This is a genomic window from Musicola paradisiaca NCPPB 2511 (genome assembly GCF_000400505.1).
Lineage (GTDB): Bacteria > Pseudomonadota > Gammaproteobacteria > Enterobacterales > Enterobacteriaceae > Musicola > Musicola paradisiaca.
Genome location: NZ_CM001857.1, coordinates 4203717 through 4260036, shown reverse-complemented (window position 1 = coordinate 4260036; position 56320 = coordinate 4203717). Strand labels below are relative to the sequence as shown.

Here is a 56320-nt window from a genome sequence, read left to right as displayed (position 1 = left end):
TCCCCCTGCTGGTAATCAATCAGGTGCTGGATAATGCCGAAGCCGGCGCTGTTGTTGAGAAAGGCGAAACCTGACGTAATGCCGCGCTGTGCAAGGTTCGTCACCGTATTGCTTACCAGATAGCCGGCGAAGGCCAATACGGCGATGACAAGAATGATTTGATACAACCAGGCGCGCACCGCTGGATTAGTCAGTGAAAGATCACTTTTCACGGTTGGGCGTTGAAGCATGTTGGAGCCTCTGTAACGGTAAAGCAAGGGCACGCCTGATTACGCAGAACGTGCCCGAATTGTGCGGAGGATAGATTAGCGAACGGCAGGAGCGTACTGGATGCCGCCCTTGTTCCACAGTTCGTTCAGACCGCGCTTGATTTTCAGCTCACTGCCCTGACCAACGTTGCGTTCAAACACTTCGCCATAGTTACCGACTTGTTTGACGATTTTGTAGGCCCAATCGTTCGGCAGTTTCAGGTCTTTGCCGAAGTTGCCTTCTTTACCCAACAAGTGCGCCATATCCGGGGTAGTCGGTTTGGCCGCCAGCGCGTCGACGTTTTTGGACGTAATGCCCATTTCTTCGGCGTTCAGCATGGCGAACAGCGTCCAGCGGACGATGGCAAACCAGTCTTCGTCGCCGCGACGGACAACCGGGCCCAGCGGTTCTTTGGAGATGACTTCAGGCAGAACGACGAACTCGGTCGGTTTGCCCAGTTTAATGCGCAGCGCGTACAGCTGGGATTGGTCGGAAGCCAGCGTATCGCAGCGACCGGAATCCAGCGCCTTGGCGCTTTCGTCGGAACGATCAAAAGTGACCGGGGTGTACTTCATGTTGTTGGTTTTGAAGTAGTCCGCTACGTTCAGCTCGGTATCGGTACCGGCCTGGATACAAACGGTTGCGCCATCCAGCTCTTTAGCGCTTTTCAGGCCCGCTTTGTTGTGGGTCAGGAAGCCGATGCCGTCATAGTAGGTTACGCCGGTAAACAGCAGGCCCATGCCGCCGTCGCGTGAGGAAGTCCAGGTAGTATTGCGGGAAAGGATGTCAACTTCGCCGGACTGCAGGGCGGTGAAACGCTCTTTTGCCGTCAGCGGGGTGTATTTCACCTTGTTGGCATCGCCGAATACGGCTGCTGCTACGCCACGGCAGACGTCAACGTCAATACCTGTGTATTTGCCACCGGCGTCAGCATACGAGAAACCGGGAAGTCCATCACTGATACCGCACTGTACAAATCCTTTCTTCTGAATGGCATCCAGAGTTGCGCCAGCATGAGCCTGGTTAGCAAGGGCGAACAGTGAAGCGCCGGCAACCAGCGTAGACATAATCACTTTTTTCATCATCATCGTGTGCCTAATTAATAGTTATGCTGTTGTGTTTTGGCGCCCGTTACGTGCGCCTTTCCTGTCTGTTGGCTCTGTGCTCCGTCGACATCGAGCCGTATTTGTATAAAGCAAAAATAATGCCAGGTTGGTAATTGGTGCCCGGCAGGCTGAAAATCAAAATGCATCAGCAGGGGATGAGTAATAAACAGGCGGTATGAGGGGATAAATAAAAGGCATGGATTGCACCAAGGTGGATGCTGTAGCGCAAAATTGCGCTGGCATAGTGCAATCCATGCCGGGTGAAACGTTTCTAGCGTTGGACGGCGGCCCGCAACAGCGCGATAACCAGCGGCGGCGCTATCTCTTTTAGTGCAGCGCGCTCAGGTTGGAATAGCGTGCCGACAAAAAACGGATGGTCTGAAAGTTCGATCGCCCGGATATCGCCGTTGTCGTCGGTGCCGGTCACATTGACGGTCGCCGCAGTAAAATCGCGGCGAAAATCCTCATTGATGCCATATCGGCAGCGATAGCCTTCGGTAATATCCAGTGTGCTGTATGCACGGGCGACATGGCTGTCTGGCGCTAAATGGATATCGCCTTGCTTTTCCACCATCTCGCATTGTAATGGTGCAATGACGCAACGCCCTTGCTGGGTGACTTCCGCATTGCTGGCGTCCTGCCATTGCAACACGTGACGGGCATATTCCAGCAAGGCATATTGGCAACCGCCGCAGGTGCCGAGAAACGGCGTGCCGGATTCGCGGGCATAGCGGATGGCTTGCAGGATGTTTTCGTCATTACTGTAAGGGCTGGCGGGTACGCACCATACGGCATCAGCCTCTGCAAGCTGCCGGGGCGATAACTGTTCGCTGTGTATCCATTGAAATTCCGTGGATATTCCGAGGTGGCGAGCTGCCAGGGTTATGGCGGGGGGGATGGCCTGATGGGCGATGACGGCGGGATTGTAGTCACCTATCAGCACGATTCCGGCATTTTGTTTCATGACATTCTCCGGCTGGTAAAAACAGAGGCTACGGCAAACCGGAAATAATGTCGAGATATGGAAACGCGAATAATTAGGCGGCGCCACGCAGGGTGACGGGGCACCGCCCAATCCGCCTGTTTCCCGTGGCATCAATGCACGGTGTGCCGCTGGTAATATTTTTCCAGCCGAACCTGAATCTTGCCGAGAAACGTACTGAACAACAGGTAAATCAGGGCCGCTTCAACATAGAGAATCAGCGGTTCATAGGTGACGGAGACAATGCGCTGCGCCGCCAGAAACATTTCGGGTACGGTAATGACTGCCGCCAATGATGTATCTTTGATCAGCGAAATAAAGGTATTGGAGAGCGGCGGCAGGGAAACGAAAACCGATTGCGGCACGATCACCCAGCGAATCGCCTGTGCGCCGTTCATGCCCAGCGAATACGCTGCGTTCCATTGTCCTTTAGGGACTGACAAGATCGCTCCGCGAACAATTTCCGAAGTATAGGCACCGACATTGAGGGTGAACCCAATCAGTGCTGCCGGAAAGGCATCCAACGTAATCCCCGCGTTGGGCAAACCGTAAAAAATCAGAAACAGCTGGACGAGCAGCGGCGTGCCGCGGATCACCCACACGTAAAAAATCGCAGAACCATTTTAAGGGTTTCGGGCCATACAGACGCAGCAACGCGACGATGACGCCGACCGCCAGACCAAGAATGAAAGAGAGGATTGCGAGGGGAACCGTAAATTGAATTCCGGCGGACAGCAGACTCCAGAAGGAGTCTGCCATGAGTTGCAGCCATGATGGCATCTGGAATAACTCCGATATCAATGCAGATTATTGGGAAACGTCTTGCCCAAAGTATCGCACAGAAATCGTTTTGTAGGTGCCGTCGGCTTTGATCTGGTCCAGCGCACTATTCAGTGCTTCAACCAGTTGCGGCTGGTTTTTCCGCACCAGAATCGCTGAGGGATCGCCGCTTTCCGCCGTTGCGACCACTTTCACGTTGGCGTCAGGCTTATGTTTCTTGAAATCGAGGAAAGACAGGTTGTCGTTCAGCGTGGCGTCGGCGCGGCCGCTAAGCACGAGCTCCAGCGACTGGTTGAAACCATCGGTAGGCACGATATTGGCGCCATAGCTGGTGGCCAGCTTTGAATAGTTGCTGGTCAGGCTTTGGGCTGACTTACGGCCTTTCAGTTCGTCGAAATTCTTGATGGTAGTGTTATCGCCGCGGACGATCAGTACGGAGCGGGCGTCGATATAGGGTTTGGAGAAGTCGAATTTTGCCTGACGTTCCTTGGTGACGCCGACCTGATTGATCACCGCGTCGTAGCGTTTTGCATCCACGCCGGCAATCAAGCCATCCCAACGTCCTTCAACAAATTCTGCTTTTACGCCAAGCTTTTCAGCCACAGCGCGGCCGATTTCCACATCGAAGCCAACCAGTTTGCCGGACTGGTCGTGATAGGTATAGGGCGCATAGGTTCCTTCCGTACCGAATTTGATGACGCCTGCCGCTTTGATGGCGCTGAGATCGTCCTGTGCATGGCTGGCGAATGCTGTGGTCAATAATGCAACAGAGAGCAGGGCGGAGCTTACTTTTTTCATAACGGATTCCTATCAGTAAATGACGTCACGGATTATGTCGCGGCATATAGTGGGATGCACGGACTAAATGGTCGCGGCGTGATGAAGAAATGTTATTTTTTATAACCAAAAAAGATAAATGTGACTGTTTATAGTCTGATAACCCATAAGATGCCGACGAGTTGCGGCGCAACACCGGTCGATCGGATGTTTAAGGTCGATGTATGTAGGCAGGAGAAATCATCGGCAGAAGCCTTCCTTGGCGTTTTCCCGTCCAGCCAACCGATTGGATTGTTGCGGCTGGGATGTCGGATGCCGTCCTCGTGAGTGGCAAAGCGTCTTACAGAAAGTTGACGGTTTTTTTCGGGCGTTCATCCACACTGAGGGAAAATACGTCAGGACGGGAATAGTGGCCGACCACGTCGAAGTCGTAACGTGCCCGTACCAGTTCCTTCGTATCCACCTGCGTGGTCAGCAAGCCTTCTTGTCCGCGCAGCGGCCCTGCCAGCACATCGCCCAAGGGGCCGATAATGACGCTGCCGCCCTGAATTAACGGCCGGTCCGGCTCCCACCCGGGAATACTGATCCCCAGGGATGCAGGCGACGGCTGCACCTGACAGGCGCTGATAACAAAACAGCGCCCTTCATGGGCAATATGCCGCATGGATGCCTGCCAGATATCGCGTTCGTCCACGGTGGGTGCGCACCAGATGTCGATATTTTTGGCGTACATCGCGGTACGTAGCAGCGGCATGTGGTTTTCCCAGCAAATGGCGCAGCCGATGCGGCCGGCGGCCGTTTCCACCGCTGGTAGGGTCGATCCGTCTCCTTGTCCCCAGATGAGTCGTTCGGTGCCGGTCGGCATCAGTTTACGGTGCTTGGCGACCAACCCCTGTTGGGGATCGAAGAACAGTGCGCTGCAATACAACGTGCTGCCGTCTCGCTCGATCACGCCGACCACCAGGCTGGCATTGGTTCGTTGCGACAACCCCGCCAGTGCTTCGGTTTCCTGGCCGGGAACATCAATGGCGTTGGCGAAATAGCGGGCAAAGGCTTCCCGACCTTCCGGTAAGCGGTAGCCTAATTGCGTACCGAAAGTTTCCCCTTTGGGGTAGCCGCCCAGTACCGCTTCCGGCATAACCACCAGCCGGGCGCCGCTGGCGATGATTTCGTTTTCGTAGGCCAGAATGCCAGCGAGCGTGGCCTCTTTTCCTTCGGGCGATGAACCCAGTTGCAGTGCGGCGACGGTCGTTAGAGACATAACGGTTTTCCTGTTGATGTGGGTGGTGATGAACGGTATACCTGCCTCAACCGTTATCAATCAACGCGCCATGCCATATAGATGAAATGAATAAAATTAATATCGAGACGATGGATCTGAACCTCTTCAAGGTATTTGAAGCTTTGTATGAAGAGGGCGGCGCTGGTCGTGCGGCATTACGGCTGGGCGTCACCCAGTCGGCGATCAGCGCTGCGCTGGGGCGTATGAGGAATATCTACGGCGATCGTCTGTTTGAGCGCACAGGGCGGGGGTTACGTCCGACGCGGCGCGCAGATGAACTCCATCCCATCATCAGCGATGCGCTCAACAAGTGTCGCCAGAGCTTGTCGATGGCGAATTCGGTGGGGGATGAATTTCAGGGGCGCACGGTGACGATGGGATGGTCCGACGATTATGAGATTGCGCTGGCCAGGACGCTGACCAATCAGGTCGCTGCGGAATATCCCGGTATTCGGCTGATCTTCCGGCAGACCCACAGCCGAGTAGCTGCGGATATGCTGATGGAGCGAGCGGTGGATCTGGCTATTTCCACGGAGGGGTTTTCGTCAAGTATTCTGGGTCGGCAAGTGCTGGGCGGCGGGAGTTATGCCTGCCTGCTGGACAACCGGCCAGATGCGCCGGATGCGCTGACGTTGGAAGAGTACATCCGTCGTCGACATATTTTGGTTTCATCGGGCGGATTTATCGGCATCGTGGATGAAGCGCTGGCGGCACTCGGGTTGCAGCGTCGGATTGAAGTATCCACTACCCATTTTGCAGCCGTTCCTTATCTGCTTAAGGGGTCAGAATCGCTGGTGACGCTGCCGGCCCATGCCGCCTACCCGATTGCGGCAATCGCCGATCTGCGCGTGCTGCCTTGTCCGCTGGTTTTGCCTGGTTACGCCATTGAACTGGGGTGGCGGCTCGACGCATTACGCGATCCGGCGGTCGTCGCCGTCAGGCAAGCGGTTCAATGCGTGTTTGCCGAACGGCGATCTGACGACGAATACGGCCTGATCTCCGGAAGATTGAACAAAAAAGAGCCGCCCGATGGCCGTTCTTAGGAGGCCGTATTATCGGTACAACTCGGCTACGCCGCGCAGCTGATCTTGGCCGCCTGCGGAGATGATGCGGAAAGACGTGGCACCGGCGGCGCTGGCTTTTTCCGACAACGATGCCTGTAGGCCGTCCAGTGTACTGGCGCGGGCGGAAACGGTGCCGATGGCTTGGCCTTGCGTATGTTGAATTTCGGTAGCGGCAAAGGAACCACAGGAAACGGTAGCAAGAGTGATGATTGAAACAAAATTTTTGATGTATTTCATGGTCAATATCCTTCACGTGTATATTCGGTTAGATTGCGATTTCAGGCGAGTCTTCCTTCGATGGAGGTAACGATATGCCGGCTTACGGGGTGTTGAAATCAGGTTTATTTGTTATTTTTATTTAAAATAATTGATTTTCGGTGTTGAAGGTATTTCGGCGGGTGATGGCGCAGACCGAGCAATCCGGTCTGCGGCTGGCAAGGCGTAAGCCGTTAGCGAGGGAGCGCCAGTTGTTCGTTGATATGGTCTGGCGGCATCGGTGGCGCGAGCAGGAATCCCTGCAAGGAATAGCAGCCGAGGCGGGTGAGCAATTCCTGTTGCTCCGGTGTTTCCACGCCTTCCGCAACCACTTCCAGGTTCATGGAACGGGCCATCTCGATGATAGTAGTGACTACCACGGCGTTTTTATTATGGAGCAGTAAGTCCTTAACGAACGTCCTGTCGATCTTCAACTCTCTGGCCGGCAGCCGGCGCAGGGAAAGCAGATTGGAGTAACCGGTGCCAAAGTCGTCGATCGAGACTTTGACCCCCAGTCGATCCAGCTCGTGGAGGATATTCAGGCTTTTTTCCAGATTGCGCATGGCGACGCTTTCGGTGATTTCCAGCGTCAGCATGTACGGCGGAATCTGGTATTTCGCCAGTGCGTCGGAAATCACGCTGACCAGATTATGCTGGTCGAATTGGACGGGAGAAATGTTAATGGCTACGGTCCAGTGAACCTGACCTTGCTGGTGCCAGACCTGCAATTGTCGACAGGCCTCGTTGATGACCCATTCGCCGATGGCGATAATCAGACCGGTTTTTTCCGCCATGGGCAGAAACTTATCGGGCAGTAGCAGGCCCTTTTGCGGATGCTGCCAGCGAATCAGTGCTTCAAAGCCGTGGATGGGGCCATTCGGCGGCCGATATTTGGGTTGATACCATAAACGGAATTGGTTGAGCGCCAACGCTTTTGGCAACGCTTGCAACAGCTCCGGCTGGTGGTTGCCATGGTGGCTGAACGACGGGCTGTAGAATATCCAGCCGTTGCGCCCGGTCTGTTTGATGCTGTACATCGCGGTGTCGGCGTTGAGCCTGAGGTCATGGGATGTTGCACCGTCTCGCGGAAACAGACTGATGCCGACGCTGAGCGTGACCCGCAGCGTATAGCCCGACTGGTGGAATGGCTGCTCAATCGCCTGTACCAGTTTGTCGGCCAGCGCCGCAGCCTGCTCTTCGCCGCAGTCTCGCATCAGCAGCACGAATTCGTCCCCGCCAATCCGTGCCAGGGTCATGCCTGGCCCCAGATACTCGCGCAGGCGCGTCGTCACGCCAGCCAGTAACTGATCGCCGAGGTAGTGCCCCCAGGCATCATTGACGATTTTGAAACCGTCGAGATCCATATACATCAACGCAAAGGTTTGCCGGTGCTGGCGGGCGTGATGAAGGCAGGATTCCAGTTCCCTTTCCAGTTGCATGCGGTTGGGCAACCCGGTCAGCGCATCGTGCATGGCGAGCCGTGCCAACTGGTCGTTGGCCTGCCTCAAACTGTCGGTTAAGCGGGACGCCCGCCACTGGGCGTCAAGCATAGAAATCACCAGCATGGCGCCGAGGATCAACAACGATATTGCCGATACCCAGACGGAAAGCTCGCGTTGATTGACGCTGTCTCCGTGATAGTGCGCCAGCGGCGAGAAGCCGATGTACTGTATGGCGGCGATCGCAGCGCCTATCACCAGCGCTGCGGCAAGGCGGGCAAATAACCGTTGCCGTAGACGCAGAGAAAACGCCAGCCACATCGCTATGCCGGAAGCGACAAAGGCTACCGGTATGGATACCGCTACCCACCAACCGTTCCAGTGTATGCCGTCGGCAACCGCGATTGCCGCCACGCCGGTGTAATGCATGCAGACTACGCCGCCGCCGAAAGTCTGCGCGGCAAGCACCAGTCTGGCGCGTGTGAGTTGGGGGGCTGAAGCCGTGAGATGCAGTGAAATCAGAGAGGAAAATATGGCGACCAGTAAGGACACCGCGGTGAGGTTGAGGTTATGGCTCACCGTTATCGGTAGGTGCATTGCCAACATGCCGATAAAATGCATCGCCCAGATACCCATGCCCATGGCGGTACCAGCCGCTGTCAGCCAGAACAAGGCAACACGTTTTTCGCAATAGGCAACCTTGCCAGCCATATCCAGTGCGACAAAAGAGGCGATAAACGCCACTAACCAGGATATGGCAATCATCAGTGTGTCCCACGAAACGATTAACATCATATTTTCCGTCGTGCGGTACGTTGTAGGCGTATGGAATTATCACGTTTTTAAGAATCTGGATATCGACTTAGTGATATTTCTTCTAATTTGCGAATGATGGCGTCTCCCGATGACCTGATACCAAACATCACTTTTAGTGATGAACCGCGCGACGTCAGCCCATGCTGTGATATCGGATTACCCGCCAGAATCCAGCCGACATCATGAGTGAGCCTGGATATAACACGCAATAGCTGTGCCATAACCCATGATTGGGAAGCTTTTTTCCGTTAATGGGAAACGTGAGGCCGTACCGTCGGATCTTCTTCGCGGGGGAGGGGCCGGGAATACGATGCGGAAATCCAGCCACTAGTGTTCTGAAGGTTTTTCGGCCATGAGAGATCATGCCGTGTCAGTATGAGCTGTCAGCGTCAGTAGAGCACCAGCATGATTTTTGCCATTGTATGTTGTTGCCCCTTTATGAGTTGTGGCTGTTCCGGCACAGTGTGCTGGAAAATGCCAGCAGTTTTGTCCGTTACGCAAGAATGCTGACGACGACGGCCCAATGATTGAGCTGGAACTACCCTTGGGACTAGATAAAATCTCGAACGGCTATGTCTGTAAGAAATTCACTATTCTTGTGTGGTTGTCTTTATAGCTATACGTTTTCTTGAGGGGGGGTGTGATTGATAGATAGAATTATCACTAGGAAAGTAAAACAATATTGAACCCAACGTCTCATGCGAGAAGCATGGGATAAACCAGAAATTGGAGAGTTGTACTGATGCTGACTTCTTTACACATCAAAAATTTCAAGGCTTGGAAAGATACAGGTTCTATAAGGCTTGCTCCACTGACAGTAATCTTTGGTGCCAACAGTGCAGGCAAAAGTAGCTTGGGGCATTTGCTACTGGCGCTAAAACAAACGGCTTTATCAGCAGACCGAAAGCGTCCTCTACATTTGGGTGATGACAATTCCTTGATCGATTTGGGAACATTTGCAGAATGCCTGCATAACCATGACTTAGAGAAGGCTTTGGAATTTGAGCTAGGGTGGAAAATTCTTGGTAAAGATCTGGAGGCGCGCGATCCGCTCAGCAAGAAAAAATTTGCTGGTGATGAATTAACGCTTTCGGTCACACTTGCTGCAGATGCCAAAGAACAGCCAAGGGTGGATAAGCTGATTTATCAACTTTTACGCCATAGCACCGGTACCAGTCAACTTGCAGTTGAATACAATAGAGACGAAAAAGGTAAACTTGAAATAACCTCAAGTGAATACAAATTTGTGCGCAATACAGGTAGAAGTTGGCCGCTGGATGAGCCAGACAAGTTTTATCGTATTTCTGATCAAAGTCGTGCTCGGTTTCAAAATGCGGAGTTTTTGTCGGATTTTGCCCTAAATACGGAAGCTGCGCTTAATAGCGTGTACTACCTAGGGCCTCTGCGTGAGCACCCAAAACGTATCTATTCATGGTCGGGGGAAACACCAGAAAGTGCTGGGCAAAAAGGCGAATTTGCGATTGCTGCTATCTTGGCTGCCAGCGCCCAAGAACGAAAACTCAATCGTGGTTCTGGACAACGCCTGACCCGCTTTGATGAATTCATCGCGAAATGGCTTAAAGATTTGGGAGTTATTGATAGCTTTGCTGTAAAGCCTGTAGCAGAAGGTCGGAAAGAATATGAAGTCGTAGTCAAAACCCATGTAACAGCCAGTGAAGTCAAAATTACTGATGTTGGTTTTGGCGTATCACAGGTGTTACCTGCGCTAGTTCAGGCTTTCTATTGTCCACCAAATTCGACTATTTGGATGGAACAACCAGAGATCCATTTACACCCTCAGGTTCAGGCTGAGCTTGCTGACGTGTTTATTTCCGCCACACAGGCTCGCGAAAATGGCAAAGAGCGCCATGTTCAGTTAATTGTTGAAAGTCATTCCGAACATTTTCTCAATCGCCTACAACGGCGTGTCGCTGAGGGGTCTGTAGCACCAGAAAATGTCGCCGTATATTTCTGCCGTCGCGCGGGTGCTGCTGCTGAACTAGAACCGCTACGCCTTAATATGTTTGGTGAAATCGAAAACTGGCCGGAAAAATTTTTTGGTGATGAGATGGCTGATATTGCTGGTCGCACTTTGGCAGCCATGAGGCGCAAGCAGGAACTAGCTAAGGAGAAGGTTAAATGATGAGGGCTGTCATTGATACCAACGTTCTGCTAGTTGCCAATGGTATGCATGCAGATGTATCGACAGAGTGTGTCATCAAATGTGTGCAGTGCTTGCAGGCTATGGAGCAGTCTGGTGTAACAGTCATCGACAATGGCTTTCGGATTCTCAGTGAGTATCAACATAAAACCAAAACCAATCCACCAAAGGGAGTTGGCGATGTATACCTTAAGTGGTTACTCCGAGAAGCAGGAAATTCAGCACGAGTGGAGCAAGTTAGTCTGACGGAGTCTGCTGAGAATGAATTTGCTGAATTCCCTGATGCAACTTTACAGCCACAGTTTGATGCACCAGATCGAAAATTTGCAGCAGTAGCTAATGCTCATCCAGATAAGCCTCCTATATGGCAAGCTGCAGATTGTAAGTGGCTGGACTGGTGGGAAATTTTGAAAGAAAAGGGGGTTTTTGTTGAGTTTCTTTGTCCAGATGATGTTTGTACATTTTATCGCACTAAGTTTCCCGCCAAACCGGAGCCTCAATTACCAGAGATTGATGAATGAGCGAGTTCTTTCGCTTCCCCCATACCCCGCATCTTACGTGGCTAGGTGACGGCTCGCCACGTGATGACAAAGTGCTATCACCCAATCAAGTTAAATCATTACTTACGGGTGAGGTGGTGGTAGAGGAAAAACTGGACGGTGCAAATGTAGGCCTATCGCTTGCTCCAGACGGTTGCTTACGAGTGCAGAACCGTGGGCAATATTTGGTTGCACCCCATACTGGGCAGTTTGCCCGCATGCCTGCATGGTTGGCTCAACACAGTGAGCCACTGTGTTCTAAGCTGACACCAGACCTAATCCTGTTCGGTGAATGGTGCGCTGCGCGTCATTCGTTAGATTATGTAGATCTGCCAGATTGGTTCCTGATCTTTGATGTGTATGATCGTACTGCTGGTCGCTTCTGGAGCAGCTCTCGTCGCAATGTATTGGCCGCTAGTATGGGATTGGCAACTGTTCCGCAAATACTCAACGGGAATACCACGGTTAATGAACTAAGTCATCTCGTTGCTACTACATTGAGCAAATATCGTCAAGGTGTTCTAGAAGGTGTTGTGGTTCGTCGCGAATCCCTCGAATGGTGTGAAGCCCGTGCCAAATTGGTTCGATCCGATTTTACTCAGATTATCGATACTCATTGGCGTAAGAGAGCGCTCCAGTGGAATCGACTAAAGGGTGACAGGAGAGTAGGACGTTAATAGGTTAGAGGGGGGCTGTAATGTAGCGACGCTTGCCCATCTGGTTAGCTCACGCTGAGTAATTAACAAAGACACCCAGTTTGGCAGTGAGGGTTCAAAAATGGAAAAGGCATTAACCAATAAAGAATAATGCCTTTTATTTCAAAGTGTTAACAAAGGTCTATCAGTTCATACCGTATTTTTTCAGTTTCTTACGCAGGGTGCCGCGGTTGATGCCCATCATCAGGGCTGCGCGGGTCTGATTACCGCGGGTGTACTGCATCACCATGTCCAACAGGGGTTGTTCAACCTCAGCCAGTACCAGCTCATAAAGGTCGTTCACGTCCTGACCATTCAGTTGAGCGAAATAGTTCTTCAGTGCTTGTTTAACCGAGTCGCGCAGGGGTTTTTGGGTTACCTGAGCCTGAGAGTTTACAGTGGAAACGGTCAGTACGTCAGAATTCACGCGTTGTTCGAACATAGTTCAGTCAGCTCTTTTTCTGTTTACGCAAGATTTTCAAAATATGCCTCCAACGCCTCCAGCTGCTCGCTGGCATCCTCAATGGCGTTGAATGTGCGCCTAAACTGGTCGTTCGGGGCGTGGGCCTGGAGATACCAGGACACGTGCTTACGTGCGATACGGAATCCCTTGCCTGGACCATAAAAGTCATGCAATTCCCGTATGTGCCCGATCAACAAGCGCTTGACCTCTGCCAGCGGCAGTGGTGGAAGCAACTCCCCTGTGTCCAGATAATGCTGGATTTCCCGAAAGATCCAGGGTCTTCCCTGAGCGGCTCGTCCTATCATCAGGGCGTCAGCCCCAGTGTAATCAAGAACCGCTCTGGCTTTGTGCGGGTCAGTAATGTCGCCATTCGCGATAATCGGAATGGAAACGGCCTGCTTAACTGTCCGAATGCTGTCGTATTCCGCTTCACCATTGAACAGGCACGCACGGGTGCGGCCGTGAATGGTGAGGGCCTGAATGCCACAGTCTTCAGCCAATCTGGCAATTTCTACACAGTTACGGTGTTCTGGTGCCCAACCGGTTCGGATTTTCAGCGTCACCGGTACCGAAACCGATTTCACCACCGCTGTCAGGATCCGTTTCACCAGATCCGGATACTGCAGCAGGGCGGAACCTGCCATCTTGCGGTTTACCTTTTTGGCCGGGCATCCCATGTTGATGTCGATAATCTGCGCGCCACTATCCATATTGATACTGGCTGCCGCCGCCATCTCCGCTGGATCGCCGCCGGCGATCTGTACGGCCCGGATACCGGGTTCATCACTGTGCACCATACGCAGACGCGACTTATCCGAACGCCAGACTTCCGGATTGGAAGAGAGCATTTCGGATACCGCCATCCCAGCACCCATCGTGAGGCAAAGCACCCTGAAAGGGCGATCGCTGACACCGGCCATCGGGGCGGCGATTAAACGATTAGGAAGCTGAAATTGTCCGATGCGCATAGACAAAGAATGACCATACTGTGCCTGCAAGGGCGCGTATATTACGCATTTTTCACGCGATAGGAAAGGCCAAACTTTGAGCAATTGCGCCGAACAGATCAATGAAATGCCGTGTTGCGGATCGGGGAATTTTATTTTTCCTTAATTTACATATCGTTAGTTTTTTGCCGCTTAATCAGTAAACAACCGTGGCAAATGGAATATCCGTCGTAATTCGGGGTTGTTGCTCATTCGTTGTGCGATAAAACCACGGCATGGCGAGCCTGAACGGGCGTTCTGTCCCGCTCAGGCCGTCGGCTATACGGGTTTACGCACGCCGGTGATGCGGCACCACTCTTCTTTTTCCGCCACCGGATCGATCTGAAATTTGTCGGCGTATGCCTTGGCCACGCCTTCCGCCTGTGACGCCAAAACGCCGGACAACCCCAGATGGCCGCCCGCTTTCGGCAATGCGCTGATCAGCGGCGCCAGTTCGCGCAACGGGCCGGCCAGAATATTGGCAACCACGACATCGGCGCTGAGATCGGCAGGCTGGTCTTTGGGCAGATACAGCTCCAGGCGTTCTGAAACGCCGTTACGTTGCGCATTGTCGCGGCTGGCCTGAATGGCTTGCGGATCGATATCGATACCGATAGCGCGCGCGGCGCCGAGTTTCAGCGCGGCAATCGCGAGGATGCCGGAGCCGCAGCCGAAGTCGATGACGGTTTTGCCCGCCAGATCTAGCCCGTCCAGCCATTGCAGGCACAGTGATGTGGTGGGGTGTGTACCGGTGCCGAACGCCAACCCAGGATCAAGCATGACGTTGACGGCGTTCGGGTCAGGTATTTCACGCCAGCTCGGACAAATCCACAGCCGTTTGCCGAATTGCATCGGGTGGAAGTTGTCCATCCATTCCCGTTCCCAGTCCTTGTCTTCCAACTGCTCGATTTTATGATGAAAACCCGCGCCCAGCAGTGGATGCTGCTCCAGTTCGGCCACCACGTCGGCCATATCGGTAGCGGCGTCGTACAGGCCGATAACGTCGGTATCGCCCCATAGGCGGGTTTCGCCCGGCAGCGGTTCAAAAACGGGCGTGTCGTGTGTGTCCTGAAAGGTGACGGACACGGCGCCGCTGTCAGACAACGCATCGCCCAGTTGCTCTGCGTGCGTTCCGGATGTGTTGATTTTCAGTTGAATCCACGGCATAGCAGCCTCGATTTTAATGTGATGTTGAAGAGGCCGCCGCGTCGACGACGCGATGACCGAAAGAATTGCCCACCAGAAATGCCGCCAGGCTGATGGCCAGCGATGGGACGATAGGATGAAAACCGGCCAATGGCAGCGTGATGCTGATCAGCAGCGTATAGCTGCCGGCGCCGCCGATCATGGCGCTCAGCGCGCCGACGGCGTTGGCGCGTTCCCAGTAAAGCCCCAGCACCAACGGCCACAGGAAAACGGCTTCCAGGCCACCGAAGGCCAGCAGGTTGAGCCAAATAATCATCTCGGGCGGACGCCATGACGCCAGCAGCACCAGCAATCCCAGCAGCAGGGTGGTGAGGCTAGAGAGGTGGCGGATATAGCGTTCATTGTGCACTTTCTGGGGATAGACGCTCAGATAGAGATCTTTCACGATGCTTGCTGAAGCCTGGAGCAGGTGCGCATTGATATTCGACATGATGGCGGCGGTAGGTGCAGCGAGGAAGACCCCGGCAGCCAGCGGCGGCAGTACCGTCATCATCAGTTCCGGCAACACCTGATCCGGGATAGTCAGATTGGGCAGAATGGCCCGCCCCAGCGCGCCGGAGAGATGCATGCCCAGCATCAGTACGCTGATGACAATGGTGCCGATCATGATGCCGCGGTGCAGCGCTTTGCTGTCGCGATAGGAAATACAACGCACCGCGGTATTCGGCAAGCCGATAACCCCGAAGCACACCAGCACCCAGAACGACGCCATGAACGGCATGGACAGTGTCTGGCCGCTGCCGTGCGGATCGACCAGCTCGGGATTGATCTGCGCCAGCTTGTTCACCGCCTCGGGCAGTCCGCCTGCGGCGTGAATGACGCCGACCAGCAGCAGCAGCGTGCCAATCAGCATCACGATGCCTTGTAGCGCATCGTTCAGCACGCTGGCCCGGAAACCGCCGAATGCAGTGTAAAGCGCGATGGTGACGCCGAAAATCAGTAAACCGACGTTATAGGGCACATGAGCGACGGTTTCCAGCAGGCGGGCGCCGCCGATGAACTGCACCGCCATAGCGCCGATGAACGCCACCAGCAGGCTCAGGCTGGCGAACCAGACCAGCAACCTGCTGCCATAACGGGCGTACAGCATATCGTTCAGCGTGATGGCGTTATAACGTCGCGCCAGAATGGCGAATTTTTTACCCAGAATGCCTAAGGACAGCAGCATGGTGGGTACCTGGATCATCGCCAGCAGCACCCATCCCAGGCCGTATTTATAGGCCGCGCCGGGCCCGCCGATGAAAGAACTGGCGCTGACGTAAGTGCCGATCAGCGTCATTGCCAGCACGAAGCCGCCCATCGAACGGTTGCCGAGGAAATACTCGGTCAGGAAGTTGCCTTGCTGGCGGCGGCGCCAGGCGTATATCGATAGCCCAAATACCAGTATCAGGTACGCAACAAGCGGCAAAATGACATCAGTTTGCATCGTGATCCTCCAAGCTGATGTCGCGGAAGATACAGCGCACCATCACCCAACACAGGCCGATAAACGACAGCGGCAGCCACAGGCAGGCCAGTTCGAACCAGTGCGGCAATCCGGTTGGGCCGGGGTGGTTGTCGGGCAGGTAAGCCATGATGATCCAGGCCGCCAGATAAACGAAGGTGAGCCCCATCGCCCAGCGTGCTTCACGGTGCGCCTGAAGAAAGCGTTTATCCATGATGTATTCCAAAGCCAGCAGACATGAAAAAGTCGGTCGTTATAAGACGGGGGATTTTACGGCATGTGAACGAATTGCCCAGCTAAAAATAGCAAGGGCCGGTGTTGGCCGGCCCTTGTTGGAGAGAGATCACTGTAGACCGAGTTTTTTCTCCAGATAGTGGATGTTAGTACCACCATGCTGGAAGTTTTCATCGTTCATGATCTTGATTTGTAGTTCGACGTTGGTTTTGATGCCGTCGATAATCAGCTCCGCCAATGCGTTGCGCATACGGGCCAGGGCCACGTCGCGGTTTTCACCGAAACAAATCAGTTTGCCGATCATGGAATCGTAGTGCGGCGGCACGGTGTAGCCGGCGTAAATATGTGATTCCCAACGAACGCCAAATCCGCCCGGTGCGTGAAAACGGGTAATTTTACCCGGACTCGGCAGGAAGGTGTTCGGATCTTCAGCGTTGATACGGCATTCCACCGCATGGCCGCGGATCACCACTTCTTCCTGTTTGATGGACAGTGGCTGACCGGCAGCAATGCGCAGCTGCTCTTTGATCAGGTCGACGCCGGTAATCATTTCAGTCACCGGGTGTTCTACCTGAATACGGGTGTTCATTTCGATGAAGTAGAACTCGCCGTTTTCAAACAGGAACTCGAAGGTACCCGCGCCGCGATAGCTGATATCTACACAGGCTTTGGCGCAACGCTCGCCGATATAGCGGCGCAGTTCCGGCGTGATGCCCGGCGCTGGCGCTTCTTCGACCACTTTCTGGTGACGACGCTGCATGGAACAATCACGCTCGGCCAGATAGATGGCGCTGCCCTGGCCGTCCGCCAGTACCTGAATTTCCACATGACGCGGATTTTCCAGGTACTTCTCCATGTAGACCATGTCGTTGTTGAACGCCGCTTTGGCCTCGGCACGGGTCATGGCGATGGACTGTTCCAGATCCTTATCGTTGCGCACGACGCGCATGCCGCGGCCGCCGCCGCCGCCGGAAGCCTTGATGATGACCGGATAGCCGATGCGTTTGGCGATGGAACGGTTTTTGTCCATATCATCGCCCAGCGGGCCGTCGGAACCGGGAACACAGGGAACGCCGGCCTTTTTCATGGCGCTGATGGCGGAGACCTTGTCACCCATCAGGCGAATAGTGTCGGCGCGCGGCCCGATGAAAATAAAACCGGACTGCTCGACCTGCTCGGCGAAGTCCGCGTTTTCGGACAGGAAGCCGTAGCCGGGGTGGATCGCCACCGCGCCGGTGATTTCCGCGGCGGAAATGATCGCCGGGATATTCAGATAACTTTTGGTGGACGGCGCCGGGCCGATACACACGGTCTCATCCGCCAGAAGAACATGTTTCAGATCGCGATCCGCAGTGGAGTGCACGGCGACGGTTTTGATGCCCAACTCTTTGCAGGCACGCAAAATGCGTAGCGCAATCTCGCCACGGTTGGCGATGACAATTTTATCTAGCATGGTAAGCCTCGTTATTCGATGACAACCAACGGCTCGTCAAATTCAACCGGCTGGCCGCTTTCGACCAGAATGGCTTTCACCACGCCAGCTTTGTCCGCTTCGATCTGGTTCATCATTTTCATCGCTTCGACGATGCACAGGGTGTCGCCCACTTTGACCTGCTGGCCGACTTCGACGAAGGCTTTGGCATCGGGGCTCGGCGTGCGATAGAACGTCCCTACCATCGGAGAACGTACCACGTGGCCGCTGATGGCGGCTGGCGCTGCGGATTCGGCTGCCGGTGCGGCGGCAACCGGAGCGGCAATCTGCGGCATCGGCGCGTAAGCCTGTTGCATGACCGGATAGCTGCTGACGACCGGTGCGCGGCTGATGCGCACGGACTCTTCGCCTTCAGAAATCTCCAGTTCGGCAATGCCGGATTCTTCAACCAGTTCGATCAGTTTCTTGATTTTACGAATATCCATGAATGTGGTTCCGTACTCTTGTTAATTGGATGTAGACAAGCGTTTTACCGCAGCCTGTAAACCATAGTAATAACCCTCTGACCCCAGGCCGCAGATCACGCCTGTCGCGATGTCGGACAGGTAGGAGTGCTGCCGGAAAGGTTCACGTGCGTGCACGTTGCTCAGATGGATTTCGATAAACGGGATGGCAACAGCCAGTAATGCATCCCGCAGCGCCACACTGGTGTGGGTAAAGGCTGCCGGATTGATCAGAATGAAATCCGTATTCCCTTGGGCCTGATGGATGCGGCCAATCAGCTCATGTTCCGCATTGGATTGCAGATGAGATAACTGCACGTTCATCGCCAGGGCATCCTTTTCCAACTGGCTAACGATCTCCGCTAACATCGTCTTTCCATACTTGTCAGGTTCGCGGGCGCCCAGCAGATTCAGGTTCGGACCATTCAGAAGCAAAATGTGAAACTTATCTGCCATTGTGCTGCTATCTCCCGCGATTAGCCTGGTGGCGCACAACATAACGCGAAGCTAATCGTTTGTCACCCTTTGGCGAGGCAATTTGCCGGTTTTGGACAAGTATGCTTGGGCATTATAGCTATATCGTAGCAATTGGCAGCTAAATACTGGTCTTATCTGCGGAGTTATCAGACCTGTTGCTGACAAAAATTTACGCGGCGCCGGGTAGACAGGCTCGATGATTGGGGGAAATACCGCCTATTTTCGCCATCGCAGCAGCTTTTTGTAACGAAAAGACAGCAACACGGCGGCGGACAATGCATACAGAATCGGTAACGGTGATAGCGATTTTACCGACCAAAGATAGTGAATCGGTGCGAGGATCGCGACCAGATAAATCAGATTGTGCAGTTTTTGCCAGCCTGATCCTAACCGTCGTTGTGATGACTGCGTTGATGTCAGCGTAAGCGCCAGCAAGATCAACCAACTTGTCATTCCCAGCGTTAGATATGGCCGCGAAACAATCTCTTTTCCCAGCAGATTGAGATGATCAACCCCCAGTTCCAGCAGCGCATAGCTGAGCAGATGCAGACAAGCCCAGGCAAAACACCAGAGACCGAGCAGACGCCGGCAGCGAATCAACAGCGGCTGTTTGCCGTAGCGTGCCAGCGGAGTGACAAGTAGCGTGGCCAGCAGCAACTTTAGCGCCATCCTGCCGGTAAAATGCTGTATGTCTTTTGCCGGATCGGCACTGAACGCCCCTTGATTGACGGCGATGAACAGCCACACCAGCGGTAACAGCGCCGCCAGGTGCAACAGTCCCTTCAGGATAACGATATGTCGGTTGTTCAAGCGCATTCAGAAATTTTCCCGCAAATCCATACCGTTATAGAGCGATGCCACCTGATCGGCGTAACCGTTGAACAGTAATGTCGGTTGGCGCTGAACGTTCAGCAATCCACCGGATCCGATAAAGCGCTCGCTGGCTTGCGACCAGCGGGGGTGATCGACGTTCGGGTTCACGTTGGCGTAAAAACCGTATTCGTTGGGGGCGGCGAGATTCCAGGTTGATGGCGGTTGCTCGCGGGTTAAGCGGATATGAACGATAGATTTGATGTTTTTAAAGCCATACTTCCACGGCGTAACCAGCCGGATCGGCGCGCCGTTTTGCGGCGGCAGCGTTTTGCCGTAGACCCCGACGGCCAGCAGCGTCAGGGGATGCAAAGCTTCATCCATACGCAACCCTTCGACGTAGGGGTAATCGAGGCCACCGCCGATAAATCGGTCTTTCTGCCCCGGCATTTGTTCGGGATCGAGCAGGGTCTGGAAGGCGACGTAGCGGGCATTGCTGGTTGGTTCGACGTGTTTAATTAATTGCGACAGCGGAAACCCCACCCAGGGAATGACCATCGACCAGGCTTCGACGCAGCGAAAACGGTAAATCCGCTCCTCCAGCGGGAAGCGTCGGCGAATATCGTCGATATCCAGTGTAATGGGTTTCGCCACTTCGCCGTCGATCTGGATTTTCCAGCCTTCGGTTTTCAGCCCACCCGCGTTGGCGGCCGGGTCGGCCTTGTCGAGACCGAACTCATAAAAATTGTTGTACCCCGTCACCTTATCTTCTGGCGTTAACGGAAGATTCGGATGCCACATTGTGGGCTGTGAAAACGAGAGCGGCTTTCCCGGCGCCGGAGGTGCCGCGCCCTTGAACCAGGAGAGCAAGTCGGCTCTGGCGGCGCCCGGCAAGCTGAGCGTTGCTGCGGTAATGCCCAATGCTTGCAGGATCCGTCGACGTTGATGAAACAGGGACTCTGGCGTGATGTCGGCTTCAGTAGGATTGCGATGTTTGTACATGATGAATTCCCGCCTGGTTATGGATGGAGAGCTACGGGGATTTTCAGTGATGAGCGGTTTTGAACGTGCTGACGTCACCCGACGGCAGCAGACACCGGTTCGTCAGTATGCGATGAAAGCAGAGGGTGAGGAAACGTTCTTTTTTTACCAAGTGTTAACAAGGACAGCCGGTGTGCTGTCCCTGACGAGTCCCTGACGAATAGTGGCGAATTAGCCGGAGATGCGCACCAGTGTGCGGCCGGTTACACGATTTTCCAGTAACGCGGCGGCGGCGACGGGAACCTGTTCCAGTTCGATTTCCTGCGCGACCTGTTCGTAAAATGAAGCTGGCAGCAGCTGCGCCAGGCGTTGCCATGCCCGCTGGCGACGATCCCGCGGCGTCATAACGGAATCGACGCCCTGCAAACGGACATTGCGCAGAATGAACGGCATGACGGTGGTGGGCAGCGCCACGCCGCCGGCCAGCCCACACGCCGCGACGGTAGATCCGTAGTTCATCTGCGCAAGCAGCGTGGCCAGCACCTTATCGCCGACGGTATCAATCGCCCCTGCCCACCGCTGTTTTTCCAGCGGTCGCGCGTTCTGGCTGAAGGCCTGTCTGTCCAGCACGTCGTTGGCGCCAAGGTTGCGTAGGTAGTCGGTGTTGTCCGCGCGTCCGCTGACGGCAACCACTCGGTAGCCCAATGCGTGCAATAACGCGACAGCGGTGCTGCCTACGCCACCGCTGGCGCCGGTAACGAGTATGTCGCCGTCTTCGGGTTTGATTCCGCCGTCTTCCAGCGCCATGACGCACAACATCGCCGTAAACCCGGCGGTTCCGACGATCATCGCCTGACGGGCGCTCAGCCCCGACGGCAGGGAAACCAGCCAATCACTACTGACTCGCGCCTGTTCGGCCAATCCACCCCAGTGATTTTCGCCCACTCCCCAGCCGGTAAGAATAACCTGTTGGCCTTGCTGGAAGTCGCTGCTGTCACTGCTGGCGACGGTTCCCGCGAAGTCGATACCCGGCACCATGGGAAACTGGCGCACAATCTTGCCTGTGCCGGTAATCGCCAGCGCATCTTTGTAGTTGATGCCGGACCATGCCACGTTGACGGTCACATTTCCGGCTGGCAATTGTTCGACATTGATATCGTTCACCGCTGCTGTTGTGACACCCTGCTGTTGTTCAAGAACCAGCGCCCGCATAAACATCCTCCTTTCGGGGGTTAAAAATAGAGGGAAATCATTTAGGGACTATATTTGTAACAGGTAGTATGCGAACTGATAAATCGCAAAGAACAGACAACGCATCAAGCAATATTGTATTTGCTATACGCAGAATTAGGGTTGGGACGCAGGGATGGGGTTTACTGCCAGGATTTCCATGTTGATGACATTACTGACGGCATTAGCCATTACGCTGATGCTGGTCAGCGGTATTTTCAGTGTTGTCAGTTACAGCCAGCAGCGCATGGATAACCAGTTGAAAGGCGTTGCCGCCAGTATTGATCAGGCGTTGTTGGTACAGCCTCCTGGCGCGATACAGTTCTGGCTGCCTGCGGTGATGAAGGCTGCAGGCATTATCGAACTGGATATGCGCGATGAAAACGACAGTATCTATCTGTTGCGCCTGCCGGACGTACAAAACGGCGATAGCGCCCATGCGCTGGTTTACCGTCACGCCACATTACCTTTGATGCATCACACCGACCTGCAGATTCAAGTCACTTATGCCGATCCATTGTTTGGCTCGCCGCGTTATCTGAAATCCGCGTTGTCGGTTCTCTTAGTGATTCTGGTGATGTCGTTGCTGGTGTTTCATGCTGTACGTTGGGTGCGGCGACAAACCGCCGGCCAGGAACAGCTGGAAGCCCGGTCGAAGCGCATTTTGTATGGCGAGCGCGAAAACGTCATGCACGGTTCCGTGCACGAATGGCCCGCCAGTGCCAGCAGCGCCCTGGATCAACTGCTGGCGGATCTGGTAGACGCGCGGGAGGAGCGCAGCCGGGTGGATACATTGATCCGTGCTTTTGCGGCGCAGGATGCAGAAACCGGGCTTAACAACCGGCTGTTTTTCGAAAACCAACTCGCCACCCAACTGGAAGATGCGGAAGATGTGGGTACCCATGGCGTAGTGATGATGATCCGTCTGCCCGATTTCGACACATTGCAGGAAATGCACGGCTATGGCGGCGTGATCGACGAATACCGCAATACGTTGATCAATCTGCTGTCGACCTTTGTTCTGCGTTACCCGTCGGCCTTGCTGGCCCGTTATTACCACAGCGATTTTACCGTGTTGCTGCCGCATCGGACGCTCAAAGAGGCCGACAATATCGCCAGTCAACTGGTCAAGGCCATCGATATCCTGCCTTTTACGCCGATTATCGACCGCGAAGATATCGTACACATCGGTATCTGCGCCTATCGCAGCGGGCAAACCACCGAGCAGGTGATGGACTGTGTAGAGGATGCGACTCGCAATGCGGTGTTGCAGGGCGGCAATGGTTGGTGCGTCTACGACCGCCAGGTGCCGGAGAAGGGCCGCGGCAGCGTCAAGTGGCGCACGTTGCTGGAGCACACGTTATCACGCGGCGGGCCTCGTCTGTATCAGAAACCGGCGATTACCCGCAACGGCGACGTGCATCACCGAGAATTGTTCAGCCGTATCTTTGATGGTTCTCAGGAACTGCTGGAGGCGGAGTATATGCCGCTGGTGCGTCAACTGGGCCTGACGACCAGCTATGATCGGCAATTGATTAACCGCGCCATCGCCCTAACCGGAATCTGGCCGCAGACGGTGCTGGCGTTCTCGATTACGGTCGATTCCCTCTTACAGCGCTCTTTCCTGCGCTGGTTGCGCAACACACTGCTACAGTGCCCGAAAAAGCAGCGCGAACGGCTGTTGTTTGAGTTGGCCGAGGCGGATGTCTGTCAGTACATCAGCCGGTTGCGGCCGATTGTCAGGATGATTACTGGGATGGGGTGTCGGCTGGCGGTGACGCAAGCCGGGCTGACGCTGGTCAGCACTACGTATATCAAATCGTTGCAGGTGGATGTCATCAAACTGCATCCCGGGTTGGTGCGCAGTCTGGATAAGCGCCTGGAAAACCAGCTGTTTATCTCCAGTTTGGTTGAGGCTTGCAAGGGTACGAAAGCACAGGTATTCGCTACCGGAGTCAGAACCCGGGAAGAGTGGCATACACTGCTGGATAAAGGCGTATTCGGTGGGCAGGGCGATCGGTTCGCCGCTTCCGAACCGGTGGGCGAGACGCTGAAAAAATATTCATCGAGAATGTGTGTTTAATATAAAAATCCGATCAAACTAGCGTAGAATATCGCCGCCGTGGACCGCAGAATGTTCCGTGTTGTCGGCCGCCGTTCACGAAAATGTTAGATTTTATGTCTGTTGTTAGTTCGATGTTTCGATGCGCCCGGCCTTCATGTACCTTGTCGCCGGAGAAGATGCCTGACTTCCGGCATTTTGCCATCGAAAGCCGTTGTGCAAACATCATTTATTCTCACCGTAGCAGGTTCTGATCTCGCCTTGTCGCTGCTGCGTGTGGTTGGTAAAGTAAGCGGATTTCATTTTCGCCCCCAGCTTGCAGGATTATCCTTTAGTTATGTTTAAGAAATTTCGTGGCATGTTTTCCAATGACTTGTCCATCGACCTGGGTACAGCCAATACCCTGATTTATGTAAAAGGACAAGGCATCGTACTGAATGAGCCTTCCGTGGTGGCGATTCGCCAGGATCGCGCAGGTTCCCCGAAAAGCGTAGCGGCGGTCGGTCATGAAGCCAAACAGATGTTGGGCCGTACTCCGGGCAATATCGCCGCTATCCGCCCCATGAAAGACGGCGTCATCGCCGACTTTTTCGTTACCGAGAAGATGCTGCAGCACTTCATTAAGCAGGTTCACAGCAACAGCTTTATGCGGCCCAGCCCGCGCGTGCTGGTGTGTGTGCCGGTCGGTGCGACCCAGGTTGAACGCCGCGCTATCCGTGAATCCGCGCAAGGCGCTGGCGCTCGCGAAGTGTTTCTGATCGAAGAGCCTATGGCGGCGGCAATCGGTGCAGGTTTGCCGGTCTCTGAAGCGACGGGTTCTATGGTGGTCGATATCGGCGGCGGTACGACGGAAGTGGCGGTCATCTCGTTGAACGGGGTGGTCTATTCTTCCTCCGTGCGTATCGGCGGCGACCGTTTCGACGAAGCGATTATCAACTATGTTCGTCGTAACTATGGTTCGCTGATCGGCGAAGCCACCGCAGAACGTATCAAGCATGAAATCGGTTCCGCTTATCCGGGCGATGAAGTGCGCGAACTGGAAGTTCGTGGTCGCAACCTGGCTGAAGGGGTTCCCCGTGGTTTCACGCTCAACTCCAACGAAATTCTGGAAGCGTTGCAGGAGCCGTTGACCGGCATCGTCAGCGCGGTGATGGTGGCATTGGAACAGTGCCCGCCGGAACTGGCTTCCGATATTTCCGAGCGTGGCATGGTGCTGACCGGCGGTGGTGCGTTGCTGCGCAACCTCGATCGTCTGCTGATGGAAGAAACCGGTATTCCGGTGGTTGTGGCCGATGATCCGTTGACCTGTGTGGCGCGCGGCGGCGGTAAAGCGTTGGAAATGATCGACATGCATGGCGGCGATTTATTCAGCGAAGAATAATCCAGCCAAAATAAAGAAGGGGGAACCGTATGGATGAAGCGTTCTGTATTCATCCCGCGTGGTAGCCCCCTTTTTGTTATTGTCGAGGAATACGCAATTTTATGAAGCCGATTTTTAGCCGGGGCCCCTCCCTGCAACTGCGCCTTTTTTTCACTGTCATTATCGCAATTGTCATGATCTTTGCTGACAGTCGGCTCGGTACGTTTGTCAAAATCAGAACCTACATGGATACGGCCGTCAGTCCGTTCTATTTTCTGGCCAATGGCCCACGTCAGATACTGGACAATGTGTCCGCCACGTTGACTTCCCGCGAACAGTTGGTACGTGAAAACGCTGCTTTGCGGCAGGAGTTGCTGTTGAAAAACAGCGATCTACAGTTGCTTGGGCAGTTTCGTCAGGAAAACGTGCGTTTAAGAGAATTGCTGGGATCGCCGCTGCGGCAGGAAGAGCAAAAGATGGTAACGCAGGTGTTATCGTCCGGCACCGATCCCTATAGCGATCAGGTGGTGATCGATAAGGGCGCATCCGAGGGCGTGTATGAAGGGCAACCGGTCATCAGCGATAAAGGCGTGGTAGGGCAGGTTATCGCCGTGGGGCAGTTCACCAGCCGGGTGTTGCTGATTTGCGATGTGTCCCATGCTTTGCCTATTCAGGTGTTACGCAACGATATTCGTGTGATCGCCGCCGGGAACGGTTGTACCGAAGACCTGCAACTGGAGCATTTGCCGAACAATACGGACATCCGCGTCGGCGACGTCCTGGTGACTTCCGGTCTGGGAGGCCGTTTTCCGGAAGGGTATCCGGTGGCGGTCGTTTCGTCTGTCAAAGTGGATACCCAGCGCGCCTATACGGTGATTCGCGCGCGTCCGACGGCGGAACTGCAGCGCTTGCGTTATTTATTGCTGATGTGGGGCGTGGACAAAAATTCCCGCGTGGCGCTGCCGACGGACGATGTGCACAAGGTGGCGAACGAACGCCTGATGCAGATGATGCCGCATGTGCTGCCTTCGCCTGATATGGGGCCGCCGGCGCCGTCGGGAACACCGGCTCAGGCGCCGGATTTTGTCGGGCCGCCCGCGCCGCCGGCCAGGAGTGCGCCAGCCGTTCAGGAACGACGTAGCCGTTCATCGCAGAATCCGACGACATCGTCTCAGAATACGCCGGCCCAGGAGTCATCCGCTCGTGCCGCAACGGCGCCGGGAACGCCCGCGCAGAACGCATCGGGTAGAACTATGTCGACACAAAATGCGCCGACACAAAATACGCCGACACAAAATACGCCGTCTGAAAGACGTCAGCCATCGGCGGCAAGCCCGGGCGCCTCATCGTCGGGAGGCAACCGATGAACAGTTATCGTCGGCACGGCCATGGGATCATCTGGTTGTCCTTTCTGGTGGCGATGGTGTTACAGGTCATGCCGTGGCCGGACGCAATCTACCACTATCGCCCGTCCTGGCTGACATTAATCCTGATTTATTGGGTGATGGCGCTGCCGCACCGGGTCAATGTCGGCACCGGGTTTGTCTTGGGGATCATCAATGATCTGATTCTGGGGTCGACGCTTGGCGTGCGTGCGCTGGGGTTGAGCATCATTGCTTATTTAGTGGCGTTCAAATTTCAGATGTTCCGCAATATGGCGCTCTGGCAACAGGCGCTGATCGTGATGGTGTTGTCGCTGATTCTTGATTTGCTGGTGTTCTGGGCCGAATTCCTGGTGAGCAATGTCTCATTACGACCGGAAATTTTCTGGAATAGTGTGGTCGACGGCGTGCTCTGGCCATGGATTTTCCTGCTGATGCGCAAAATTCGTCGTCAGTTCGCGGTGCAATAAGGAGCATTCATGACCGCACTTTACCTGGCTTCCGCCTCTCCCCGCCGCCGCGAATTGCTGGCGCTGCTGGATATTCCTTTCGCGGTGGTGAGTATCGATGTGGCGGAGGCGCGCCAGCCTCAGGAAACGCCGGAGGAGTATGTCACCCGTCTGGCGCAGGATAAGGCGCGGGCTGGCGTTGCCGCCGTGCCTGATGACCTGCCGGTGTTGGGGTCAGACACCATTGTGGTGTTGGATGGTCAGGTGCTGGAAAAACCGCTGGATGCAGCGCATGCCGCCCGGATGTTGCGTGCGTTATCGGGGCGTTGCCATCAGGTGATGACGGCGGTAGCGCTGGCGGATCGCCAAGATATCCGGTGTGAACGTGTCGTGACGGAAGTACAGTTCCGCAGGCTGTCGGATGAAGAGATTGACCGCTATATCGCCGATGGCGAGCCGATGGATAAGGCGGGTGCTTACGGCATTCAGGGGAAGGGCGGTACGTTCGTTAAAACGATTAACGGGAGTTACCATGCGGTGGTAGGTTTACCACTGGTGGAAACGCTTGAGCTATTCAACAGTTTTTCTGCACGGCGTAAATCACGAGGCATCCATGACCGCTGAGTTGTTGGTAAACATTACTCCTTCAGAGACGCGCGTAGCCTATATTGACGGCGGCATTCTGCAGGAAATTCATATTGAGCGCGAAGCCAAACGCGGGATCGTCGGCAATATCTACAAAGGGCGGGTTAGCCGGGTTTTGCCGGGCATGCAGGCTGCATTTGTCGATATCGGTCTGGATAAGGCCGCCTTTCTTCATGCTTCCGACATCATGCCGCATACCGAATGCGTGGCGGGCGATGAACAGAAGAACTTCCATGTGCGCGATATCGCGGAGCTGGTGCGTCAGGGGCAGGATTTGATGGTGCAGGTGGTCAAGGATCCGCTTGGCACCAAGGGCGCCCGCCTGACCACCGACATCACGCTGCCGTCGCGTTACCTGGTGTTCATGCCGGGCGCATCCCATGTCGGGGTTTCCCAGCGCATTGAAAGCGAAGCCGAACGCGAGCGTCTGAAAGCGACGGTCGCGGATTATTGCGACGAGCAGGGCGGTTTTATTATTCGTACCGCCGCCGAAGGGATCGGCGAGGAGGAACTGTCACAGGATGCTGCGTTCCTCAAACGCTTGTGGTCGAAAGTGATGGAGCGCAAAAAGCGCAATCAGACTCGCTGCAAACTGTATGGCGAACTGGCGCTGGCGCAGCGCATACTGCGCGATTTCGCCGGCGCATCTCTGGATCGCATTCGCGTGGACTCGCGGCTGACGTATGAATCCCTGCTGGAATTCACGTCGGAATATATTCCCGAGATGACTGAAAAGCTGGAGCACTACAGCGGCAAGCAGCCCATTTTCGATCTGTATGACGTCGAGAATGAAATCCAGCGTGCGCTGGATCGCAAAGTGGAATTGAAGTCCGGCGGTTATCTGATTATCGATCAGACGGAGGCCATGACCACCATCGATATCAATACCGGTGCGTTTGTCGGTCATCGCAACCTCGATGAAACTATTTTCAATACCAATATCGAAGCAACTCAGGCGATTGCGCGTCAATTGCGGCTGCGTAATCTGGGGGGGATCATCATCATCGACTTCATCGATATGAATAATGATGATCATCGCCGTCGCGTGCTGCATTCGCTGGAACAGGCGCTGAGTAAAGATCGGGTAAAAACCGGTATCAGCGGTTTCTCTCAACTCGGATTAGTGGAGATGACGCGCAAGCGCACACGTGAGAGCATAGAACATGTGTTGTGTAGCGAATGTCCCACCTGTCACGGTCGCGGGTCGGTCAAAACCGTGGAAACCGTCTGCTATGAAATCATGCGTGAAATTGTACGTGTTCACCATGCTTACGACTCCGATCGCTTCCTGGTCTATGCCTCGCCGCTGGTGGGGGACGCGCTGAAAAGCGAAGAATCCCATGCGCTGGCGGAAGTGGAAATCTTTGTGGGCAAACAGGTCAAGGTGCAAATCGAACCCCTGTACAGTCAGGAACAATTTGACGTCGTCATGATGTAATGCGCTGCCGCCGGCGTCTACGTTAAGGGCCGGCGGGTTGGCGCTCCCGATAAGATTTCGCTCGTCGCCAGCGGCGAGCAAGAAGGAGACAGGCGTGAGGCGACTGCCCGGAATATTAGCCGCCGCGGGTGCCATTCTGATTGTGCTGGTCGCTCTGGTCGTGAGCGGCCTGAGAATGGCGCTGCCAACGCTGGATTATTTCCGGCCGCAAGTGGTGGCATGGGTACAGTCCGCTACAGGTCTGTCGGTGGAGCTGGATCGGCTCAGCGGCCGTTGGGAAACCTTCGGTCCGACGCTGGAAATCGAGAACCTGCGTATCCATCATCCGGATGCGGACTGGCGCTCCGAGCGCATCTCGCTGGCGTTGGATGTCTGGCAATCGCTACTGCATGCGCAGTGGAAATTCCGTGATCTCACCTTTTATCGCCTGCAGTTTGATCTGAACACGCCGTTGGATCTACAGCGGCAGAGCGGTCGTACATGGCAGCCCGACCGTATGGGCGATCTTTTTCTGCGCCAGTTTGACCATTTTGACCTGCGTGATAGCCAGGTTACTTTCCAGACGCCGGCGGGAAACCGCGCCGTGCTCAGCATTCCCCAACTCACCTGGTTAAATAGCAAAAACCGCCATCGCGCAGAGGGGCAAATCAGCCTGTCGAGTTTCAATGGCCAGCACGGCGTGGTGCAGGTGCGTATGGATCTGCGCGATGAACAGGGCTGGCTGAACAACGGCACGGTGTATCTTCAGGCCGATAAAATCGACATGAAACCCTGGCTCAGCCGTTGGGTGCGCAATAACACCGGCCTGGAAAGCGCCGATTTCAGCCTGGCGGCCTGGTTGAACGTGCGGGAAGGGGATATTCATGGCGGCGATCTGCTATTACAGGAAGGCAGCGCCAGCTGGCGGGATGGCGCGACGCCGCATCGTCTGGACTATCAACCGCATGACGGTGCATGCCAGCCGTTATCAGAATGGCTGGATGCTGGATATCCCCGCGTTGAATATGGCGACGGACGGCGCGCGCTGGCCAGCGGGCAAGCTTGCCGCCCTGTGGCTGCCAGCGGATACCCAATTGTTGGGGCCGGATCGCGAGCCTGAACTGCGTATTCGCGGCAGTCAGCTGGATCTGGAGCGGGTATCGCCGTTGCTGCCGCTGCTGGCGACGACCACGCCGGCGCTGAAGGCGCGCTGGGATGCGTTGCAGCCTCGCGGGCGCATCACCGCGCTGGCGTTGGATATTCCATTGCAGCGCATGACGCAGACCCGTTTTCTGGTCAATTGGCGGGACGCGGGTTGGAAGAACTGGCAGTCGCTGCCCGGCGGTGAGCACGTTTCCGGTTCCGCCCGCGGCAGCATGGCGCGCGGGCAGATTGCCGTCGATTTACGCCAGAGTACCTTGCCGTATCAGGGGATGTTCCGGGCGCCGCTGGAGATCCGTCAGGCGGGGGGCACGCTGAACTGGAGCGTGAACGAGCAGGGCTGGGATCTGTGGGCGAACGGGCTGGATGTGCAGGCGCGCTCCTTGTGGGTCAACGGCGATTTCCATTACCACCAGCCTGCGCAGGGCGAGCCTCGGCTGGATATCCTGGCGGGGATTCGCCTGCAGGACGCCGCCGATGCCTGGCGTTATTACCCGGAACCGTTCATGGGCAAAGCGTTGGTGGACTACCTCTCTACGGCGCTGAAATCCGGCTATGTCGATAATGCGACACTGGTTTTTGCGGGTAATCCGCATGATTTCCCCTTTGAGCATCAGGAAGGGCAATTTCAGGTATGGGTGCCGTTGGAACGGGCGAACTTTGAATTCGAGCCCGGTTGGCCTGCGCTGGATCCACTGAATATTACCCTGAATTTTATGAATAACGGCCTGTGGATGCAGGCGCCCAGCGTCGGGCTGGGCAATGTGGAAGGGCGCGATATCAACGCCGTGATTGCCGATTACAGCAAAGAGAAGCTGGTGATTGATGGCCAGCTACGCGGCGATGGTAAAGAAGTGAGCGATTACTTTGTTCATACGCCGCTGAAGGGCTCATTGGGCAATGCGCTGTCGCAGGTGCAAATCGGCGGCGAGGTGCTTGGCGATCTGCATCTGGATATTCCGTTGAACGGTGGTCGGGTACGTGCCGGCGGTAATGTTGTTTTGGGCAATAACAGTCTGTATATCAAACCGTTGGATGTCCTGTTGCAATCAGTAGCGGGGCAGTTTCATTACGATAACGGCAATCTGGTCAGCCAAACGCTGAAGGCGCGTTGGCTGGAGCAACCATTAACGTTCACTTTTTCTACCCAGGAACAGGAAAAAGCGTTTCTGGTGAATGTCGGCCTGCTGGGGCGTTGGCAGCCTTCGCAACTACCGGGATTACCGAGCCAAGTTGCGACGGCGCTGAAGGGGAATGCCGGCTGGCAGAGTGCGGTTCAGGTAACGCTGCCTTACCGCGGCATCGCCAGTTACGATGTCAGCGTGCAGGCTGATTTGAAGGAAGTAAGCAGTCACTTACCGTCTCCGTTGAACAAGGCCGAGGGTGAGGCCATGACATTGCAGGCCAACGCCAAAGGCGATGTGCGCAGCTTTGAGTTGTCGGGATCATTGGGTAAGCACCAGCGTTTCAACAGCCGTTGGTTGTTGCGGGACAACACCGTCACGCTGGAGCGGGCCGCCTGGCAGCAGGGCGGCAAAACACCGTCGTTGCCGGATGATTCATCGCTGACATTGACGTTGCCCGCGCTGGACGGCGAACGTTGGCTGGCTTTATTGCCGGGCATGCGCAGCACGCTGGCGCCGCAGGTGGCTTCCAGCCATTTCCGCCTGCCGGATCGCGTGACGCTGAGCTCATCGCAGCTAAAAGTGCTGGGGCAGCAGTGGCATGACGTGGTGCTTACCAGCCGGGCTCAGGATAACGGCAACGACATTTCGGTGGTCGGCCGCGAGCTTGACGGCCGGTTGTTTATTCCACCCAGCGGCGAATGGCGCGGCGACCTGCGTTACCTGTACTACAATCCGCAATGGCAGGGCGATGATGCCACCAACCCGGTCGCATTGGCTGAGAAGAAATCGCCGCTGAACGATCCCAGCATTCGTTTCGAAGACCTGCCTGCGCTGCGGTTCAGCTGTGCGGAGTGTTGGGTGATGGGGCTGAACGTCGGGAAAGTGAAAGGAAGCCTGCTGCCGGAGAAAAACCGGCTGTTGCTGAGTGGCGGCGTGGTGGACAGCGGCAAAGCGAAACTGACGCTGGAAGGCAGTTGGCAGGAGAATGGCGAAGGTACCCGAACCGCGCTCAAGGGACGGTTGTCCGGGGATAGCCTGACGAAGAATTCCGAATGGCTGGGCGTGGGCAGCCCGCTGCGGGCCGGCGCTTTTACCATCGATTATGATCTGTACTGGCACGGTTCTCCCTGGGCGCCGGATATTCCCAGCCTGAGCGGTATTCTGAAAACCGATATCGGCAAGGGTGAAATCGTCAACGTCGGTGCCGGACAAGCGGGGCAATTGTTGCGGCTGATCAGCTTCGATGCGCTGCTGCGTAAGATGCAGTTCGATTTCAGCGATACGTTTGGCAAAGGGTTCTATTTTGATTCTGTTCGCAGTACCGCCTGGATCAAAGACGGCATACTACATACCGACAACCTGCTGGTGGACGGCCTTGAGGCGGATATCGCCATGAAGGGAGACATCGATCTGGTGAAACGTCAGATCACCATGGACGCGGTGGTGGCGCCGGAAATTTCTGCGACGGTCGGTGTGGCGACGGCGTTTGTGGTGAATCCAGTGGTGGGGGCTGCCGTGTTTGCCGCCAGCAAGGTGTTGGCTCCGTTATGGAACAAAATTTCCCTGATCCGCTACCAGATTTCCGGTAGTGTGGATCAACCCAAAATTCAGGAAGTGGTGCGGGAAGCGCAGAAAGCGAAGAGCGCGGAAGCGGCGAAATAATCGCGCTGCCCGTTATCCGATCACAGTGACAAGAAGAGTGGCGAGCTATGAGTCTGACGTTTGTCAGTGAGCAATTACTTACATCAAATAAGCTGGGCCATCAGGATCTCCAGGCCATCCTTGAAACCTTAAGCGAACGCCGTATCGATTACGCCGATCTCTACTTCCAGTCGAGCTACCACGAGTCGTGGGTGCTGGAAGATCGCATCATCAAGGACGGTTCCTGGCATATCGATCAGGGGGTGGGGATCCGTGCCGTCAGCGGCGAGAAAACCGGGTTTGCGTATGCGGATCAAATCTCCCTCGAAGCATTGCGGCAGAGCGCCCTGGCGGCGCGCAGCATTGTGCGCGAGCAGGGTGACGGACGAATCAAAACCTTGGGGGAAGTTGCCCATCGCGGCCTGTATCCGGCGCTCAATCCGTTGGATAGCCTGACGCGCGAAGATAAGATCGCGTTGTTGCAACGGGTGGATGCGACTGCGCGCGCTGCGGATGCTCGGGTGCAGGAAGTGACTGCCAGCCTGACCGGCGTGTATGAACTGGTGCTGGTGGCCGCCACCGACGGTACGCTGGCGGCGGATGTTCGCCCGCTGGTGCGGTTGTCGGTCAGCGTGTTGGTGGAACAGGATGGCCGTCGCGAACGCGGCTCCAGCGGCGGCGGCGCTCGTACCGGTTACGACTTTTTCTGGCAGTTGTCGGAAGGGGAAGCGCGGGCGGATGCCTGGGCCAAAGAAGCGGTGCGTATGGCGCTGGTCAATCTCTCCGCCGTCGCCGCGCCGGCTGGCACTATGCCGGTGGTTTTGGGCGCCGGCTGGCCCGGTGTGCTGTTGCATGAAGCGGTGGGGCACGGCCTGGAGGGCGATTTCAACCGTCGCGGCACGTCGGTGTTCAGCGGCCAGCTCGGCCAACAGGTCGCTTCCGAACGGTGCACCGTGGTGGATGACGGCACGCTGGCGGATCGGCGTGGTTCCCTGGCGATGGATGACGAAGGCGTCCCTGGGCAGTACAACGTGCTGATCGAAAACGGCATTCTTAAAGGGTATATGCAGGATAAGTTGAACGCCCGGCTGATGGGCGTGGCGCCGACCGGTAACGGCCGACGCGAGTCTTACGCCCATCTGCCGATGCCGCGGATGACCAACACGTATATGCTGGCGGGTAAATCGACGCCGGAAGAGATTATCGCCAGCGTGGAATACGGGTTGTATGCGCCGAACTTCGGCGGCGGCCAGGTGGATATCACCTCCGGCAAGTTCGTCTTTTCTACTTCGGAAGCCTATCTGATTGAAAACGGCCGGGTCACGACGCCGGTCAAAGGGGCGACGCTGATCGGCTCTGGCATTGAAGCCATGCAGCAGATTTCCATGGTCGGCAATGATCTGGCGCTCGACAAAGGCGTGGGCGTGTGCGGCAAAGAAGGCCAGAGCGTGCCGGTTGGCGTGGGCCAGCCAACGCTGAAGCTGGACAGCTTGACGGTCGGCGGCACCGCCTGAGTGATTCAGCGTTATTTGTTCTGTTCAGGCCGCGGATGCGGCCTGATTTATTTCTGCGGCGCGTCATCCGGCGCAGCGTCCTGCCGGTAGCCTTGGTAAATCAGCGCTACCTTGCGGAAATATTCGGTCAGGTAGTCGATGCAGATTTGCACTTTCAGCGGCAGATTGTCCCGGCGGGTGTAGAGCGCGTATACCGGGCGAGGATCGGAGTGATACCGGGGAAACAGGATTTCCATGTCGCCGCGTCGGATATCTTCCAGCACCCACATCAGCGGGACATACGCGATCCCCGCCCCGCCTTGCAGCCAGCGGATCAGGGTTTGCGGATCATTGGTGACGAAACGCCCCTGCGGAGTGATCCGGGTGGTGATACCTTCCGGTGCGATCAGTTCGAATTCGCTATCCGGGCGCACGCTGTATTCCAGCCAGGACAGGTTTCCTATGTCGGATGGTTTTTCCGGCGTGCCGTGCACTGCGAGATAACGTTTAGTGGCGCATACCACCATCGGCATGGAGCCTAGCCGGGTGGAAAACAGGCTGGAATCCTGTAGCGCGCCGACCCGGATGACAATGTCCAGCCCATCGGCGATCAGATCAGGCGCCGGGATACCACACACCAGATTGACTGAGAGCCCGGGATATTGTCTTAGGAGATCGGTGGTCATGACGGAAAGGACGTTTTGCGCCATGGTGGAGGAGCTGCCGATGCGTAGTGTACCGATCAGCGTATTGTTGAAAGCGTATAGCTGCTCGTGGACTTCGTTGGCTTCGTGCAGCATGCGACGACAGCCGTAGTAATAAATCTTCCCCGCCTCGGTCAAACCGATGCTGCGTGTGCTGCGGTTGAGCAGTTTTACCTGCAACTCGTCTTCCAGCCGAGTAATGGTCTGGCTGACGGCGGAAACACTCATTCCCAATTGTCGTGCTGTGGCGGTAAAGGTTCCGAACTCCACCACTTTGGCGAACACGGACATGCTCTTTAGTCGTTCCATTATTAACTCTGGCTTAAAAGTGATTTAGATCACAGTGCGTAGATAACATCATAATAAAGCACCATAATATAGGCGCTTTAACCGGGGTGGTGCGCTATTACAGCCGAACTTCCCCGTTGTTATTGTATTTTTAGACTAAAAAACGCTGATTTAACATCGCGCTTCTCAACCATTAAATCAACGCCTGCAATCGCTATTGTTCAGTCAAGACGCGCATCACACAGAATGGGTACCGAACGTTGTTCCCGCTCAGTCTGCATGGTTTGTCAGCTTGATGTGTCCTCCCTCTGTCGGTAGCCATACCGATGGCGGCGATGTTCTGCCTTTGTCCCCTGGCGGCGCGCGATCGGCGGCGTGGTGTTATCCACGCGCTGATTCACGCTGCTGCTGAACAGATAGCCGGTCAGGTAAGGAAAAAGAGGATGCATTCACTCCCGGTCATGGTGCTGTTCGGCCTGTCATTCCCGCCGATCTTTTTTGTGCTGCTGGTGTCGCTGACGCTGTTCTTCATCTGCATTCGCCTGCTGCATTCCTCCGGTATCTACGAATGGGTTTGGCACCCGGCACTGTTCAATACCTCGCTGTTCTGTTGCCTGTTTTACCTGCTGTTTCACCTGGGAGTGTAAGTGCCATGAGAGCCTCTGTTTTAAACATCATCACAAAAAAACTGAGCCGTGTTGCGATGACGCTCATTGTGGTGGCGGCGGCCGCTGTGGCGTTGGTCAAAGTCTGGTCGTTCTATACCGAATCCCCCTGGACTCGTGACGCTAAATTTACCGCCGACGTGGTGGCGATTGCGCCGGACGTCAGCGGGTTGTTGACGTCGGTGCGTGTGCAGGATAACCAACCGGTACAACAGGGCGACGTGCTGTTTGTCGTCGATCAACCGCGCTACCAGCAGGCGCTGGAAGAGGCGCAGGCGGATGTCTCCTACTATCAGGCGCTGGCGGAAGAGAAAAAACGCGAATCGACCCGGCGTTTACGGTTGGGCGTACAGGTGATGTCGCGCGAAGAGATCGAACAGTCCGGCAATGCGCTGCAAACCACCCAACATCAGTTGGCCAAAGCCCAGGCGCAACTGGCGCTGGCTAAACTGGATTTGGAACGCACCGTGGTGCGGGCGCCGGCGGATGGCTGGATTACCAACCTGAATGTACACTCCGGCGAATTCATCACCCGTGGTACGACAGCGGTGGCGCTGGTGAAAAAGGATTCCTTCTACCTGCTGGCTTATATGGAAGAGACCAAACTGGCCGGGATCCGGCCCGGCAGCCAGGTGGAAATTACGCCGCTCGGCAGCAACCAGATTCTGCGCGGTACGGTGGACAGCATCTCCGCCGGGATCGCCAATAGCAGCAGCACGGTGGGCAGCAAAGGGCTGGCGACGGTCGATGCCAGTCTGGAATGGGTGCGTCTGGCGCAGCGGGTACCGGTAAAAATCCGTCTGACGCAGCAGTGGGGTGATCGTTACCCGGCGGGAACCACCGCCACCGTTCTGGTGACGGGCGAGCAGACGCCAGAGGTGCAATCGGCGTCGCCATTGCTGCAACTGCTGCATCGGCTGCGCGAGTTCGGTTAACCGGAGCGGTACGATGAACAGTTCCGTTTTCCCCCGGCTGCGTTTTGCCTGCAAGCTGAGTCTGGCCGTGGTGCTGTCGTTGGTGCTGGGGTTCTGGTTTGAAATGGAAACGCCACGCTGGGCGGCGCTGACTGCCGCTATCGTGGCCGCCGGGCCTGCGTTCGTCGCGGGGGGCGATCCGTTTTCCGGCGCAATCCGCCATCGCGGCCTGCTACGTATTCTCGGCACCTTCATCGGTTGTTTTGGCGCGTTAGTGATCATCATGACGACGGTGCGGGCGCCGGTGGTCATGCTGATGCTGTGTTGCCTGTGGGCCGGGGTGTGCGTGTGGATCTCGTCGCTGGTGAAAACGGAAAACTCGTATGTGTTTGCACTGGCGGGGTATACCGCGCTGATCATCATCATCACCAGCCAGAGTTCGCCGCGTGCTATTCCACAATTCGCTATTGAGCGTTGCAGCGAGATTATTTTGGGGATCGTCTGCGTCATTCTGGCGGATTTGGTGTTCTCTCCCCGTTCGGTTAAACAGGATGTCGATCGCGCCATCGACGATCTGCTGTTGGGACAGTACCAGCTACTGCAACGCTGTGTGGGCCGTGCGGCCACAGACGATGTCGATAGCTGCTGGCATGGGCTGTTGCGGAAAACGCAGGCCATCGGCGGCATGCGCAATATTCTGCTGATGGAGTCGTCGCACTGGCAGCCGGCCTGGCGGCGGATGAAGACCCTGCTAAGCCAGTCCTGGATGATGATGACCCTGGCTGGTGAAATCGGGTTGATGCGACGGGACGGCGACTGTGTAGTGAAGGGCGGTCTGCTGATGCTGCTGGAACAACCGGTGACGACGCCGGGTGATCTGCGCCGTCAATTGCGACAGTTGCGCCATCTGGCGGCCAGCCATAGCAGTCGCTTGCCTGCGCCGCTGGTGGGGTGGCTGGCGGCGTCTTCCCGCTATCAGCTGTTGGCGGCCGGCATCAGAACCAATGCGCGCATTAGCCAGCGGGAAACCGAGATACTGGAAGCGGAAACGCCGGTGCGCGCCAGCTCGGCGGAAACCCATCATGCGTTGATCAACGGCCTGCGTACCGGCGTGGCTACCGCCGTCGGCTGCCTGTTTTGGCTGCTGACCGGCTGGACATCCGGCAGCGTGTGTATGGTGATGTTGGGCGTAGTGACCGCACTGGTGATGCGTTTACCCAATCCGCTGATGGCCGCCAAGGATTTCCTGATCGGTACGCTGATAGCGTTACCGCTGGGGGCGGTGATGTTCATGCTGGTGTTGCCCGCCACTCAGCAAAGCCTGTTGTTGCTGGGGCTCTGTATCGGCGTAATGACGTTCGTCATCGGCATCGAAATCCAGAAGCGGCGGTTAGGGTCGTTGGGCGCGCTGGCGAGCACCATCAATATTTTGGTACTGGATAACCCAATGACGTTTAATCTGTCGCAATTTCTGGATAACGCCATCGGGCAGATTATCGGCTGCGTGCTGGCGCTGGCGGTGATTATGCTGATACGGGACAACAGCCGTGCTCGTACCGGCCGCACGCTGCTCAACCGGTTAGTACACGGCGCCATCGACGGGTTGTCGACTCGTCCGGCGCGGTGCAGGGAAAACCATCTGCCCGCGCTTTATCAGCATCTGTTTTTGTTGATCAATCTGTTTCCGGGGGACATGGCGAAGTATCGGCTGGCACTGTCGCTGATTATTGTGCACCAGCGTTTGCGTCAGCTTGATATTCCGCTTAGCGATACGCTGGCGGAATGCCATCGCCAGATGCGCGCCACGGCGGCGCGGGTCGCGGGTGCCGCTGGGGATACGCAGCGCAGCCGTTATTTTTCGCAGTTGCTGACGCAAATGGAGGAGTACCGGCAACATCTGGGGGAACATCAGGTGGCGGACGATATCGTCGCCGCCGTTGCCCGGTTGACGGCGCTGTTGCAGCGCCACCAGCATGCACTGTGCGATTAGCGGCGTTTACAGCGGATGGTAGCCCTGCCACAGCGGGGCTTCAGGTTTTCCCATCGGATTCGGCGTCAGGTGGAGATGCCAGCGCTCCAACAGCGTGAGCGGCAGACAGTCATCTACATCATGCAGATTGTCCTTGTGCTGTTTGAACATCCGCGGCAAGAGTATCGCTTTGGCGCGCTGTTTGGCTTCGTCGGCATTTTCGGCGACAAACAGCCCGAACTGATGAATCTCCGCCGGGTTTTCCGGCAGGTAGCCGCCTACGTTGACGAACCACAATTTCTCCCGGCCGTGAAATGGTTGGCGGCTGAGCGTGATATCGTAGCCATCGGCCCAGGTTATCGGGGTATAGCTGTCGACATGAACCTGATTCTTGTCGCCGAACCAGCCGGCTTTTAGCGCGGGGAACCCTTCTTCCGGCGTTTCTGCGGCAACGAACTGGACATCGTGCAGTTCAATGTTGGCGCCTTTGGCACCGCCGCCAAGATAGTACATAAATAGCGTTGTCATGCGATAATTACTCCTCGGAAGAGATGGCTATTTCTTTTTTATATAACGAAGGCATTCACCTTAACCTGTTGTATGACAGATTGATATCAACGGAATACACCATAATGACTTTGCATCTTTGGTTGGTTTACATCGGGGTGATCGCGGCGCTGATTGCCGTACCGGGGCCTTCCGCCCTGCTGAGTATGACGCACGGTTTACGCTATGGCCGCCGTCGCGCATTGGCTACCGTGTTAGGCGGCGCCAGCGCGTCGCTGATCCTGATGAGTGCTTCTGCGCTGGGGCTCGGCGCGATCCTTGCCGCATCGGCGACGGCATTTCTGGTGTTGAAAGTGGTGGGCGCTGCTTATCTGGTCTGGTTGGGGATTGCCGCCTGGCGTTCCCGGGCAGAAACGCCGGTATCGTCCGTCGAGACGATGGACGAGGCTCCAGGGCTTGGGATGCTGTATCGCCGTGGCTTTATGGTTGGGATCAGCAATCCCAAGGATATTCTGTTTTTCGCCGCGCTGTTTCCTAACTTTATTGAGACCGGCGCGCCGCAGGCCATACAGTTTGCCATTCTGGCTGTAACCTGGGTGGTCATTGATGTGAGTACGATGTTCACCTATGCCTGCATGGGCAAACGCATTTCCAGTCTATTCGCCAGCCCGCGGCGTTTACGTCTGTTCAACCGTGCGACCGGCACGCTGTTTATCTTCGCCGGCTCGGCATTGGTGGCGTCCACCAAATGAACGTTGGCCGCACTCTTCAATGCGGCCAACATTTATGTCATGCGGCGACGTTCATACGTCTTGCGGCACAGGTCGCGCCGGTTTTTTTATTCTTCCGTTTCCGCCAGTTCGCGCAGGTATTGAAAAATCTGCCGGGCCGATTTGAGCGGCTTGTTGGCCGCTTGCTCTTTTTGCGCATTACGCACCAGCGAACGTAGCTGTTGGCGATCCGCTTGCGGATAAAGCGCCAGTACGTCCGGGATGGCGTCATCACCCTGTTCCAACAGCCGATCGCGCATGTGCTCCAGCTTGTGGAACAGCGAGACTTGTTGATTGTGACGGTTGCGCAGTTTATCCAGCGCGGTCTGAATCGGCTCCGGATCGCGGGCACGCAGCATCTTTCCAATCAGTTGTAGCTGGCGGCGGCGGCCTTCTTTCTTGATACGTTGCGCCAGCTCGATGGCGGCTCGCAGGTCTTCATCCAGCGGAATGCGCTCCAGCGCGTTTTTGCCCAACTCGACCAGCTCGGCACCGAGCGCTTTCAGGGCTTCGGCATCGCGTTTAATCTCGCTTTTGCTGACCCAGATAATTTCTTCGTCTTCATCTTTCTGGCTGCTGTCCGGAATCTCGTCCTGCCAGTCTTCGGGATGTTTGTTCATGCGTGACTCCGTAAAAAACGCCGGGAGCGCGTTTTAATGCCGCTCGTGACGGCCTGTTGCGGGACGGGCAGGAATACCCGTCGTAAAAAAGAGGCTGATCCTATCAGGTTCTGGGCTTTCTGCGAAATTGTCTGCGGATCCTGTTAGACTCAAGGACATTATGCTACCTCTTTTCAGGCGGCGGTAGGGTGACGGCACGCGCGTAGCCGGGGTTCGTCCACCCTGTGTTATCTGAATGTTTTCTTACTCATGATGGAAAGTCGATGACAATAATCACTCAGGTTGCAGAACAGCGCAAAGCGCTGGAGCAGGCGGTGGCTCAGGCACTGGAGCTGGCCAGCGCCGGTTCCGATGCGGCGGAAGTCGCTGTGACGAGAACAACGGGCATTAGCGTCAGTTCCCGCTATGGGGAAGTTGAAAACGTCGAATTCAACAGTGATGGTGCGCTGGGTATCACCGTTTACTATCAGCAGCGTAAAGGCAGTGCGTCTTCCACGGATATCAGCCCGGACGCTATTGCTCGTACCGTGCGGGCGGCGCTGGATATCGCCCGTTATACCTCGGAAGATCCGTTTGCCGGCCCGGCGGATAAAGAACTGCTGGCTTTTGACGCGCCGGATTTGGATCTGTTCCACCCGGCGGAGCTGGATGCCGACAGAGGCATTGAACTGGCGGCCCGGGCTGAACAGGCGGCGTTGAAAGCGGATAAGCGCATCACCAATACCGAAGGCGGTAGTTTCAACAGCCACTATGGCATCAAGGTGTTCGGCAACAGTCATGGCATGCTGCAAAGCTACTGTTCCAGCCGCCATTCTATGTCCGCCAGCGTGATTGCGGAGCAGGATGGCGACATGGAGCGCGATTACGCCTATACGATTGGCCGGGCAATCGGCGATCTCGAATCGCCGGAATGGGTGGGCGAAGAGTGCGCGCGCCGCACGCTGGCTCGTCTGGCGCCGCGCAAGCTGGCTACGATGGAGGCGCCGGTCATGTTTGCCGCCGAAGTGGCGACCGGATTGTTCGGCCATCTGGTCGGCGCCATCAGCGGCAGCAGCGTATACCGCAAATCCACCTTTCTGCTGGATAGCTTGGGACAGCAGATTTTGCCGGAATGGCTGACAATTCAGGAGCTGCCGCATTTGCGTAAAGGGTTGGCCTCCACGCCGTTCGACAGCGAAGGGGTACGTACCGAGACGCGCGACATCGTGCGGGACGGCGTATTGCAGACCTGGTTGTTGACCAGCTATGCCGGGCGGAAGCTGGGTATGAAGAGCACCGGTCACGCGGGCGGCATTCACAACTGGCGGATCGCCGGGCGTGGGCTGAATGTCGACGGCATGTTGAAAGAGATGGGTACCGGATTGCTGGTGACTGGACTGATGGGGCAGGGCGTCAGCATGGTGACTGGCGATTATTCGCGCGGTGCGGCGGGGTTCTGGGTGGAAAACGGTGAAATCCAGTATCCGGTTAGTGAGATCACGATTGCCGGCAATCTCAAGGATATGCTGCATAATATCGCGACTATCGGCGATGACATCGAGACGCGCAGTAATATTCAGTGTGGATCGGTATTGCTGCCATCGATGAAGATTGCCGGGGTTTAAGGGCATTTTTACCGACATTGACTGCCCGAATATTCCGGGCAGTCGTTTAGCGCATGTCGTTGTTATCAGCGGTGGTACTCACCCGCCGCTTCCGGCTGGTACAGCAGTTCCATGACCTCAATCCGGGTTTCTTCACCGTTCGGCAACGGCCAGTTGATGGTCTTGCCGACGTGCATCCCCAACAAGGCGGCTCCCAGCGGCGCCATCACGGAAATCTGCTCGCTGCTATCCTTCAGTGTTGCCGGGTAAACCAGCGTGCGGATGTGTTCTTCACACGTCAACAAATCCCGGAATCGTACCCGGCTGTTCATGGTGACCACATCGGGCGGTATCTCAACCGGTGCGACGATGTGCGCCCGATCCAGCTCCGCATTCAGTGCCTGCGCAACGTCGGTACCGGCAAAAGCGGATTGTTCCAGTAGCGCATCCAGGCGCTCGGCATCCAGCTCGTTAATCGTCAGGTGTGGTTTATCCATGTTTATCTCCAGCGGTTTGTGACAAATAGCAATCCCCCCGCAACGAATGGCGGGGGGATGTAAAAAACAGTGATGAGCGGATGCTAGGTGCTGGTCGCAGAAAAAGGAAGAGATCTCGATCACGAATAGCCACAACGGCTGCTTATATCGGGTGACGGTAGCTTAATCTTCGTCAAACCCTGCCTCAAACAGCTGAATGACGGCCGCTAATGCTTGTTCTTCGTCTGGGCCGGTGGCTTCCACTTCAATGTAACGCCCTTTAGCGGAGTCCAGCATTAACATGGCGATGACGCTGCTGGCGTCGGCTTCGGTACCGCTTTCGTTACGCAACAGCACTTCGGCATCAAAACTTTGCACCAGTTCGAACAGTTTCATGGCCGGCCTGGCGTGCATGCCCAGGCGGTTTTTGACTTCAACGGTTTGCCTGACGGTCATGATTTGCGTTTTTCCAGCGTGCGATGGCGGGATTGCACATTCTTGCCGCGGGAGCGGAAATAATCCGCCAATTGTTCGGCAATGTAGACGGAACGGTGTTTGCCGCCGGTACAACCAATTGCCACCGTGAGATAGCTGCGGTTATTGGTTTCCAGCATCGGCAGCCAGAGTTCGAGATAACTGCGGGTTTGATAGATGAAGTTATGCACCTCGGTGTGGCGATCCAGAAATGCAGCGACCGGCTTGTCCAGCCCGGTCATGGGGCGCAGTTTAGGATCCCAATGCGGGTTGGGCAGGAAGCGCACGTCAAATACATAGTCCGCATCAATGGGAATGCCGTGCTTGTAGCCAAAGGACTCGAACACCATGGTCAGTTCACGTTCGCGCTTGCCCAACAGCCGCGTCCGTAGCATTTCCGCCAGCTCATGCACTGACATTTCCGAGGTGTCGATAATCAGATCGGCGCGTGAACGCAGCGGCTCCAGCAGATCATTTTCTTCATCAATGGCGCTTTCCAGCGACAGGTTTTTGCTGGAAAGCGGGTGGAGCCGGCGCGTGTCGCTGTAACGGCGGATTAATGTGTTGCGATCGGCGTCGAGGAACAACAACTGCGGGGAAAAGCTCTGGGGCAATCTGGTCAGCGCCTGTTCCAGAACTTCTGGCGTTTCCGGCATATTGCGGACATCGATACTGACCGCTGCGGAAATGTTGCGCTCCGCCAGCGTACACGCCAGCTCCGGCAGCAGCACCACCGGCAAGTTGTCCACACAGTAGAATCCCATGTCTTCCAGCGCACGTAGAGCCACGGATTTTCCCGAACCTGAACGACCACTGACAATCATCAGCACCATCTGACGACTCCCCCGGGCAGCGGGATGGTGAATGTCCACCGCCACAGTTAGCACATGTATTTGTTATCCGGCTCTGCCGGTTCCGAGTGGGCGTCCGCCGGTCGCAGGGACGTCCGAGATAATTGCTACCCGAATCCGAACACATCAGGTGTGATCGGCGAGATCCTGGTCGGTCATGATGTGGTACAGCTCATCATCGTTCTGCACAGCGCGTAGCCGACGGCATACAGATTTGTCCGCCAGCCGCTTGGCAACGAGGGACAAGGTATGTAAATGGGTTTTACATTGTTCAGCAGGAACCAGCAAGGCAAAAAGCAGATCGACGGGCTGATTGTCGATGGCGTCAAACGCCACTGGATGTTCCAGCTGAATGAAGACGCCTACTGCCCCCAGTGTGTTTTCGTCTTCCAGTTTTCCATGTGGAATGGCGATACCGTTACCAATACCGGTACTGCCCATGCGTTCCCGCGTCAGGATGGATTCAAAGATCATTTGCGGCGGCAGATTGAGCTGCCTGGCAGCCAGTTCACTGATGATTTCCAGGGCGCGCTTTTTGCTCTGGCAGTGAACGGCGCTACGGGTACACTCTTTGCGGAGTACGGCGCTGAGTTGAATAACGGGCTCGTTGTTCATATTGCTTTCACTTAATGACACTTTTGCCTCCGGTTATCGGCCCGCCGTGCGGCAGGCCCGGCCGTCCCTACGCCTGAAGGTGGCAGAATCAGTGTTGTTTCAGTTTATCCTTATGCTTGTTCAACTGCCTTGCCAGCTTATCGATCAACAGATCGATGGAGGCATACATATCCTCCGCTTCTGAGGTGGCATGCAGCTCGCCGCCGTTCACATGGATGGTGGCGTCGGCAATATGCTGGATTTTCTCCACTTTCAACACCACATACACCTGATTAATTCGATCAAAGTATTGCTCAAGTTTGGCGAATTTCGATGTGACGAACTCGCGCATGGAGTCAGTAATTTCGACATGGTGTCCGGTAATGTTCAGCTGCATATCGTCTTCCTTCTCAGTATGGGTCAAACCAGCTGTTTACGTTGATTCGACGGCGGGATGGATAAAGACTCGCGATATTTTGCTACAGTGCGCCGCGCCACGATAATGCCCTGTTCGGAGAGTAGGGTGGTCAGCTTGCTGTCGCTCAGAGGTTTTGCAGGGTTTTCCGCTGCAATCAGTTTCTTGACCAGCGCACGGATGGCGGTGGATGACGCTTCGCCGCCGCTGTCGGTGTTGACGTGGCTGGAGAAAAAATACTTCAATTCGAAAATGCCCCGCGGGCTATGTAGAAATTTTTGGGTTGTCACGCGGGAGATGGTGGACTCGTGCATATCCACGGCCTGAGCGATATCCGCCAGTACCATGGGTTTCATGAATTCCTCGCCATGTTCAAAAAACGCCTGCTGCTGTTCTACGATGCAGCGGGTGACTTTCAGCAACGTGTCGTTGCGGCTTTCCAAGCTTTTGATCAGCCAGCGGGCTTCCTGCAAATGGCTGCGGATGAACTGACCGTCACTGTCGTTACGGGCGTTGTTGCCGAGTGCGGCGTACTGCTGGTTGATCTGTAGTCTGGGCACGCTGTCGGTATTCAGCTCCACCGCCCAATGACCTTGGATCTTGCGAACCAGGACATCCGGGATCACGTATTCCGATTCGCCGGTATTGATGGACTGGCCGGGGCGCGGGTCGAGCGATTGGATCAGCGCCAACGCTTCTTTCAGCGTTTCTTCCTTCATTCGACTGGAACGGATCAGCATCCGGAAATCATGGTTGGCCAGCAGATCCAGATATTCGCTGACGATCATTCTGGCTTCGGCCAGCCGCGGCGTGGTTTTTTCATCAAACTGGGATAACTGTACCAGCAGGCATTCGCGCAGGTCGCGGGCGCCGACGCCGACGGGATCGAAGCGCTGCACTCGTTTCAGTACGGCCTCCACCTCTTCCAGCGTGAGGCTGTCGTCGCCGATGCTGTCGCGGATATCCTCCAGCGAAACCGTCAGATAGCCGGTATTGTCGACTGCATCGACGATTGAGGTTGCAATGGCGGCATCGGTATCGGAGAACGGCGTCAGTTCCACCTGCCACATCAGATAATCCTGCAACGTCTGAGTGGTTTCGCCCTGATAGACCGGCAGCTCTTCGTCGCGATAATCGGTACTGGTGCCGGACGGTGTGCCTGCGGTATAGATTTCATCCCAGGCGGCGTCGAGCGGCAGCTCGTCCGGCATTTCCTTCTGCTCCAGCGCTTCGCGGGTGTCCAGCGTTTCGTGGTCGCTACTTTCCTGCGTTTCTACTTCTTCATGGTTGTCAGCCTGTTCCAGCAATGGGTTGCTTTCCAGCGCCTGTTGGATTTCCTGCTGGAGTTCAAGTGTGGACAATTGCAGTAGACGGATCGCCTGCTGTAATTGCGGTGTCATAGCCAGTTGCTGACTAAGCCTGAGTTGCAAACCTTGCTTCATAACTCGCGCTAACTTCCTTTATTAATTATAAATAAAAACAATGTTTTATCAGAGTCGGAAGCCTTCACCCAGATAGACCCGTTTCACTTGTTCATTCGCCAGTATATCTATTGGTGAGCCATGGGCAATAAGCTGGCCCTGGCTGACGATATAGGCACGTTCACAGACATCCAGCGTCTCGCGAACATTATGGTCGGTAATCAGCACGCCTAGCCCGCTGTCGCGCAGATGCTCGATGATTTTTTTGATATCGATGACCGAAATGGGATCTACGCCGGCAAAGGGTTCGTCCAGCAAAATGAATTTCGGGTTGGCCGCCAGCGCTCGGGCGATTTCTACTCGGCGCCGTTCACCGCCGGACAGTGATTGTCCCAGATTATCGCGCAGGTGAGTAATATGAAACTCGTCCATAAGCTCGTTGGCGCGATCCTGCTGTTGCTCCCGGGTCAGATCCTTGCGGATTTGCAGAACGGCCATCAGGTTGTCGTAGACGCTTAATCGCCGGAAAATCGACGCTTCCTGCGGCAGATAGCCGATGCCGCGGCGAGCGCGGTCGTGCAGCGGCAGCAGACTGATGTCTTCATCGTCGATGACGATGCGGCCTTCGTCACGCGGCACGATCCCCACGACCATGTAAAACGTAGTGGTTTTGCCCGCGCCGTTAGGGCCCAGCAGTCCGACGATCTCGCCTGAATTCACATTCAGGCTGACGTTTTCCACCACTTTGCGGCCCTTGTACGCTTTGGCCAGATTCTCTGCAATTAATGTTGCCATGGGTTACTTGCGTCACTCACTGTTGTTTGGCGGGTTTGGTCTGACTGGCGCCGGGTTTGCTCTGACTTGCGGCAGGCTTAACGCCATTCGGATTGGCCTGGGTACCCTTGTCCTGCAATTGCGACGGCACCAGAACGGTAGTTACCCGTTTACCCTTGTCGCTGAAGGCTTCCATCTGTTGTTGTTGAACCAGGTAGGTAATGCGATCGCCTTTGACATTACTGTCAAGCTGTTCCAGATAAGCGTTGCCGGTAAGAATGACGAGCTGCTTGTCCAGTTCATAGCGCATTTTCTGCGCGTGTCCTTTTACCGGTTTACCGTTGTCCTGCATCTGATAAAAGGTCGCCGGGTTGCCGTAACCTTCAATGATTTCATGGCCCTGCTGGCCGTTCGGACGTGTGACCACGACTTTGTCGGCCTGAACCTTGATGGAACCCTGGGTCACGATCACGTTGCCGGTGAATGTGACCACGTTGCTCTGCATATCCAGCGCCTGCTGATCGGAATCGATATGGATGGGCTGATCGGTATCGCCGGTCAGCGCCAATGCCGGAAGGCTGACGGCGAACAGGGCGCTGGCGACCAGGATGCTGTGCAACACATTATTGTTTAGGTTGGATTTCATAATAAGATTTTACCTTGTCGATCAATTCAGCGGTTTTGCTGCGCAGATTACCACGCATTTTCAGCCCGTTAGAGGTAAAGTTAGTGCCGTACAGGGTGACTTCATCATCCGACGAGACATCCTGTGTGATCAGGTTGACCTGGGCGTTGTCTGTCTTGATACGTTCCAGTTGTGAATCAGTGGTGAGGCTGTTGACCTCCACATGACCGTAAAGATAGAGCATCCGGTCTTTTGTCAGCGTGGCGCGATCGGAACGCACCGACCAGGTCGCCACCCCGAGTTCGTTGAACATGGTCGCCACCGGCAAGGTAAAGCGGCTGCTTTGGTCGGCGTTGTAATGTTCCGCACTCTCCGCCACCAGCTTGTAGCTCAGTTTTCCGGTTGGGTCATATACCACGGTAATGTTTTTCTGCATGGTATAAGCAGGGTCATTGCTGGGTACTTCCGCCGGGCCGGTGCTGGCCTGTCTGTCGGTCAGATTTAACCCGATCAGCACCAGTGCGATCAATGCCAGCAACAGCGTCAGCCAGCGTTTTACATTACTCATATCGACAGCCCTTTGGCGAAATCAAGCTTATCCTGCGCCTGTAGGATAAGGTCGCACATTTCTCTTACCGCGCCGCGGCCACCGGCGATGCGCGTGACATAATCAGCCCGTGGCTGCAACAGCGGGTGAGCGTCGGCAACCGCTACGCTTAGACCCACTTCGGCCATGACCGGCCAGTCGATCAGGTCATCGCCGATATAGGCGACCTGGCTGGCCTGGATCGACAGTTTATCCAACAGTTCGCGGAAGGCCAAAAGCTTATCGGATTGTCCTTGATAAAGATGGGTGATACCCAGCGTTTGGCAGCGATCGATCAGCAACTGAGACGAACGGCCGGTGATAATCGCGACGTCGATACCCGAAGTTAGCAGGCAACGGATGCCATAGCCGTCGCGGACATTGAACGCTTTCAGTTCTTCGCCCTGATTACCCATGTAGATAAGTCCATCGGACAGTACGCCATCTACATCGCAAATCAGCAGACGTACATCGCGCGCGCGGTTCATGACCTGCGTCTCCACAGGGCCGTAGCAGGTGTCGGTTTGCGGCCGAATTTCACTCATTCACTCATTCCTTGGCTCAAGTCGTACAGATCTGGGGAGTCACACCACGCCAGCGCGCAACATATCATGCATATGGATGATGCCAAGCAGACGATCGTCGTCCGCCACCATCAACGAGGTAATGTGGCGGGACTGCATCAGATTCAGCGCATCGACCGCCAGTGTATGCGGCGTCACCCGGATACCGCCGCGCGTCATCACGTCGGTGATGCGGGCGTTGTTCAGATTGATATTCATATCGAATACCCGGCGCAGGTCGCCGTCGGTAAAAATCCCTTCGATTTTCCGGTCTGCGTTGCAAATCGCCGTCATGCCCAGATTTTTGCGCGTGATTTCCAACAGTGCGTCGCGCAGGGAAGCATGGCTGTCCACGCAAGGAATTTCTTCGCCGGAGTGCATGATGTCTTCCACCCGTAACAGCAATTTGCGGCCAAGCGCGCCGCCGGGATGGGATAATGCGAAATCTTCGGCGGTAAAGCCGCGTGCCTGCAATAACGCCACCGCCAGCGCATCGCCCATTACCAGCGCGGCGGTGGTGCTGGATGTCGGCGCCAGCCCCAATGGGCAGGCTTCCTGAGCGACGTGAACGCAAAGGTGGATATCCGCAGTTTTCGCCATCGTGCTGTCTGGGTTGCCGGTCATGCAAATCAGACAAACCTGCAGACGTTTAAGCACAGGGATCAGCGCCAGAATCTCGTGCGATTCACCCGAGTTGGATATGGCGATGACGACGTCCTGCGCGGCAATCATGCCCAGATCGCCGTGGCTGGCTTCCCCAGGGTGGACGAAAAACGATGGCGTACCGGTACTGGCGAACGTCGCCGCCATTTTGCAGCCGATATGGCCTGATTTGCCCATCCCCATGACCACGACCTTGCCGCGACAGTGGAACATTTTTTCGCAGGCCAGGGCGAAGTTACCGTCGATATACTGATCCAGCTGCGCCAGACTATCGCGCTCGATGGACAGAACCTGACGGCCTGCCGTCTGGAAATCAAAGCCGGGTTGTAACTTGAAATGTGACATCAAAAATATCCTGCATTGCCGGTGTTCTGGCTATGGAAACAAGAACAGCACCGAAAGGTACGCAATGAATGCACACACTAACAATGTGCCCGCGCCCTGACCGATGCACCGTTTCTGGCGGAGACAGAGTGCCGTCAGAAGCGCACTGACGCCGAGCATGACCCAGTAATCGCGCTGAAAAGCGAGCGGGTTCAGTGCGCCTGGCGAGAGCAGTGCCGGGACGCCCAGCACGATGACGATATTGAATATATTGGAACCGATCAGATTGCCCAATGCGATATCGTCTTCCTTTTTCAATGTGCCGACAATCGCAGTGGCCAGTTCCGGCAGGCTGGTGCCGACCGCCAATACGGTCAGACCGATGGTAAGTTCACTGATATTAAAGTAATTGGCGATGACGGTAGCGTTATCGATCACGATTCGGGCGGACATCGGCATGATGATCAGCCCGAGAATCAGCCACAGCAGCGCAACCGTATAGTTGTTGTCCTGCGGCAGTTCCGCCATCTGCTCCCGTGTCAGGCTGTCTTCGCCCTGCTTTGCTGCGCGGGTCGCCATGTTCAGCATCAGCAGGATGCAACCTCCGGCGGCAATCAGCAGGATGAGGCCATCCATGCGGCTCAAAAAACCGTCATGCAGCAGCCATCCGCACAAGGCGGTGACAAAAAGCATCGGGGGGAGTTCACGCCGCAGCAGGGCGGATTGGAATGTCAGCGGGCGTATCAGCGCGGCGCTGCCGAGAATCAACAGAATATTGGCGATATTGGAGCCCAGAACATTGCCGACAGCCATATCGATTTGATTATTAAGCGCGGCGGTGACGGAAACCATCAGTTCGGGCAAGGACGTTCCCATTCCAACGATAGTCATACCGATAATCATGGGCGGGATGCCGAAAGAGCGGGCCAGAACGGCGGCGCCATAGACGACCCGGTCGGCACCATAAACCAGCAGAATCAAACCAACAACCAACAGTACTGTCGCAAAAAGCATGCAGCGTCCTTTATTCAGGTATAATCACCGGCTTATTGGCGAACAAACCAGTATTTCTGGACGAATAATAAACAAAAAAGCCGTTTTTCCTCGCTAGCGCTAATTCTGACTGCGCAGGGCGAAAAAGTAAAACCAATGGCAACTTTGGCTACAACCAAATGGTCTGATTCTGTAACAGTGATGACGCCCGATATACCGGAATCAACGCAGTTATGTAGGCAACATGCCGAGAATAGACAAGAAATGACGGCTGCCAGGCGCGGCCGGTAAGGAAATGAACCATGAACCATGAAAATCTGGTTGAGATTCGCGGGCTCAATTTTCGGCGCGGCGAGCGGCCGATATTCAGCGATATATCGTTGAATGTACCCAAGCGTAAAATCACCGCGATCATGGGGCCGTCGGGAATAGGCAAAACCACGCTGTTGCGGCTGATTGGCGGGCAATTGCAACCAGATAGCGGAGAAATCTGGTTCGACGGAGAAAATATTCCAGCGCTTTCCCGTTCCGGGCTGTACGCCGCCCGCAAAAAGATGAGCATGCTGTTCCAGTCGGGCGCGTTATTTACCGATCTCAATGTTTTTGACAATGTCGCCTGGCCGCTGCGTGAGCATACCCAATTGCCGGACGTATTGTTGCGCAGTACGGTGATGATGAAGCTGGAGGCGGTTGGGTTGCGTGGCGCAGCGCAACTGATGCCTGCGGAACTGTCGGGCGGGATGGCCCGCCGCGCCGCGCTGGCGCGTGCGATAGCGCTGGATCCTCAGCTCATCATGTTCGACGAACCCTTTGTCGGTCAGGATCCCATTACGATGGGGGTGTTGGTAAAGCTGATCGACGAACTGAATCATGCGTTAGGCGTTACTTGCATCGTGGTGTCTCATGATGTGCCGGAAGTGCTGAGCATCGCGGATTATGCCTATATCATCGCCGGGCAGCGCGTTGTGGCGGAAGGATCGCCGCAGGAATTGCAGCAAAATGATGATCCGCGCGTGCGTCAGTTTCTGGATGGGACGGCGGATGGTCCGGTGCCGTTCCGACATCCGGCGGGTGATTATCTGAGCGGACTTTTGGGTACGGGGAGTTAACTGGTCATGCTATTGCAGGCATTGGCGTCGTTGGGACGCTCCGGCATCAGCACCTGCGCCTCTTTTGGCCGGGCCGGGCTGATGTTGTTTAATGCGCTGGTCGGCAAGCCGGAGCCAGCTAAACAGTGGCCGTTGCTGGCGCGGCAGCTTTATAGCGTCGGCGTGCAGTCGCTGCTGATTATCATCGTTTCCGGCTGTTTTATCGGTATGGTGCTGGGGTTGCAAGGCTATATCGTGCTGACGACTTACAGCGCGGAGGCCAGCTTGGGCATGATGGTGGCGCTGTCGTTATTACGCGAACTGGGGCCGGTTGTGACGGCGTTATTGTTTGCCGGTCGCGCCGGTTCCGCTCTGACTGCGGAAATCGGCCTGATGAAGGCCACCGAGCAGCTTTCCAGTATGGAGATGATGGCGGTGGATCCGCTTCGTCGCGTAGTCGCTCCCCGTTTCTGGGCCGGTTTTATCAGTATGCCTTTGCTGACTCTCATTTTCGTTGCGGTCGGCATCTGGGGCGGCGCGCTGGTCGGCGTAGACTGGAAAGGTATCGACAGCGGGTTTTTCTGGTCGGCGATGCAAGGGGCTGTGGAGTGGCGGCACGATGTAATGAACTGTGTGCTAAAGAGCCTGTTTTTCGCGATGACCGTTACCTGGATCGCCCTGTTCAATGGTTATGACGCCATCCCGACGTCAGAAGGCATCAGTCGTGCGACGACTCGTACCGTGGTGCATTCTTCACTGGCGGTACTGGGATTGGATTTTGTGCTGACAGCACTGATGTTTGGGAAATGAGTCGATGCAAACAAAGAAACATGAAATTTGGGTTGGCGCCTTTATGTTGATTGCGCTGGTTGCCATTCTCTTTCTGGCGCTGAAAGTGGCGGACCTGAAATCACTGGGAAATCAGCAGACATACCGTTTGTATGCGACTTTCGATAACATCGGCGGCCTGAAAATACGCTCGCCGGTGAAAATCGGCGGCGTGGTCATTGGTCGGGTGGCGGAGATCGGCCTGGACAGTAAAACGTATCTGCCGCGCGTGGCGTTGGATATCGATCGGCAATATGACCACATTCCGGATACCAGTTCCCTGGCGATTCGTACTTCCGGGTTGTTGGGGGAGCAGTATCTGGCCTTGAACATCGGTTTTGAGGATGCGGATATGGGAACGTCGATCTTTAAAGACGGCGGTACCATTCAGGACACGAAATCGGCCATGGTTCTGGAAGACCTTATCGGCCAATTCCTATATAAGAGCGGGGGTAACAGTAATGAGAATGCCGCTCAGAGCAGCGCAGAGCCATCGGTAAAGCCGGGCAATGATGCGAAATCTGACGCAGGCAGCCAACCTGTTACTCAACACCCTTGAGAGGATACAGAATGTTTAGACGTTTATTGATGGCGGCGTTGTTGGTAGTTGCGCCTTTTGTTAACGCAGCGGATCAGACTAATCCGTACAGCCTGATGAAGGAAGCGGCGCAAAAAACCTTTGATCGCCTGAAAAACGAGCAGTCTCAGATTCGGCAGGAACCTAATCGTCTACGCAGTATTGTCAAAGAAGAACTTCTGCCTTATGTGCAGGTCAAGTATGCCGGCGCTTTGGTACTCGGCCAATATTATAAAAATGCGACGCCGGAGCAGCGCGATGCCTATTTCACCGCCTTCGAAGCCTATCTGGAACAGGCTTATGGTCAGGCGCTGGCGTCGTATCACGGGCAGACTTACGAGGTTGCCCCGGAACAACCGCTGGGTAATGCGGAGATCGTGTCCATTCGCGTCACCATTATGGATAACGGCGGGCGCCCGCCTATTCGCCTGGATTTTCAGTGGCGTAAAAACAGTAAGACCGGCTATTGGCAGGCATATGACATGATTGCCGAAGGCGTGAGCATGATTACCACCAAACAAAATGAGTGGGCTTCCATATTGCGCCAAAACGGCGTTGATGGATTGACCCGACAACTGTTGGTGAGCGCCCGTCAGCCGATTTCGTTGGAACAGAAACGAAATGGCTAACTCGCTGACCTGGAAACGGGAAAATGGCGTCCTCCAGCTGGAAGGAGACCTTGATCGCGATACGCTGTTACCTTTGTGGCAACAGCGGGAGGCGTTGCTAAACGGTGTGGGTGAACTGGATCTCAGCCGGCTGCGTCGGGTTGATTCTTCAGGGTTGGCATTGCTGCTGCATTTTCATCATCAACAGCAGCAGCAAGAGAAGGAACTGAACATTACCGGAGCTAGCGATCGGCTCAGTACCCTTATCCAACTGTATAACCTGAGCGAAATCATCCCCATCCGCCAGGCTGGATGAGCGACGCTACGGCTATCTTATCGTCCCCCTTTTCGTACCTGTACGAAGGGGGATTTCTTTTGTTTAAGATGGTGGCGGATTCATCTAAGATACCACCCTGTTTATCATCTCCCCTGACGTAGAATCGAGAGCGATGGAAAATAACGAAATTAAAGATGTGCTGATGCAGGCATTGGCGCTGGATGAAGTGCACGTTTCCGGCGACGGTAGCCATTTCCAGGTAATTGTTGTGGGTGATGTCTTCAAGGAAATGAGCCGTGTCAAGCAGCAACAGGCGGTTTATGGGCCGCTGATGGAATATATCGCGGATAACCGCATTCACGCATTGTCGATCAAAGCTTATACCCCGGAAGAGTGGCTGCGCGATCGTAAACTGAACGGTTTTTGAGTCGGCGCGGTATGTCGCGCTATTAAGTCTGAATATTGAGAAATCGTCACTATGGATAAATTTCGTGTGCAGGGGCCAACCCGGCTCACCGGTGAAGTTACTATTTCCGGTGCTAAAAACGCCGCCCTGCCTATCCTGTTTGCTGCTTTACTGGCTGAAGAGCCGGTAGAAATCCAGAATGTCCCGAAACTGCGCGACATCGATACTACGATGAAATTGTTAAGCCAGCTGGGCGCGCATGTTGAGCGTAACGGCTCGGTGCATGTCGACGCCAGTGCGGTGAATGTTTTCTGTGCGCCTTATGAACTGGTCAAAACGATGCGTGCTTCGATTTGGGCGCTGGGGCCGTTGGTAGCGCGTTTCGGTCAGGGGCAGGTTTCTCTGCCGGGCGGATGTGCGATCGGCGCCCGACCGGTTGATTTACATATCAACGGCTTGGAACAGCTGGGCGCGCAGATCACGCTGGAAGAAGGGTATGTGAAGGCGACCGTGGATGGTCGTCTTAAAGGTGCGCACATCGTTATGGATAAGGTCAGTGTGGGTGCGACAGTGACCATCATGAGCGCTGCGGTATTGGCGGTCGGCAGGACGATTATTGAAAATGCCGCACGCGAGCCGGAAATCGTGGATACGGCGAATTTCCTGAATACGCTGGGCGCGAAAATCAGTGGCGCCGGCAGCGATAAAATTGTGATCGACGGGGTAGAGCGATTGGGCGGCGGAGTATACCGCGTGCTGCCGGATCGTATCGAAACCGGCACCTTCCTGGTGGCGGCGGCGGTTTCCGGCGGGAAAGTGGTCTGTCGCAATACTCGTCCCGAGACGCTGGACGCTGTGCTCGCGAAACTGCGGGAAGCAGGCGCTGATATTGATGTCGGTGAAGATTGGATCAGTCTGGATATGCATGGTCAGCGTCCTAAAGCCGTGAATGTACGCACGGCTCCGCATCCTGGATTCCCGACCGACATGCAGGCGCAGTTCAGTTTGCTGAATCTGGTGGCCGAAGGCACCGGGGTGATCACTGAAACCATCTTCGAAAACCGTTTCATGCATATTCCGGAACTGATTCGTATGGGTGCGCAAGCGGA

At 55.6% G+C, this 56320-nt stretch carries 57 protein-coding genes and 2 pseudogenes (2 of these 59 only partly in view); 24 read left to right on the top strand and 35 right to left on the bottom strand.

All coding sequences use genetic code 11. The features are described 5' to 3' along the window. The 6 genes and pseudogenes from DPA2511_RS19020 to DPA2511_RS18995 all read right to left on the bottom strand — a co-directional run. On the bottom strand, window positions 1–230 hold the start of the coding sequence (locus DPA2511_RS19020; RefSeq protein ID WP_015855355.1) for an amino acid ABC transporter permease. The gene continues 949 nt to the left of window position 1, outside the view; 230 of the gene's 1179 nt are visible here — the first part of the coding sequence; its start codon is at window positions 228–230; its stop codon lies beyond the left edge, outside the window. A 75-nt stretch (window positions 231–305) separates the two neighbouring features. Then, window positions 306–1331, bottom strand: coding sequence for an amino acid ABC transporter substrate-binding protein (locus DPA2511_RS19015; protein WP_023638513.1), 1026 nt, complete (start codon window positions 1329–1331; stop codon window positions 306–308). Between the two features lie 295 nt (window positions 1332–1626). Beyond that, a complete protein-coding gene (locus DPA2511_RS19010) occupies window positions 1627–2319 on the bottom strand; it encodes a CTP synthase C-terminal region-related (seleno)protein (protein WP_015855353.1) in 693 nt (230 codons plus the stop codon). A 131-nt stretch (window positions 2320–2450) separates the two neighbouring features. Then, window positions 2451–3117 (bottom strand): annotated as a pseudogene (locus DPA2511_RS22140) (amino acid ABC transporter permease). 27 nt (window positions 3118–3144) lie between these two features. After that, entirely contained in the window at window positions 3145–3915 is a 771-nt protein-coding gene (locus DPA2511_RS19000) for an amino acid ABC transporter substrate-binding protein (protein ID WP_015855351.1), read from the bottom strand. Between the two features lie 319 nt (window positions 3916–4234). Continuing rightward, window positions 4235–5155, bottom strand: a complete 921-nt coding sequence (locus tag DPA2511_RS18995) for a carbon-nitrogen hydrolase family protein (RefSeq protein ID WP_015855350.1) — start codon at window positions 5153–5155, stop codon at window positions 4235–4237. An 86-nt stretch (window positions 5156–5241) separates the two neighbouring features. Here DPA2511_RS18995 and DPA2511_RS18990 point away from each other — a divergent pair, with 86 nt between their 5' ends. Continuing rightward, window positions 5242–6219, top strand: coding sequence for a LysR family transcriptional regulator (locus DPA2511_RS18990; protein WP_015855349.1), 978 nt, complete (start codon window positions 5242–5244; stop codon window positions 6217–6219). A gap of 9 nt (window positions 6220–6228) precedes the next feature. Here DPA2511_RS18990 and DPA2511_RS18985 read toward each other — a convergent pair whose 3' ends face one another. Both DPA2511_RS18985 and DPA2511_RS18980 read right to left on the bottom strand, forming a co-directional pair. Next, window positions 6229–6477 (bottom strand): YdgH/BhsA/McbA-like domain containing protein, encoded by a 249-nt coding sequence (locus DPA2511_RS18985; RefSeq protein ID WP_015855348.1) that lies wholly within the window; start codon window positions 6475–6477, stop codon window positions 6229–6231. Window positions 6478–6689: 212 nt separating this feature from the next. Further along, window positions 6690–8729: a putative bifunctional diguanylate cyclase/phosphodiesterase gene (locus tag DPA2511_RS18980; protein ID WP_226376613.1), complete on the bottom strand. Its 2040-nt coding sequence runs from the start codon at window positions 8727–8729 to the stop codon at window positions 6690–6692. A gap of 763 nt (window positions 8730–9492) precedes the next feature. Here DPA2511_RS18980 and DPA2511_RS18970 point away from each other — a divergent pair. From DPA2511_RS18970 to DPA2511_RS23085, 3 genes are read left to right on the top strand one after another with little or no spacing between them, the layout of a single operon-like run. Continuing rightward, complete coding sequence (locus DPA2511_RS18970) at window positions 9493–10893, top strand: DUF3696 domain-containing protein (RefSeq protein WP_015855345.1); 1401 nt, start codon at window positions 9493–9495, stop codon at window positions 10891–10893. Next, window positions 10890–11432: a hypothetical protein gene (locus DPA2511_RS18965; RefSeq protein WP_015855344.1), complete on the top strand. Its 543-nt coding sequence runs from the start codon at window positions 10890–10892 to the stop codon at window positions 11430–11432. Before DPA2511_RS18970 ends, DPA2511_RS18965 begins: the two co-directional genes overlap by 4 nt. Continuing rightward, entirely contained in the window at window positions 11429–12127 is a 699-nt protein-coding gene (locus DPA2511_RS23085; protein WP_015855343.1) for an RNA ligase family protein, read from the top strand. Before DPA2511_RS18965 ends, DPA2511_RS23085 begins: the two co-directional genes overlap by 4 nt. Before the next feature lie 163 nt (window positions 12128–12290). On the opposite strand, the gene fis is transcribed toward DPA2511_RS23085, so the two are convergent. From fis to acuI, 11 genes are all read right to left on the bottom strand, one after another. Continuing rightward, window positions 12291–12587 carry a DNA-binding transcriptional regulator Fis gene (gene fis, locus DPA2511_RS18960; protein WP_012883002.1) on the bottom strand — a complete coding sequence of 99 codons (297 nt, stop codon included), beginning with the start codon at window positions 12585–12587 and terminating at the stop codon, window positions 12291–12293. Window positions 12588–12610: 23 nt separating this feature from the next. Then, complete coding sequence (dusB, locus tag DPA2511_RS18955; RefSeq protein ID WP_015855342.1) at window positions 12611–13576, bottom strand: tRNA dihydrouridine synthase DusB; 966 nt, start codon at window positions 13574–13576, stop codon at window positions 12611–12613. Between the two features lie 297 nt (window positions 13577–13873). Then, complete coding sequence (prmA, locus tag DPA2511_RS18950; RefSeq protein ID WP_015855341.1) at window positions 13874–14761, bottom strand: 50S ribosomal protein L11 methyltransferase; 888 nt, start codon at window positions 14759–14761, stop codon at window positions 13874–13876. A gap of 13 nt (window positions 14762–14774) precedes the next feature. Beyond that, window positions 14775–16226, bottom strand: coding sequence for a sodium/pantothenate symporter (gene panF / locus DPA2511_RS18945; RefSeq protein ID WP_015855340.1), 1452 nt, complete (start codon window positions 16224–16226; stop codon window positions 14775–14777). Then, on the bottom strand, window positions 16216–16458 hold the full coding sequence (locus DPA2511_RS18940; protein ID WP_015855339.1) for a YhdT family protein: 243 nt from the start codon (window positions 16456–16458) through the stop codon (window positions 16216–16218). The genes panF and DPA2511_RS18940 overlap by 11 nt, the downstream gene beginning before the upstream one ends. Before the next feature lie 129 nt (window positions 16459–16587). Beyond that, on the bottom strand, window positions 16588–17931 hold the full coding sequence (gene accC / locus DPA2511_RS18935; RefSeq protein ID WP_015855338.1) for an acetyl-CoA carboxylase biotin carboxylase subunit: 1344 nt from the start codon (window positions 17929–17931) through the stop codon (window positions 16588–16590). 11 nt (window positions 17932–17942) lie between these two features. Beyond that, window positions 17943–18395: an acetyl-CoA carboxylase biotin carboxyl carrier protein gene (gene accB, locus DPA2511_RS18930; RefSeq protein ID WP_015855337.1), complete on the bottom strand. Its 453-nt coding sequence runs from the start codon at window positions 18393–18395 to the stop codon at window positions 17943–17945. Between the two features lie 21 nt (window positions 18396–18416). Beyond that, complete coding sequence (gene aroQ, locus DPA2511_RS18925) at window positions 18417–18869, bottom strand: type II 3-dehydroquinate dehydratase (protein ID WP_015855336.1); 453 nt, start codon at window positions 18867–18869, stop codon at window positions 18417–18419. A gap of 237 nt (window positions 18870–19106) precedes the next feature. Next, a complete protein-coding gene (gene msrQ / locus DPA2511_RS18920; protein ID WP_015855335.1) occupies window positions 19107–19706 on the bottom strand; it encodes a protein-methionine-sulfoxide reductase heme-binding subunit MsrQ in 600 nt (199 codons plus the stop codon). Then, entirely contained in the window at window positions 19707–20702 is a 996-nt protein-coding gene (gene msrP, locus DPA2511_RS18915) for a protein-methionine-sulfoxide reductase catalytic subunit MsrP (RefSeq protein ID WP_015855334.1), read from the bottom strand. Between the two features lie 210 nt (window positions 20703–20912). Next, window positions 20913–21893 carry an acrylyl-CoA reductase (NADPH) gene (acuI, locus tag DPA2511_RS18905; protein ID WP_015855333.1) on the bottom strand — a complete coding sequence of 327 codons (981 nt, stop codon included), beginning with the start codon at window positions 21891–21893 and terminating at the stop codon, window positions 20913–20915. Between the two features lie 154 nt (window positions 21894–22047). On the opposite strand from acuI, the gene csrD reads away from it, so the two are divergent. The 8 genes and pseudogenes from csrD (at window position 22048) to tldD (ending at window position 34669) form a co-directional block, all read left to right on the top strand. Continuing rightward, window positions 22048–23994 (top strand): RNase E specificity factor CsrD, encoded by a 1947-nt coding sequence (gene csrD, locus DPA2511_RS18900; protein WP_023638510.1) that lies wholly within the window; start codon window positions 22048–22050, stop codon window positions 23992–23994. A 316-nt stretch (window positions 23995–24310) separates the two neighbouring features. Continuing rightward, a complete protein-coding gene (mreB, locus tag DPA2511_RS18895) occupies window positions 24311–25354 on the top strand; it encodes a rod shape-determining protein MreB (protein WP_015855331.1) in 1044 nt (347 codons plus the stop codon). 101 nt (window positions 25355–25455) lie between these two features. Further along, on the top strand, window positions 25456–26700 hold the full coding sequence (gene mreC / locus DPA2511_RS22135; RefSeq protein ID WP_015855330.1) for a rod shape-determining protein MreC: 1245 nt from the start codon (window positions 25456–25458) through the stop codon (window positions 26698–26700). Next, entirely contained in the window at window positions 26697–27185 is a 489-nt protein-coding gene (gene mreD / locus DPA2511_RS18885; RefSeq protein WP_015855329.1) for a rod shape-determining protein MreD, read from the top strand. The genes mreC and mreD overlap by 4 nt, the downstream gene beginning before the upstream one ends. Window positions 27186–27194: 9 nt before the next feature. Further along, complete coding sequence (locus DPA2511_RS18880) at window positions 27195–27788, top strand: Maf family protein (RefSeq protein ID WP_015855328.1); 594 nt, start codon at window positions 27195–27197, stop codon at window positions 27786–27788. Then, a complete protein-coding gene (gene rng, locus DPA2511_RS18875; RefSeq protein WP_015855327.1) occupies window positions 27778–29247 on the top strand; it encodes a ribonuclease G in 1470 nt (489 codons plus the stop codon). Before DPA2511_RS18880 ends, rng begins: the two co-directional genes overlap by 11 nt. Before the next feature lie 94 nt (window positions 29248–29341). Further along, a pseudogene (gene yhdP, locus DPA2511_RS22130) lies at window positions 29342–33176 on the top strand (AsmA2 domain-containing protein YhdP). Between the two features lie 47 nt (window positions 33177–33223). Then, entirely contained in the window at window positions 33224–34669 is a 1446-nt protein-coding gene (gene tldD, locus DPA2511_RS18865) for a metalloprotease TldD (RefSeq protein WP_015855325.1), read from the top strand. Between the two features lie 47 nt (window positions 34670–34716). On the opposite strand, the gene aaeR is transcribed toward tldD, so the two are convergent. Together aaeR and DPA2511_RS23590 are read right to left on the bottom strand one after the other, a co-directional pair. Next, the gene (aaeR, locus tag DPA2511_RS18860) at window positions 34717–35661 is read right to left on the bottom strand and encodes an HTH-type transcriptional activator AaeR (RefSeq protein ID WP_015855324.1); all 945 of its coding nucleotides are present in this window, start codon (window positions 35659–35661) and stop codon (window positions 34717–34719) included. Between the two features lie 266 nt (window positions 35662–35927). After that, window positions 35928–36089: a hypothetical protein gene (locus tag DPA2511_RS23590; protein ID WP_023638509.1), complete on the bottom strand. Its 162-nt coding sequence runs from the start codon at window positions 36087–36089 to the stop codon at window positions 35928–35930. On the opposite strand from DPA2511_RS23590, the gene aaeX reads away from it, so the two are divergent. From aaeX to aaeB, 3 genes are read left to right on the top strand one after another with little or no spacing between them, the layout of a single operon-like run. Next, a complete protein-coding gene (gene aaeX, locus DPA2511_RS18850; protein WP_015855323.1) occupies window positions 36084–36287 on the top strand; it encodes a p-hydroxybenzoic acid efflux pump operon protein AaeX in 204 nt (67 codons plus the stop codon). The two genes, DPA2511_RS23590 and aaeX, sit on opposite strands and share 6 nt — an antisense overlap. A gap of 5 nt (window positions 36288–36292) precedes the next feature. Continuing rightward, window positions 36293–37240: a p-hydroxybenzoic acid efflux pump subunit AaeA gene (gene aaeA, locus DPA2511_RS18845; protein ID WP_015855322.1), complete on the top strand. Its 948-nt coding sequence runs from the start codon at window positions 36293–36295 to the stop codon at window positions 37238–37240. 13 nt (window positions 37241–37253) lie between these two features. Continuing rightward, complete coding sequence (aaeB, locus tag DPA2511_RS18840; protein ID WP_015855321.1) at window positions 37254–39209, top strand: p-hydroxybenzoic acid efflux pump subunit AaeB; 1956 nt, start codon at window positions 37254–37256, stop codon at window positions 39207–39209. Window positions 39210–39215: 6 nt separating this feature from the next. Here aaeB and DPA2511_RS18835 read toward each other — a convergent pair whose 3' ends face one another. Continuing rightward, the gene (locus tag DPA2511_RS18835) at window positions 39216–39716 is read right to left on the bottom strand and encodes a DUF1543 domain-containing protein (protein WP_015855320.1); all 501 of its coding nucleotides are present in this window, start codon (window positions 39714–39716) and stop codon (window positions 39216–39218) included. 104 nt (window positions 39717–39820) lie between these two features. Between DPA2511_RS18835 and DPA2511_RS18830 the strand changes: the two genes are divergently transcribed. Next, entirely contained in the window at window positions 39821–40447 is a 627-nt protein-coding gene (locus DPA2511_RS18830; protein WP_015855319.1) for a LysE family translocator, read from the top strand. 86 nt (window positions 40448–40533) lie between these two features. Here DPA2511_RS18830 and yjgA read toward each other — a convergent pair whose 3' ends face one another. Further along, window positions 40534–41085 carry a ribosome biogenesis factor YjgA gene (gene yjgA, locus DPA2511_RS18825; protein WP_015855318.1) on the bottom strand — a complete coding sequence of 184 codons (552 nt, stop codon included), beginning with the start codon at window positions 41083–41085 and terminating at the stop codon, window positions 40534–40536. Between the two features lie 263 nt (window positions 41086–41348). On the opposite strand from yjgA, the gene pmbA reads away from it, so the two are divergent. Next, on the top strand, window positions 41349–42689 hold the full coding sequence (pmbA, locus tag DPA2511_RS18820; RefSeq protein ID WP_015855317.1) for a metalloprotease PmbA: 1341 nt from the start codon (window positions 41349–41351) through the stop codon (window positions 42687–42689). A 65-nt stretch (window positions 42690–42754) separates the two neighbouring features. Here pmbA and rnk read toward each other — a convergent pair whose 3' ends face one another. The 12 genes from rnk to DPA2511_RS18760 form a co-directional block, all read right to left on the bottom strand. Continuing rightward, window positions 42755–43165 (bottom strand): nucleoside diphosphate kinase regulator, encoded by a 411-nt coding sequence (rnk, locus tag DPA2511_RS18815; RefSeq protein ID WP_015855316.1) that lies wholly within the window; start codon window positions 43163–43165, stop codon window positions 42755–42757. A 162-nt stretch (window positions 43166–43327) separates the two neighbouring features. Then, window positions 43328–43600 carry a PTS phosphocarrier protein NPr gene (npr, locus tag DPA2511_RS18810; protein WP_015855315.1) on the bottom strand — a complete coding sequence of 91 codons (273 nt, stop codon included), beginning with the start codon at window positions 43598–43600 and terminating at the stop codon, window positions 43328–43330. After that, window positions 43597–44451, bottom strand: a complete 855-nt coding sequence (gene rapZ / locus DPA2511_RS18805; protein WP_015855314.1) for an RNase adapter RapZ — start codon at window positions 44449–44451, stop codon at window positions 43597–43599. The genes npr and rapZ overlap by 4 nt, the downstream gene beginning before the upstream one ends. A 144-nt stretch (window positions 44452–44595) precedes the next feature. Then, complete coding sequence (ptsN, locus tag DPA2511_RS18800) at window positions 44596–45084, bottom strand: PTS IIA-like nitrogen regulatory protein PtsN (protein WP_023638508.1); 489 nt, start codon at window positions 45082–45084, stop codon at window positions 44596–44598. Between the two features lie 88 nt (window positions 45085–45172). Further along, the gene (gene hpf / locus DPA2511_RS18795; protein ID WP_015855312.1) at window positions 45173–45460 is read right to left on the bottom strand and encodes a ribosome hibernation promoting factor; all 288 of its coding nucleotides are present in this window, start codon (window positions 45458–45460) and stop codon (window positions 45173–45175) included. Window positions 45461–45483: 23 nt separating this feature from the next. Next, a complete protein-coding gene (gene rpoN, locus DPA2511_RS18790; RefSeq protein ID WP_015855311.1) occupies window positions 45484–46920 on the bottom strand; it encodes an RNA polymerase factor sigma-54 in 1437 nt (478 codons plus the stop codon). Window positions 46921–46968: 48 nt separating this feature from the next. Further along, a complete protein-coding gene (gene lptB, locus DPA2511_RS18785) occupies window positions 46969–47694 on the bottom strand; it encodes an LPS export ABC transporter ATP-binding protein (RefSeq protein ID WP_015855310.1) in 726 nt (241 codons plus the stop codon). A gap of 16 nt (window positions 47695–47710) precedes the next feature. Further along, complete coding sequence (lptA, locus tag DPA2511_RS18780) at window positions 47711–48319, bottom strand: lipopolysaccharide ABC transporter substrate-binding protein LptA (protein ID WP_015855309.1); 609 nt, start codon at window positions 48317–48319, stop codon at window positions 47711–47713. After that, window positions 48297–48866: an LPS export ABC transporter periplasmic protein LptC gene (gene lptC, locus DPA2511_RS18775; RefSeq protein ID WP_015855308.1), complete on the bottom strand. Its 570-nt coding sequence runs from the start codon at window positions 48864–48866 to the stop codon at window positions 48297–48299. Before lptC ends, lptA begins: the two co-directional genes overlap by 23 nt. Continuing rightward, entirely contained in the window at window positions 48863–49429 is a 567-nt protein-coding gene (gene kdsC / locus DPA2511_RS18770) for a 3-deoxy-manno-octulosonate-8-phosphatase KdsC (RefSeq protein WP_015855307.1), read from the bottom strand. Before kdsC ends, lptC begins: the two co-directional genes overlap by 4 nt. Before the next feature lie 39 nt (window positions 49430–49468). After that, complete coding sequence (gene kdsD, locus DPA2511_RS18765) at window positions 49469–50455, bottom strand: arabinose-5-phosphate isomerase KdsD (RefSeq protein WP_015855306.1); 987 nt, start codon at window positions 50453–50455, stop codon at window positions 49469–49471. Window positions 50456–50485: 30 nt separating this feature from the next. Further along, window positions 50486–51448 carry a calcium/sodium antiporter gene (locus DPA2511_RS18760; protein ID WP_015855305.1) on the bottom strand — a complete coding sequence of 321 codons (963 nt, stop codon included), beginning with the start codon at window positions 51446–51448 and terminating at the stop codon, window positions 50486–50488. A 281-nt stretch (window positions 51449–51729) separates the two neighbouring features. On the opposite strand from DPA2511_RS18760, the gene mlaF reads away from it, so the two are divergent. From mlaF to murA, 7 genes are all read left to right on the top strand, one after another. Continuing rightward, window positions 51730–52536, top strand: coding sequence for a phospholipid ABC transporter ATP-binding protein MlaF (gene mlaF, locus DPA2511_RS18755; RefSeq protein ID WP_015855304.1), 807 nt, complete (start codon window positions 51730–51732; stop codon window positions 52534–52536). 6 nt (window positions 52537–52542) lie between these two features. After that, a complete protein-coding gene (gene mlaE, locus DPA2511_RS18750) occupies window positions 52543–53325 on the top strand; it encodes a lipid asymmetry maintenance ABC transporter permease subunit MlaE (protein WP_015855303.1) in 783 nt (260 codons plus the stop codon). A gap of 4 nt (window positions 53326–53329) precedes the next feature. Beyond that, window positions 53330–53902 carry an outer membrane lipid asymmetry maintenance protein MlaD gene (mlaD, locus tag DPA2511_RS18745; RefSeq protein ID WP_015855302.1) on the top strand — a complete coding sequence of 191 codons (573 nt, stop codon included), beginning with the start codon at window positions 53330–53332 and terminating at the stop codon, window positions 53900–53902. Between the two features lie 11 nt (window positions 53903–53913). Then, complete coding sequence (mlaC, locus tag DPA2511_RS18740) at window positions 53914–54549, top strand: phospholipid-binding protein MlaC (RefSeq protein WP_015855301.1); 636 nt, start codon at window positions 53914–53916, stop codon at window positions 54547–54549. Continuing rightward, window positions 54542–54844 (top strand): lipid asymmetry maintenance protein MlaB, encoded by a 303-nt coding sequence (gene mlaB, locus DPA2511_RS18735; RefSeq protein ID WP_015855300.1) that lies wholly within the window; start codon window positions 54542–54544, stop codon window positions 54842–54844. The genes mlaC and mlaB overlap by 8 nt, the downstream gene beginning before the upstream one ends. A gap of 133 nt (window positions 54845–54977) precedes the next feature. After that, the gene (ibaG, locus tag DPA2511_RS18730) at window positions 54978–55232 is read left to right on the top strand and encodes a BolA family iron metabolism protein IbaG (protein ID WP_015855299.1); all 255 of its coding nucleotides are present in this window, start codon (window positions 54978–54980) and stop codon (window positions 55230–55232) included. A 51-nt stretch (window positions 55233–55283) separates the two neighbouring features. Then, on the top strand, window positions 55284–56320 hold the 5' portion of the coding sequence (murA, locus tag DPA2511_RS18725; RefSeq protein ID WP_015855298.1) for a UDP-N-acetylglucosamine 1-carboxyvinyltransferase. Its footprint extends 226 nt past the window's final position; the window shows 1037 of its 1263 coding nt (coding positions 1–1037); its start codon is at window positions 55284–55286; its stop codon lies off the right edge, out of view.

What these genes read in the sequence shown, in the direction of transcription:
- DPA2511_RS18880 (WP_015855328.1), top strand. Translation starts at nt 27,195, where the DNA reads ATGACCGCACTTTACCTGGCTTCCGCCTCTCCCCGCCGCCGCGAATTG.
- DPA2511_RS18835 (WP_015855320.1), bottom strand. Translation starts at nt 39,716, where the DNA reads ATGACAACGCTATTTATGTACTATCTTGGCGGCGGTGCCAAAGGCGCC.
- DPA2511_RS23590 (WP_023638509.1), bottom strand. Translation starts at nt 36,089, where the DNA reads ATGCATCCTCTTTTTCCTTACCTGACCGGCTATCTGTTCAGCAGCAGC.
- DPA2511_RS18985 (WP_015855348.1), bottom strand. Translation starts at nt 6,477, where the DNA reads ATGAAATACATCAAAAATTTTGTTTCAATCATCACTCTTGCTACCGTT.
- fis (WP_012883002.1), bottom strand. Translation starts at nt 12,587, where the DNA reads ATGTTCGAACAACGCGTGAATTCTGACGTACTGACCGTTTCCACTGTA.
- DPA2511_RS18980 (WP_226376613.1), bottom strand. Translation starts at nt 8,729, where the DNA reads ATGATGTTAATCGTTTCGTGGGACACACTGATGATTGCCATATCCTGG.
- rng (WP_015855327.1), top strand. Translation starts at nt 27,778, where the DNA reads ATGACCGCTGAGTTGTTGGTAAACATTACTCCTTCAGAGACGCGCGTA.
- yjgA (WP_015855318.1), bottom strand. Translation starts at nt 41,085, where the DNA reads ATGAACAAACATCCCGAAGACTGGCAGGACGAGATTCCGGACAGCAGC.
- ibaG (WP_015855299.1), top strand. Translation starts at nt 54,978, where the DNA reads ATGGAAAATAACGAAATTAAAGATGTGCTGATGCAGGCATTGGCGCTG.
- mlaB (WP_015855300.1), top strand. Translation starts at nt 54,542, where the DNA reads ATGGCTAACTCGCTGACCTGGAAACGGGAAAATGGCGTCCTCCAGCTG.
- mreC (WP_015855330.1), top strand. Translation starts at nt 25,456, where the DNA reads ATGAAGCCGATTTTTAGCCGGGGCCCCTCCCTGCAACTGCGCCTTTTT.
- lptA (WP_015855309.1), bottom strand. Translation starts at nt 48,319, where the DNA reads ATGAAATCCAACCTAAACAATAATGTGTTGCACAGCATCCTGGTCGCC.
- dusB (WP_015855342.1), bottom strand. Translation starts at nt 13,576, where the DNA reads ATGCGCATCGGACAATTTCAGCTTCCTAATCGTTTAATCGCCGCCCCG.
- csrD (WP_023638510.1), top strand. Translation starts at nt 22,048, where the DNA reads ATGGGGTTTACTGCCAGGATTTCCATGTTGATGACATTACTGACGGCA.
- npr (WP_015855315.1), bottom strand. Translation starts at nt 43,600, where the DNA reads ATGACCGTCAGGCAAACCGTTGAAGTCAAAAACCGCCTGGGCATGCAC.
- lptB (WP_015855310.1), bottom strand. Translation starts at nt 47,694, where the DNA reads ATGGCAACATTAATTGCAGAGAATCTGGCCAAAGCGTACAAGGGCCGC.
- mreD (WP_015855329.1), top strand. Translation starts at nt 26,697, where the DNA reads ATGAACAGTTATCGTCGGCACGGCCATGGGATCATCTGGTTGTCCTTT.
- DPA2511_RS18990 (WP_015855349.1), top strand. Translation starts at nt 5,242, where the DNA reads ATGAATAAAATTAATATCGAGACGATGGATCTGAACCTCTTCAAGGTA.
- DPA2511_RS18760 (WP_015855305.1), bottom strand. Translation starts at nt 51,448, where the DNA reads ATGCTTTTTGCGACAGTACTGTTGGTTGTTGGTTTGATTCTGCTGGTT.
- DPA2511_RS18995 (WP_015855350.1), bottom strand. Translation starts at nt 5,155, where the DNA reads ATGTCTCTAACGACCGTCGCCGCACTGCAACTGGGTTCATCGCCCGAA.
- prmA (WP_015855341.1), bottom strand. Translation starts at nt 14,761, where the DNA reads ATGCCGTGGATTCAACTGAAAATCAACACATCCGGAACGCACGCAGAG.
- DPA2511_RS18970 (WP_015855345.1), top strand. Translation starts at nt 9,493, where the DNA reads ATGCTGACTTCTTTACACATCAAAAATTTCAAGGCTTGGAAAGATACA.
- aroQ (WP_015855336.1), bottom strand. Translation starts at nt 18,869, where the DNA reads ATGGCAGATAAGTTTCACATTTTGCTTCTGAATGGTCCGAACCTGAAT.
- mlaE (WP_015855303.1), top strand. Translation starts at nt 52,543, where the DNA reads ATGCTATTGCAGGCATTGGCGTCGTTGGGACGCTCCGGCATCAGCACC.
- DPA2511_RS18830 (WP_015855319.1), top strand. Translation starts at nt 39,821, where the DNA reads ATGACTTTGCATCTTTGGTTGGTTTACATCGGGGTGATCGCGGCGCTG.
- DPA2511_RS18940 (WP_015855339.1), bottom strand. Translation starts at nt 16,458, where the DNA reads ATGGATAAACGCTTTCTTCAGGCGCACCGTGAAGCACGCTGGGCGATG.
- msrP (WP_015855334.1), bottom strand. Translation starts at nt 20,702, where the DNA reads ATGTACAAACATCGCAATCCTACTGAAGCCGACATCACGCCAGAGTCC.
- aaeX (WP_015855323.1), top strand. Translation starts at nt 36,084, where the DNA reads ATGCATTCACTCCCGGTCATGGTGCTGTTCGGCCTGTCATTCCCGCCG.
- tldD (WP_015855325.1), top strand. Translation starts at nt 33,224, where the DNA reads ATGAGTCTGACGTTTGTCAGTGAGCAATTACTTACATCAAATAAGCTG.
- mlaC (WP_015855301.1), top strand. Translation starts at nt 53,914, where the DNA reads ATGTTTAGACGTTTATTGATGGCGGCGTTGTTGGTAGTTGCGCCTTTT.
- DPA2511_RS19010 (WP_015855353.1), bottom strand. Translation starts at nt 2,319, where the DNA reads ATGAAACAAAATGCCGGAATCGTGCTGATAGGTGACTACAATCCCGCC.
- mlaF (WP_015855304.1), top strand. Translation starts at nt 51,730, where the DNA reads ATGAACCATGAAAATCTGGTTGAGATTCGCGGGCTCAATTTTCGGCGC.
- DPA2511_RS19000 (WP_015855351.1), bottom strand. Translation starts at nt 3,915, where the DNA reads ATGAAAAAAGTAAGCTCCGCCCTGCTCTCTGTTGCATTATTGACCACA.
- hpf (WP_015855312.1), bottom strand. Translation starts at nt 45,460, where the DNA reads ATGCAGCTGAACATTACCGGACACCATGTCGAAATTACTGACTCCATG.
- aaeB (WP_015855321.1), top strand. Translation starts at nt 37,254, where the DNA reads ATGAACAGTTCCGTTTTCCCCCGGCTGCGTTTTGCCTGCAAGCTGAGT.
- lptC (WP_015855308.1), bottom strand. Translation starts at nt 48,866, where the DNA reads ATGAGTAATGTAAAACGCTGGCTGACGCTGTTGCTGGCATTGATCGCA.
- kdsC (WP_015855307.1), bottom strand. Translation starts at nt 49,429, where the DNA reads ATGAGTGAAATTCGGCCGCAAACCGACACCTGCTACGGCCCTGTGGAG.
- rnk (WP_015855316.1), bottom strand. Translation starts at nt 43,165, where the DNA reads ATGGATAAACCACACCTGACGATTAACGAGCTGGATGCCGAGCGCCTG.
- aaeR (WP_015855324.1), bottom strand. Translation starts at nt 35,661, where the DNA reads ATGGAACGACTAAAGAGCATGTCCGTGTTCGCCAAAGTGGTGGAGTTC.
- pmbA (WP_015855317.1), top strand. Translation starts at nt 41,349, where the DNA reads ATGACAATAATCACTCAGGTTGCAGAACAGCGCAAAGCGCTGGAGCAG.
- DPA2511_RS19015 (WP_023638513.1), bottom strand. Translation starts at nt 1,331, where the DNA reads ATGAAAAAAGTGATTATGTCTACGCTGGTTGCCGGCGCTTCACTGTTC.
- kdsD (WP_015855306.1), bottom strand. Translation starts at nt 50,455, where the DNA reads ATGTCACATTTCAAGTTACAACCCGGCTTTGATTTCCAGACGGCAGGC.
- panF (WP_015855340.1), bottom strand. Translation starts at nt 16,226, where the DNA reads ATGCAAACTGATGTCATTTTGCCGCTTGTTGCGTACCTGATACTGGTA.
- accB (WP_015855337.1), bottom strand. Translation starts at nt 18,395, where the DNA reads ATGGATATTCGTAAAATCAAGAAACTGATCGAACTGGTTGAAGAATCC.
- aaeA (WP_015855322.1), top strand. Translation starts at nt 36,293, where the DNA reads ATGAGAGCCTCTGTTTTAAACATCATCACAAAAAAACTGAGCCGTGTT.
- msrQ (WP_015855335.1), bottom strand. Translation starts at nt 19,706, where the DNA reads ATGCGCTTGAACAACCGACATATCGTTATCCTGAAGGGACTGTTGCAC.
- ptsN (WP_023638508.1), bottom strand. Translation starts at nt 45,084, where the DNA reads ATGAACAACGAGCCCGTTATTCAACTCAGCGCCGTACTCCGCAAAGAG.
- mlaD (WP_015855302.1), top strand. Translation starts at nt 53,330, where the DNA reads ATGCAAACAAAGAAACATGAAATTTGGGTTGGCGCCTTTATGTTGATT.
- mreB (WP_015855331.1), top strand. Translation starts at nt 24,311, where the DNA reads ATGTTTAAGAAATTTCGTGGCATGTTTTCCAATGACTTGTCCATCGAC.
- accC (WP_015855338.1), bottom strand. Translation starts at nt 17,931, where the DNA reads ATGCTAGATAAAATTGTCATCGCCAACCGTGGCGAGATTGCGCTACGC.
- acuI (WP_015855333.1), bottom strand. Translation starts at nt 21,893, where the DNA reads ATGCGGGCGCTGGTTCTTGAACAACAGCAGGGTGTCACAACAGCAGCG.
- rpoN (WP_015855311.1), bottom strand. Translation starts at nt 46,920, where the DNA reads ATGAAGCAAGGTTTGCAACTCAGGCTTAGTCAGCAACTGGCTATGACA.
- DPA2511_RS23085 (WP_015855343.1), top strand. Translation starts at nt 11,429, where the DNA reads ATGAGCGAGTTCTTTCGCTTCCCCCATACCCCGCATCTTACGTGGCTA.
- rapZ (WP_015855314.1), bottom strand. Translation starts at nt 44,451, where the DNA reads ATGGTGCTGATGATTGTCAGTGGTCGTTCAGGTTCGGGAAAATCCGTG.
- DPA2511_RS18965 (WP_015855344.1), top strand. Translation starts at nt 10,890, where the DNA reads ATGATGAGGGCTGTCATTGATACCAACGTTCTGCTAGTTGCCAATGGT.